Raw genomic sequence first — 57,671 nt, 5'->3', positions numbered from 1 at the left:
CATTCCGGCAACGTCCGCATTGAAGAAGCGGCTAGTATGTACGGAAGAAGTCGGCGGCAATTGGAACGCACGTTTCTCGACGACGTGGGCATTTCGCCGAAGCTGTTTGCGTCGATCGTCAGGTTTCAAACTGCGGCCGCTTTGATCGGTCGCCCCAGTGCCAAGTTGGCCGATGTGGCTCTCGCCGCGGGATATACGGATCAAAGCCACATGACCAACGACTTTCGTCGACTGACGGGCAATTCGCCGGTGCGGTTCCTGAAGAAACATGTCGCATTCTTGCAAGACGAAAACGACTAGGCGGCCCAAAATGGGGCGATTCCCATTCAATCCCTAAGGAGCTGCTCGATGAAATTTTGGACCGGTGTGATTACCGAAAAACTAGCAGAGTCGAAGTCGTTCTATGTGAACCTGTTTGGCTGCGAGGTTCTCTTCGAAGAAAACTGGTTCGTGCTGCTGCAACTTGGTCCCAGTGAACTGGGCTTTCTACGCCCCGAGATGGAGGGCCAGCATCCATTGTTTCAAAAAGCAAATCCCGGCCACGGCATGTGGATCACTGTGGAAGTTGAAGACGCAACGGCCGAGCGCGAGCGAATCAAAAAATTAGGCCAGCCGATCGAACAAGAGCTACGCGACGAAGCGTGGGGTGACCGGCACTTTGTCTTGAAAGATCCCAACGGCATCGGGGTAGATGTAGTGCAGCGACTGGGGTGAAGACTAGTGTCAGACTTACCTTTAAGTTGCTTGCGAACTGGCGCATAGAAAAGCCCACGCAAATCACGCGGGCTTTTCTATCGTGCATCTTGTACGAATACCTAGCTAGGCATGTGTTCGACGACTTTGTCGATCAAACCGTACTCGGACGCTTCCTGAGCGCTTAAGAAGCGGTCGCGATCGGTGTCGGCTTCAATTTGGTCGATCGGCTTGCCGGTGTGCTTCAGCAAGATCTCGTTCATGCGGTGTTTGATGCGCTTGAACTCGGTGGCGTGGATCAGGATGTCTTCGGCGGTACCCTGCATGCCGGCCAGTGGTTGGTGGATCATGACGCGGGCATTGGGCAACGCGTATCGCTTGCCAGCGGCGCCGGCGGTCAGCAGAACCGCGCCCATCGAAGCGGCTTGGCCGATGCAGTAGGTGGCCACGTCGCAGGTAACAAACTGCATGGTGTCGTAAATGGCCATCCCGGCGCTGACGCTGCCACCGGGGCTGTTTACGTACAGATTGATGTCGGCCTTGGGGTCTTCCGACTGGAGGAACAGCATCTGAGCGACGATCAGGTTGGCGACCTCGTCGTTCACGCCGGTTCCCAGAAAGATAATCCGGTCCTTGAGCAGCCGGCTGTAGATGTCGAAGACGCGTTCTTCACGTCCGCTTTTTTCCACCACGTAAGGAATCAGAGGCATCGTATTGGCTCCAGTGTCTGGATGTGTATTGGGTTCGGAAAGTCGAATAGGTATTGATTAGGTGTGCGTGGTTCGTCCCTCAACCTACCCCGCTCTCCTTAGAGGAAAGGGGACAAGATAGGTAAGGACTAGCCAAGCGGGGCTTAGTCCTCTTCGCCAGCTTCTTCTGGCGGCTTAGTGAGGATTTCGTCGACGATCCGATATTCCTTCGCCTCGGTGGCGTTCATGTAGAAGTCGCGACTGACGTCTTTGGCGATTTTCTCTTCGGGTTGATCGCAGTGTGCGGCGAGGATCTTGTTCAGCTCTTCACGCGTCTTGATGATTTCGTTGGCCTGAATTTCGATGTCACTCACCTGGCCGCCGACACCACCATGCGGTTGGTGAATCATGACCTTGGCGTGCGGCAAGATGAAACGCTTACCAGCGGCACCACCGGCAAGCAGAATGGCACCACCACTGGCGGCCAACCCAACGCAGTATGTCGCGACGGGGCACGACAGCATTTGCATGGTGTCGTAGATAGCCATCGTCGAGGTGACGCTACCACCGGGGCTGTTGATGTAGAAGTGAACCTGTTTACGGCGGTTTTCGCTTTGAAGATACAACAGCTTCATGACCAATTCATTGGCGTTGCCGTCGTAAATTTCGCCCTGCAGGAAGACGATCCGGTTTTCCAAGAGCAGGTCGCCAAGGGTCATCTGGCGCTGCCGCTGATAATCGGCATAGGCCATGGCCATGGGCCCGACAGGGGCATTGGGGAATTGTGAATTCATGGTCGTCGATCCTTCCATTACAACGTGCCGACAAGGACGCCGCGGCACAGGATTAGTCCACCTGCCTGCCCGGTCGCTTCCGGCGAAGCAAACTACGAGAAGTATCCTGCTATTGTCTCCAGTTGCCGGGGGAAGACAACCGTAGAAGACACTTAGACGAGGAGGCTGCGAAGTTTTTGTACTTTCGCTAATCGCTATCAACCGGAAATTGTTGACTTGGCTAAAGAAATTCGTGCTGTCTAGAGGTTCGAGAAGAAGCATTTTCGCCTCGAATTTCATGGATAGACATGAAACTCGAGAGGTTAGAGATGAATCTCTGGGCTACCAGGATTCGTCCCAAGGTAACTTAGATGGAAACAAAAAAAGCCCCGATGGTGATCCATCGGGGCTTTGAATATCGGGATTCAAGGAGCGAATTATTCGGCGTCCTTGGCTTCTTCTTCGGTCGCAGGGGCGGCGTTGTCGCCTTCACCGCAGATCAACAGATTGACGGCCGAAGTCTTGCTTTGCTGCAGATCGGCGTCGACTTCCGAGACGGTAGCTTCGCCCTGGATGAGTTCGATCACTTTGCGTTCGATGATCTGGTTTCGCAGCACGTCCATCATGCCGCCTTTTTCCAGCTGAGCACGGATACGACGTGGCGATTCGCCTCGCTGCATGGCGATCTGCATCACTTCCATGTCGTAGTCTTGCTGGCTTTCTTCGACACTTTCGTCTTCCGCAATCCGTTCGAGGATGAAGTGTTCCTTCAGGGCCTTGCGGGTCGAAGCCATGCTGTTTTGACGCAGCTCGTTACGGTGGGCTTGGATGTCTTCTTCGCCGAAACCTGCCGAGCGAAGTTCCATCACGGCTCGTTCCAGTTCGCGAGCGGACTGACGTTTGAGCAGTTCTGGAGGCAATTCCCAGTCGGCACCCTTGGTCAGCTCTTCGGTGATTTGCTGACGCAGACGCTGCTGTTGGTAATAGTTCATCTGGCGTTCCATGTCTTGTTTGACATAGTCACGCAGATCCCCTTCGCTTTCGAAGCCACCGACCTGCTTCAGGAACGCTTCGTCCATTTCCGGCAGTTCGGTTCGCTTGACTTCGAGGACTTCGATTTCCATCTCGACTTCTTTGCCACGCATTTCTTCGTTGGCGGCTTCGTCGCTGATGGTTAGGGTCACGGTCTTCTTGTCGCCCGCTTTGGCTCCGGCCATTTCCTTGCCGAAGTCTTCCCATTTGGCATCCTGGAAGCTGAGCGTGTCACGCAGACGAATCGATTCTTCTTCAGCGTGTTCGATCTTCTTGCCGTCGTGCTTGAAGGTCAGATTGCACACCAAGTGGTCGTCTTCGTCGGCGGCACCTTCGTGCGGAACCAGCGAAGCGTAGCGACCGAGAACCTGCTTCAGGTGTTTGTCGATGTCTTCCTTCTCGAAGCCGCGGGTCGGCTTTTCGAGCTTCAGACCTTTCCACTTCGGCAGGTCGAACTCGGGACGGACTTCGATATCGAATTCGAAGGTCAGATCGCCTTCTTCTGGCATTTCGATGACCGAGTAGTTGAAATCAGGCTCGCTGATCGCAGAAAAGGATTGCTCTTCGGTCGCTTGGGTCATGCTGTCCATTAGCAGCGTCCCTTTGACCTGATCCTTCACTTCGGCGCGGAACCGCTTCTCGACCAGCTTCTTCGGGGCATTTCCCTTGCGGAAACCTGGTACAGCTGCATTCGGGACCATGTCTTCGATGGCGACATCGAAGTAGCGATCAATGTCTTCACGGGAAACAGTCACCGTGACGTGACGCTGGCACGAGCTAGGGGCGTCGACCTTAACGTCCAAGTTCAACTTCTTGGAGTCTTCTGCTTCAGCTACTGCATTTTCAGCGTTTTCGGTTTCAGGCGAACTCATTCAACGATTCCGCAAAATCTGGGGGTGAAAAACAAGAAACCCGGCTCGTAGCTCAGGTCGATATAGCAATTGACGTCGAAGCAGAATGGGTGGGCTTCTCCTCACCCACGCCGCGAGACTCGTCATTGCGTCTCGTAGGAAACGTGGCGATGCGGCAAAGCCTTTGCCAAGAGCCACATCCACCAAATGCTTTACTGCACTATGCGTGTCGACATAAACTCAAACACGACGGCAGTAAAAGGAAGAGCGGGTGAACGGATTCGAACCGTCGACAACAACGTTGGCAACGTTGTGCTCTACCAACTGAGCTACACCCGCACAGGGAACGTTGTTCCCTCATCTAGGAAAGCACCAGTGTACTGAAAAATCAGAGCTGGTCTACCCGGGGCAAACGAAAAATTGCTTGCCAGAGAGGAAAGTATGCGACATAGGTGTGCTGTTGTCAATTTGGCCAAGACAAATTCGATCGTAAGTTGTGATCTGCTTAGCAATTAACGAATCTCATCGGCATCGCTAGCTCAAGAGCAATGTCCACAGTAAGAAGCTCCTCCGATTCGTCGTTTCTGCTTTGGCAGCGACTTAGCTCGCGAGAACCGAAGCCTTGGCTACGACAATCTCGATCGTCAGCCCGCCCCCCTAAAAAAAGATGGCTGTCACGAAAGATCGCACAGCCATCTGGGGTTATTCAAGTAACCGTGAAACGAAGCTGTTAGTCCAGCACGTTCGGCTTTGGCCCTGGTGGTTTGGGTTTCGGCTTGGGCTTGTTCGGATCTGGCGGTGGTGGTGGCGGGCCGAATTTCACTTTGCCGCCAATCCAGGTCGTGTACTGGTAGTTTGCGTCGACTGGGGTCCAGCCGGCCAGGTAGCCCATTTGGTCGGTCACGTGGCGGGTCTCGACGTACGCTTCGTAGCTGTCGGGATAGACAATGAACTTGAAGTAAAACTTCGATGGGTCGACGGTGCTGAGAAGCCGGCGGAAGCGTGAGCGGGCACTTTGAATCTCCTCGATCTTAAAGCCGCCGTCTTCCCTAGGCTTAAAGCGAAGTCGAGGGTCTCGGCCAGACGCGTACATCTCGAAACGGAACCAATCGTCTGACATGGGGCGTTCGTTGAAGTCCTCGACGAATTTCTCGGCGTCGATCCCCTGTTTCGGGTCCTTTACGTATTTGCGGGCACCGCGCTCGGCCTGATATTCGGCCCGCTTTCTAGCCGCTGCACGAATCGGATCATCCACAATTGGGTAGATCTGGTTGCCGACGCACAGAAAGACTGCTTCCTTGATCCCTTCCGGTGCTGGCCTGGGATCTGGCAGATTGACGACCTTGGCAGCTTTTTGGGCTCGCTCAGGCGTATCGTCGAGCGTGGCTTCAAGCTTGGCGATTTCATCCAGCGCGCTATTGAGGTCGCTGGAAAGCTTCTCGCGTTTTTCTTTGTTCTCGTCGGCTTTCTTAGCCATCTCGAGCGCATTTTTCTGCGCGATGATCGACTTTTGCAGTTCGCCCTGCTGCGACTTTAAGATGGCTTCCTTGGCCGTCGATTCTGACTGCAGACGCTGGATCAGCATCTCTAAGTCTTGCTCGTCAGGATCGAGATCTTTCAGTTCTTTTTCGACCTTGAGCTTGTCTTTCTGAGCTTCTTCGAGGTCCTTGATTAGTTTTTCCAAGGCCAATGGGTCGATCTGCACGCTGTTGGCGATCTGCTTGACCGATTCCTGCATACCCAACTGCACCACAACGAGCACAATGATGAGAATACCCACCACGTTGAACATTGTGTCGAGCAGCGAGTCGAGTCCCTCGTCCTCTTCGCCGCTTCTTCGTTTCGCCATGATTCGTTCGTCTTATCGCTAGGTAACCCGCCAAGGCTACGAATTTTTTGCTTGCTTGGTGAAGTAACTCAAGTCGACTCGACCGTCGCCAATGACAGGCAACTTACCATTGGTCACGCCTTTGGCATTGGCATAGTTGCGTGCCGTGTTGTAGGTCGAAAGGCCGTCGTCGCGAATCAAAAAGACGAGGGTGCCGTCTTTCTGATTCTTCACCTTCTCTAACATCTTGGCGAAATCGGGATTCGTATTGAGTTCCGCCGTGCGGACCGGAATGGTCTTGCCGTCCTCGTGAATGACTACGCGGCCATCATCGCATTCGATGAACGAGGGCTTGAAGCCCACGCCGCTACCGCCTGGGAGGATTGAGTTTTCGGCCTCTTTCGGAGGTAGATTTCGTTCCTTGATGACCTTCTGAAGCTGAGCGATCTTTTCGCGACGCCCTTTCAGTTCTTCCTCCATAGTGCCGACCTCTTCGGTCAGCGCGGCCACGTTGACTTTGGGGCCTTCAATGGAAATGTTTTGCAGCTTGGTCTGAGTGTCTTCCAGCTTGGCTAGAAGTTCGGCCAGCCGCTTCTTGGCGTCTTCCAGCTTTTTCTGTTCGCTCGAATTCTCGCGTTTGATCTGCTCTTCGCGCTTCTTCAGTTGATCGCGTAGCTGCTCGAGTCCGGCCGTTTCGGACTGGAGTTCCTTTTCTTTCTTTTGGTACTCCATGGCCGCATCGACCGCATCGTTGTCAAGCGATTGAACAGCGATCGTTGCGATCACCATCGCCAGCGTACCGATCACGCAAGCAAGCACACTCAGGAAAGGGAAGAGCGAAATGTCTTCCCCTTCGACTTGTCGACCCTTTCCCATTTAGCGTCTCCCGTTTCGTCGGGTTTTAGCTTTGCTGCCGCCACCGAAGCCAAACCATCCGCCGCCAGAACCGTTAGAGGATTCGACCTGCTGCACGACAACCGACTCGTTGCCGAGCTTGCTGAGCACTTCCGACAAACCGCTAAGTCCTTGCTCGACACCCCCGAGATATTTCTCGAGACGTTCCGAGGTGTCCGTCATCGTTTCGTTGACCTTGATGTGCGAATCGACCGAGGCACTGGCCAGTTGTCCCAGCGTGCTTTGCAACTGGGCGGCAACTTCCTGCATCTGGTTGAGCTGATCCTGCATGAGGGTCTGTTGCTCTTCCTGACGCTTTTGCATGTCGACCGTCTTGGCATTGACCACGTCCAACAGCTTGTTGGTCGTTTCTTCCTGGCTGGTCAGAATCTTGCCGTTGATCTCGTCCCAACCCTTCGAGGTTTGCTCGGTGATTGTCTGGCCGACCAGCTCCAGTTTCTTGATCCAGGCTTCGAGCTCTCCTTGTTGGGCTGCCATCGCTTCTTCGACAGCTCGACGGAAGACTTTCGTATCGTAAGGGGAAGTCGGCTTGTCTTCGGCCTTTTCGCGGCCATCGTTCAAGCGGCGGATCAGGTTTTCATTGCAGTACTCGTCGACCCAGTTGAGCACCCCTTCTTCGCTTCTCTGCAGCGAGGACAAGGGGAACTTAATGATCATGCTCATCACCAGGGCGACCAGGGTCGTGTTAAACGCCGTACCCAGACCACTGAACATCCCCTGCAACGAAGCGGTCAGTTTGTCGAGGTCGCCACCGCCCAACGCACCGGAGAGCTCGGTCACCGCCAAGCTAATACCGAGCACCGTACCGATAAAACCCATGGTCGGGATTGCCCAGATCAGCACGCGCAGATAAGAGTAACTGGACGTGACGTTGTTGTAGTCGATCTCTGACTGCGAGGCCATCATTGTCGCCGTTTCCGACGCATTCTGACGCACGCGGAAGTGCTGCAAACCGCGAAGCACACGGTTGATCAAAAAGCTTTCGCCGTCATGACCAGGCAGCCCCTGAATGTGCTCGACAAACTTGCTGAGGGTGTCGACGCGAATCTCTTGCGAGATATCGGTCGGCAGAACGTCCATCAGCAGGTAGTCCTTCTGACGCATGATCTTGCGATGCTTCATCCACAAGATGGTCACGGCCCAGAAAAACAGGAACGTACTAAGCGACTGAATGCCGACGGCCTGAAAACCACCGATCCAGAACAATCCGCCGATGTAGGTTCCCTTAGAGAAGTACATCAGCCCCATGAAGACGACCATCGACGAGAAGCCGATCAGGCCCGACAGCCACAAGTTCACGTTGCTCGGATCGGTGAAGTCTCCTTCGCCCGAAGAGCTGCTCGCGGGGGCTGCGGCAGTGGTGGTCTTCTTTTTGGCCGCCGGGGCACCTTTTCTCGCTCCGCCCGTTTTCACGACCGGGCCACTCGGCGCGGCGGCAGCCGATTCCGATGAAAGATCGCCTAAGTCGAGCCCAGGCCCAGACGAAGTCGAGCCGCCACCAAATTCAGGCAGCGAGGGTGAGTCAAGCGAAGGGAGTTGATCCGGCTCTTCCTGGACATGAGGAATGTGGACACTCTTTTTGCAGTAGGGGCAACTACGCTTTTGCCCGGCGAGTTCTTGACGGACTTTGAGCTTCTGACCGCACTCGGGACAATTGAACTGGAAATACATCTGGACCTCGAAAGGAAACGAAGCGCGACTACCGGTCGCAGGCGAGATTAGTAAGCGGAAAAAGCCAGGACGAAACTGAGAGAACCTCAGTCGCTTGTTGGATGTGCGGACGGGGGGTGAATCGGAGTTGATACTTACTCACGCACTGCTGGCCTTTAATCATTTTCTTATTGTGCTTACTAAATTATTCCCTATGGGACCGATTTGGGGAAAAATTTGGTTAAAACTTGAGATACATATCGGCCTAAATCGATTGTTCTACGCGTAACGGGGTAAAGATTCCCGCAACGTCGTCGAATCCCATTTCATGTGCCAAGGATGAATTTTAGGGAAAGATGGATACTTTAGGGTTTCACGTGGTATTGCGAAGTCCATCCATCTGTATGAATCGTCGTTCTAGGGACCAGGGATCGATCCGGAGTCCTTCAAGAGGGAGTTCATCTGAGATTGGGGAGACGGACTTGATTCGCACAGGCATTAATGCGTCGAGCGTTGTCGCCGGGCTGTTGCTTCTGAAGGGGGATATCGAGCCGTTTCTGGCCGCGATGGCACCGGTCGCCAATGGTCGGGTTTGCTCCATCGTCGGTTCCAACGGTACGCCGGTTGGTTCGGTTGAACGGGAACTCGTTGATCTCACGCATGTGGAGATGCATCGTGTCTTGCTGTGATGTTCGCGTAACGCTGCTCGTTTTCGTGGTACTGATGGGTTGCGATAATCCTTCCAGTTCACGAAGCACGTCGAAGCGACCACCATTGGTCAGCATGCATCCGACGGGTGATTTTGCAGGTCCAGCGTCTTATCATTGGGACCACCGCGGGAAAGACACGGCCTGTCGTATTGCTTTGCCCAACCGAACCGCAATGCCAGTGACTCTTCGCTTTCGCCAGATTGAAATAGACAGTAACCCGGTGGGTATCATCTTCCTTGATTCTGCCTATGCGATCGAAGTGGGCAAGATCTTTTCCGACCAGATGGTTATTTTCGTCCGGCCTGGCGATGTGATTCCTTATCACGATCAACTCTATCATGTCACATTCGATAGCGATTCACTTGTGATTAAATGTGTTACGGACTTGGTTCCGACGCACTTTCATCCAGACCCGCGACACTTGATCATTGCTCAGAGTGAACCGCCGGAAATTCGCCAGCGACTCTATCTGCTTTATAAAGATGACTGGTCAGACTACGAGCGTGTCCGCGTCACCCAGATAGCCGACGATGGAAGCTATGCCGAGTACGAAGGCAAACCCTATTACGGTTCCGGACAGGGAGCTTTCGGAGGCAAGACGATCGAGCCCCAAGAGGTTGTCCATCAATGGGCCAACAGCACGACCGACGTGGCCGGAATCGTTCCTTCGGTCGAGATCGACGGAGTGGGAAGACTTCGCGGATGGGTCGAGTTTCGCCAAACCTTAGTCGACAATTGATCGGGGAATGCCATCGGTAATAGGAGCGTTTAAAAAATCCCCATTGCGATCAAGCTATAACGCACGACAAACCCGCCCACGACCAGACTGACCATGCTCATCAGCTTGATCAAGATGTTCAAGCTTGGTCCGCTGGTGTCTTTGAATGGGTCGCCGACTGTATCGCCTACGACGGCCGCTTTGTGGGCATCGCTTCCCTTGCCGCCGTGATGGCCAGCTTCGATGTATTTCTTGGCATTGTCCCAGCTGCCACCGCTATTGGCCATAAAGATCGCCAGGCAGAAGCCGCTGGTCAGTGCGCCTACAAGCAACCCCAGCACCCCTCCTACGCCCAGCAAAAAGCCGACGGCAAGCGGCGTGAGCAAGCCCAGTAGCGAGGGGACGATCATTTCCAATTGGGCCGCCTTGGTGCTGATTGCGACCGGGGTCGAGTAGTCTGGTTCTTCGCTATTGTCCATGATGCCAGGCTTCTCGCGGAACTGCCGACGGACTTCTTCTACCATCCCTTTGGCCGCACGTCCGACCGCTTTCATCGTTAACGCACAGAAGACAAACGTGGTCATCGCTCCGATAAAGATCCCCACCAACACCTTGGGGTTCATGACGTTCGCTTCGTAGTAAGTCGTGAAGTCATTGAGGCTGGCCTCGTGGACATTCACAAAATGCGCGCCGGTCGTCGCGAACTGCAGGCGAGGTTCCCCCTGCTCTCGCGTAACGATCTGAACCAAGTCAGAAGAAAGAGCCGCAGGCTTTCCGTCGCCGCCCAGTTGGTTCCACGCTTGCTTGATCTTTACATCACGAAGGTCGGCCGGCATCGGCAAGTAACCGAATACACGATCGGTGCCGTCTTGATCTTCCTTCAGAATGACAAGGCCTGGGGCGATCTTGGTGGGCGTATCGTATTCGACCTGAGCGGCGACACTGCTTCCCCAGCGATCGAAGCCTTCGCGAACAACTTCGACGTAAGCTGCCATCAACGCCAAAGCCGTCAGCGCGGCCGAGCCTATGGCGAAGCCCTTGCCAGTTGCCGCGGTCGTATTGCCCAGGCTGTCCAACGCGTCGGTACGTTCGCGGACGATCGGCTCCAAGTGCGACATTTCGGCGTTACCCCCGGCATTGTCGGCAATCGGGCCGTAAGCGTCCGTTGCCAGGGTGATGCCGAGGGTGCTGAGCATTCCGACGGCTGCGATTCCCACGCCATACAGACCCAGGGCAAACAAGTTGGGGTCGTCAAAGCTCCAGCCATTGGCGAATCCAAACGAGGCCAACGTGGCGACCGAAATCACAATGACGGGAGGCCAGACGCTGAGCATACCGTCGGCGATTCCTCCGATGATAATGGTGGCAGGCCCGGTCTCAGATTGTTCGGCTAACTTTTTGGTAGGCGTGAATTCGTCGCTCGTGGCGTACTCGGTCCACTTGCCGATCAACCATCCAGCGGCGAGCCCGACGATAATACTCAGCGAAACACCGGGAATGGCAACGCCGACATGAAACGAGGCCTCCGGAACGGCTGGCATTAGCAGAATGCAAATGATGGTGGAGACCACCGCTACGGCGGCTGTAGCCACGTTGATCCCGCGCGAAAGAGCGGCCAGCAGATTCTTCTGCGAAGCCCCTTCCTGCGTACGAACAAGATAGACGCCGCCGATGGAAAGTAGCGTGCCAAATGCAGCAATCAACATCGGGACAAACACCGCGCGAATCTGGGCATCCGCGACGTCGTCAAAGCCAGCGGCACTGGCCATCACCGGGGAAGAGAACGCCGCTACGCCCAGCGCGGCGGTGGCCAAAATGCTGCCGCAGTAGCTTTCGTATAGGTCGGCACCCATCCCGGCGACATCGCCGACGTTGTCACCAACGTTGTCGGCAATCGATGCCGGGTTGCGGGGATCATCTTCGGGAATGCCTTGCTCGACCTTGCCCACCAGGTCGGCACCGACGTCGGCAGCTTTCGTAAAGATCCCCCCGCCGACCCGTGCGAACAATGCCTGGCAACTCGCTCCCATGCCAAAGCAAAGCATCGTGGTTGTGATATTAAATAGGGAGAGATCGAAGACCCACTTCAGCACACCAAACCAAAGCACGATGTCTAACAGGCCCAGTCCCACGACCGTTAAGCCCATGACAGCGCCACTGCGAAAGGCGATCTGTAATCCCTGGTTGAGTGATTTTTGGGCTCCGGCGGCCGTCCGGCTGCTGGCCAGCGTGGCGGTCTTCATCCCGATCCAACCGGCTAGCCCTGAAAAAAAACCGCCTGTCATGAATGCAAACGGAACCCAGCGGCTTTGCACCTCGACGACAAACGCCAACAAAGCAAGAACGACGGCGATGGCTACAAAAAAGATCGTCACCACCATGTACTGCTGAGTCAGATAGGCGTTTGCCCCTTCGCGAACGTATCCGGCGATTCGCTGCATGGTCGTTGTGCCGGGGTCAGCCCTGACCATGCCCATGAAAAAGAAGTAGGCCTGAACGAGGGCCACAATCGACGCAAAAAGTACTAACAGCCAGATGCCGAAAAACATGATGCCATTCCTTTGCGTATCGACGGCAAATTCCAAGGTGTCGCGATCACTGAGAGCTCTTCGCCCGACCCAACAGCCAAGCCGTGCAGTGGGTAGCCGTTATTATCCATATTATCAGAGGGGGTTAAACTAGTTTGTGTCGGCTCCGAATCGGAAAAATGAGATTCAATGCGCATTAAGTGGCTCTTTGCGGTGCTGAGAAGGCCTTTATCGCGAGGACATCAAAGCCCTGCCTATAGTCCGTTTCACAGCGTTTATCTCGGAGTTTTGCCTGTTCGCGGCACTCGGCAGCTTGTTCACCGGTCAAAAGCTTCGCATCGCTGTCCCCCCAAGGGCAGGTGGTTTGGTTTGGCTTGTGCAAAATTGTTGGCTTCTTCGCAAACAGCGATTAAGCTTTAGGTGTTGTGTTTCCTGCGTATTGGGTAGGAAAAGTATCCGTTGATCGCTGCATCTTTTGTGGGGCAACTACGACGGATCTTATCTTTGGATCATCTCACAGTTGTTAGTCGATTCGCTGGCAATCGCCGAAAACGAGCGAATCATAGGAGCAGTTATCACATGAAATGGCACATGGTTGGGCGATTGTTTGGCTGCGTGGCCATGCTGGGCTGTTTAGCTCCAGTGGCAATCGCGGATGAGAAGAGAGCCAGTTCGGCCAGTGAAGTCGAAACGGTCGAGATGTTCCAGGCAATCGATGATGGTGTCATCGAAGTGAAGTTCATTCCGATGAGCTCCGAAAAAGGCACCGTTATTATCACGAACAAAACCAAGAATAAGATGCGCGTCGAATTGCCGGCCGCATTCGCTGGGATTCCCCTGGCACAGTTCGGCGGCAACCAAGGTGGCGGCGGCTTCGGCGGTGGCGGCCAAGGTGGTGGCGGCGGTTTCTTCAACGTCATGCCTGAAAAAGTTCAACGCATCAAGGTCCAAGGCGTTTGTCTTGATCACGGTCTGGAAGATCCCGATCCCCAGATTCCTTACGAACTGAAGCCCATCGGTAATTACACCGAAAAGCCTGGCGTCGCCGATCTTTGCCACATGCTCGGCAGTGGTCAGCTGAATCAGCGCAGTGCACAAGCAGCTGCCTGGCACCTGAACAACGGCATGAGCTGGGAAGAACTGGCCAACAAACGTATCGAGCATCTCATTGGTGACGATACGCCTTACTTCAGCCGCCAAGAGCTGCAGATCGCTTACCGGGCATCCGAAGCTGCCAAAGAGCGTCACGCGGCCCGCGAAAAGGCGAACAAGAAACCAACCGAATCGCTTTCGCTTAGCAGCGAGTAAGCATACGATTCATGCGAGTCAGCAACGATTCGGGGGACGCTCAATGAGCGTCCCTTTTTTTATTCGCTCGGCTTGTCATCAATTGGGGCTTCGTCGTTTAAGAGGGCAGCGAGCTGAGAAGGAATCGGAGGCCAGTCGACCAACACGAGAGAAAGTCTTTACGCCGCTTTAGGAGTTATTTCCCGGCTCAAATCTTGGTAGCGTTCTTTCAAGATTTCGAGCTTCGTTTCGTTCAACGATTCGTGCTCGCGGCGAAGCTCGGCGAGTTGGGCTCGCACTTGGGCATCGCGATCGGCCAGATCATGTTTGGCGCGGCGGATCTCGGTGTGGTGTTGATCGGTGTCGTCTTCCAGCTGGACCTGCTGTTCCTGGATATCTAGCTTGGCCAGTTCCAACTGATGGAGCATCTGCCGAATCTCGCTCTTGGCGGCTTGATTCCGGGCGTGCAGTGCTTTGTCGAAGTGCTCGACAGCGTGATCGGTTTGGTGATCCAGCCGTCGCCGCAGCGCCGACGGAATCCGCACACGAATCTCGGCCCAGGCCATTTCCAGTTGATCGCGAATGACCTGCAGCTCTTCGAAGGCGATCTGCATCTCGTGCTGCACATCGGCGATTTCGTTCTCGCGCTGAGCTAACTCCTCTTGGTCGCGGGCCAACTGGCGTTGTTCCTGCTCGAGCCATTGATGTTGTTGAACGCGGCTCTGCTCCATTTCGCGTTCAACCTTTTGGGTGTACCCGGCAAACTCTTTTTCTCGCAGGGCCTGCAGCGAGCGCGCGTTCTTGAGCAGCGCCCATTGCTGAGCCAACTGAGACTCCGCTTCACTCAGTTTTTCTAGCCGTACGGTGACTGAGCCGTCGACCTCGGGTTCGATCGCGCAAACTTCGGTCTCTTGACCGCGCCACTTGCGTCGCCATTGGCGGATCTTCTCTTCGATACTACGCAGGGGACCAGCCGGTTCTGTTTTGTCTTCGGGCTCTTCGCGAGTGGCTCTTGCGGTATGAGGGACCGGCTCGTCCATGGCCAACGCGGCGCTTCGCTGCTGAGTCTCGAAGTTCGCCATCCGGGCATTGAGCTCGGCCTCGCGACGATCAAGCTCCATCTGGCGATCGCGCATCAAGCGTGCTAGCTGATTGATCTGCCGGCGCTGCCAATCGGGAAGCGTTTCGAGGTCGGCGGACGTGAGATCGACGCCTTGGTCGTCTTCTAGGTGATCTGCCGAATTTCCTTCCACTGACGAGGCATGCGGAGGGTCAATTCGCAGCTCTGGCGTACCATGCTCGGAAAGCTGGCGCGTCGATGGCTTGATGTTTGTCGGGCGGATTGTCGGCTTCATGGCGAATCAATGCAATGGGCGGCAGTCGAATGGATTACTCGGCCATCCTTTCGCATCGGCATGATGTGCCTAAGAAGTTGAGTTTAACGGCTGCGCAGGTTGAAATGCTGCGGACTCGCAGGGCTTTTGCATGCTACCACCCACTTTCAGGGCCAGCGCATAAAAAAACGGAAGGCAATCGCCTTCCGTTTTGCTAGCAAATTTTATGCCCGGTACGGGACGCTTAGCCTTTGGCTGCGTCCAGCGCTTGCTGTAGGTTGGCCTTGGGCTGGTTGCCGAGCATCTGGTTCACGACTTCACCATTCTTGAAGATCATGACCGTTGGGATGCTCTGGATACCGTACTTCACGGCCAGGTTTGGGTTTTTGTCGGTATCGACCTTACCGACTTTGACCGAACCTTCGTATTCGGTGGCCAGCTGATCGATTACCGGTGCCAACTGACGGCAAGGACCGCACCAAGGTGCCCAGAAGTCGACCAATACCGGATCGCTCGATTGCAGGACTTCGGAATCAAAGTTGTCTTCGTTAAATTCATTGGCCATTGGAGGCTTCTCCCGATCAATGGAAAATATGGGGGTTTACTGTCGCTTGCGTCTCATGAGATCAAGTCGAGCCCAGACATTCAGCATGCCGTAATTCCGGGCCTAATCCAATAGAATCGCGAATTTTAACCAGGTTCACAACCCAGGGGGCATGCTTTTATTATGGTGGGTAACCGAGTTAGGACAACCTGCTGCAGTACCCGCTTGCTGTGCTCTGGTAACTAGGATGCCACTTGAAGATCGGCGTTACAGGCAGATTGACCTCGGTTTCCCGAACTTCCTATATTCCGTCATTACCCTGCTTCAAGGTACGCGATGAGCGTCACGATCTACCATAATCCACGTTGTATGAAGAGCCGACAAACCTTAGCCCGGCTCAGCGAGCATGGGATCGAACCCGAGGTGGTGCTTTACCTCGATAGTCCCCCCAACGAAAAGACGATCCAATCGTTGCTCAAAAAGCTGGGACTCAAGGCCGAGCAGCTCGTGCGGAAGAAAGACCACCAGGCCCTGGGTCTCGCGCGGCCGGAAGACGAAGCGGGTTGGATCGCTCAGATGGCTGCCAATCCGAAGATTATCGAACGTCCTATTGTGGTGGTTGGCAACGAGGCCCGGTTGGGACGACCCCCTGAAAGCGTCGACGAAATTCTCCCCTAGGCGGTTGCTAGCGTTACTTAGGATAGAAACGATCCCTTGAGTTCAATCCGGATGCATTCGCCGCTTGTGCCCCGGTGATATCAGATCGACTTCCCAGGCACGCATCGAGCTCCCAATTTCAGGGATGGCCCCAATCAGGTTATACTGCAAGGATTATTGAAACCTTCCCAACGTGCTGTCACCATGCAGATTGCCTGCGAGGCAGTACGTTTTTCTCGTCGGCAGCCCTATCGGTAATGCAGCGGCGATATAAAGATATTCAGTATGGCGAAATACATCGTTCGCTACGGGGTCATGCGTTTTATAGGCGTGTTCTCGGCCCGAGCAAAAGATGAATACAACCGCGACGACCAAGTCATCATTCGCACCAAGCGCGGCTTGGAGGTGGGGGATGTGCTTTGCATTGCCACCGACGACGCGGTCAACCAGCTTAGCGATCCGACCTTTGGCAGCATCATGCGGGCCATGTCGGTCGAAGACATTAAGCAGACCGAGCACATGCTGGGAGACACCCAGCGCGAAGTGGAAACGGTCCGCCGCGTGATCGGCGAGATGGATCTTCCAATGCAACTGGTCGACGTCGAGCACTTGTTCGGCGGCGAGCGAATTGTCGTTTACTACTTGTCCGAGTCGCGAGTCGATTTTCGCGATCTGGTCAAAGCGTTGGCTTCCGAACTGCAGACACGTATCGAAATGCGGCAAATCGGTGTCCGAGACGAGGCCAAATTGCTGGCCGATTACGGCGATTGCGGAAAGCCGGTCTGCTGCAACACGCATCTGAGCGAAATGCCCCCGGTATCGATGCGGATGGCCAAGCTTCAGAAAGCGACGCTCGACCCGACGAAGATTTCCGGACGCTGCGGACGACTCAAGTGTTGCCTGCGTTACGAGTACGACACGTACGAAGAGCTACAACGCGACCTTCCGCCGATTGGTAGCGACATTGTGACTAGCAATGGCCGTGGTCGCGTGTTGAATCACGAGATTTTAGCCGGGCAGCTGTTGGTCCGTATGGAAGACAACCGCAACATCATGATCGATGCCAGCGACGTGCTGACGATCCTCAAACGCGGCAACGGCCAAACCGGGGGAAGTTCCAGACGCGGCAAACGTCGCGATAAGAAGGAAGCCGCAGACGAAAGCGGCGAGAACACCCAATCCAATCCAGACACTCCGAAGGAATAAAACGGCATGTCCGAAGATACTTATTCCGCCTTCATGCAGCTGCTCAAAGATGATTCGCGCTATCGCATGGAAGCATATCAATTTGTCCGCGAAGCCCTTTCCTTCGGCCAGCGATTTCAAGAGGATCAGGACGAAGACCCATCCGAGGAAGAAGACCTAGACCTGGAATGTTTCGAGGAAGAGATCGACGAACTCGAAGACGAGCTTGAAGGCTGGGATGAAGAGGAAGAAGACGTTGAACGCCATCTCACCGGTCAGGTGCTGTGCTTGGCTATCCGTCAGTACGCCCAGCAGCAATATGGTTTGCTGGCGAAAGTGGTGCTCAACTCGTGGGGCATCCACACCACCGGTGATTTCGGCGAGATAGTGTACAACTTGATCGGCATCGGGATGATGCGAAAGTCGAAATCGGATCGCCGCGAAGACTTCAATGATCAGTACGACTTTGAAGACGCGTTCGTGAAGAACTTCGACTTCGAACTGTCGGAAGAATCAGGGCAAGCTTAGCACGAGCCTACAGGGAAGAAACATGGCGGCCGCCAAAAACAAACAAGCATCCTCGCGCGATCAGCCACGCAAGGTGCCCGTCTATCTGCCCACGTCGAATCCACCCAAACGGCATCTCGGTTTCTTGATCGCGATGGCCGTGATCGCGGTCATTTGGTTCAGTCTCTTGGCGTATCTTGCGCTGCAGCAAGTCGGAACGATCTAGTCGTTTTACAGGCTTGCTGATTGTGTCTTCCTAGGGGGATAGGGGCTGGGAAGAGAAAGGGTTTCCATCAACGATTGTCGCCATGGGGCTGGCGTTGGGTGCGATCCCATTCCCGCTGTTTCCGCTCTAGCTCGTGCGATTTGTGGACCTCGTCGTTGTTGATCGTTTCTTCTTGCTGATCGCTGGAATTGCTCTTACCCTCGGCAATCTTGACCGGGTCGCGCGGCTCTGGGACCAGGTAGATGACAAGGATCCCGGTTATCACCAAGACGGCCATGAGAATCAGGGCCCAGCTTGGTATCGGAAAAACGAGCAGCGAAATTCCCCAACCGAGAACAACCGAGGCGATCGCCTGGATCTTGGTGCTGGTCTTGATGCCTTTGCGAACTTCCCAGTCGTAAAGGATCGGACCGAAATAGGGCGTGTCGAGCAGCAGGTCGTTCAGCTTCGGAAAGGAACGCACCAGGAAGTAGCTGGTGACCAACAGAAACGGTGTGGCTGGGACAATCGGCAAGATCATGCCCAGGATGGCCAGCATGAAAAATATGGTCGCGCAGCCCAAGTAGATTAGCCGCTTGGACCAAGCGATCTCAGGTACCGGAGGATGATTCATAGCGAAAGCCGGACCTCTAAGTGTATATAACAAACCGTTCCGGCAGGCCGACGACTACTCTCCCAGGTCGGAATAGAACGTCAGCAAGTTCCCATCGGGATCGAAAAGGCCAAACTCCCGTGTGCCAAATGCCGTATCTCGGAGCGTAGTATCGGAAGCAAAGATCCCCAAGGGCTGAAACACGCTGTAAAGGTGCTCGACATCGCATACGGCGATACGAATGTTCGGTCGCTCGACTCGGTCCCAACTCGAGGGATCGTGCCAGCGAAGATGGATTTCGACCCGATCTCGAATGATCGATGCGTAGCGCGGATCGTCTGCATCTTGAAACGATACCTTGAAGTCCAGCTTGTCGACATAAAACTGGATGGCGGCTTTTACGTCGCGAGACGGCAGAACAGGATTAACGGCTTCGAGGAGCAAATCGGGCATGGGGAGGGCAAGCCTTGTTAGGGGGAACGCAGGCGAGCGAGGCCGTCCTCACGGTTTGTTGCCACCTCTAGCGGTCCCGGTTGATTCATATCGTCTGATATTAGGCTACAGACGAAAAGTACTCCCCGCAACTCTCCATTCAGGCTGCAGACCATGATTCGGCCCTGAACTTCGCAGACTTGTCGCAGCAAAGAGACGAGCACGCGGACGCCAACGCTCGACATAAAGCGTACCTGACTCAAATCTATTAAGACTTTTTCCGGCCGACGTGATTGGCCATATTCGATTGTCAATTCGCGAATCGCCAAACAGTTGTTGGCGTCGCGCATGTTGCTCACCAGCGGCGTGACAACGTGCACACCGTCGACCTCTTCGAACGAAACGAGTGAATTCGTGACCTTGGCGTTCATGCGTCCGTGCTCCGCCTAGCATGGTTGGGGTGGGGACCGATTTACAAATACGATCGGTGGGTAGATGGGCTCCATTTTGCGCAGGTTACGCGGTCGACAAAGCCGACTCAAGAGTGTCTACGGAATCGAACGGCGTTGGGTCGTTAGGGTTTTCTGAGATTAATTTGCAAATTCTGAACATGCTGGTGAGCGAGGAAGACAGATTGCAAAAAATGATTCGTTCTTCGTCATTGGGGACCGCTCGACGAAGATTCAGAAACGCGAGGATTCCGATACTGCTGACGAAGTTAACGTTTTGCATATCGATCACGACACGGCGATGATCGACCTGTTTCACATAGTCGGTCATTCCATCCCGAATCGAATAACAGATCTCGGTGTCGCGCATCTGTTCGACTTGCGGGGTGAGAACGAGGACTTTGCCGGCAATCTGATGGTGGACTAACGTGGGTGCGGCGTCGTTCATGGCTGGCCCTTTCCAAGGGAGTGGATCACCTCACAAGCGCTCAATGAGGAGAAACCCTTCACGGCGTTTCATTGATTTAGCATCTCCTACCATTGAGGTAAGGTCAACCAGCGAAATCCGAAAGATGGGGACTTTCCGACCGGTTCTCGCTGCGAACCGAACCCATCCGCAGTTCATAGGTGTTACTTTCTTTCAGCGAAGCGGCTTCAGATTCGGGCGTGCACACGTTTGTCCAAGAATGCGTTAAGATACGGCGACCGGACTGCATTGCGCCCTGCCGCTTGCCGGGCTACACTAATACTTCCAGTCCCAGATTGTACGATCATTCATGCCAAGGAGGGCCGCTGTGGCGACGCCGCTGAAACTTCCCGCCACTGGATTGACGACCGGCGATTGCATTGCCCAGATGAAGAAGCTGCCTGAGGGATGCATCGACCTGGCTTTCGCCGATCCCCCCTTTAACATCGGCTATAAGTACGACGTCTACGACGACCGGCGATCGGTCGACGAGTATCTCGAGTGGAGCGAACAATGGATGCGAGAAGTCTCGCGAGTTCTCAAACCTACCGGGGCATTCTGGCTGGCAATTGGCGATGAATTCGCGGCCGAATTGAAAGTTCTCGCCACGCGCACGCTCGGGCTTCATTGTCGCAACTGGGTCGTTTGGTATTACACCTTTGGCGTGCACTGCAAGAGCAAGTTCACCCGCAGCCACGCGCATATCTTTTACTTCACCAAGGATGCGAAGCAGTTCACCTTCAACGACGGAGAGATCCGCGTACCGAGTGCCCGGATGCTGGTTTACGGCGATAAGCGAGCCAATCCCAAAGGACGCGTTCCGGACGATACCTGGATTCTGCGTCCCCAAGATGCCCCGGAAAGCTTCAGCAGCGAAGAAGATACGTGGTACTTCCCCCGCGTCGCCGGCACCTTTAAAGAGCGTGCAGGCTTCCACGGTTGTCAAATGCCAGAACAACTGCTGGGTCGGATTATCAAATGCTGTTCCAGCGAAGGAGAGGTCGTCATGGATCCCTTCGCCGGCAGCGGCTCGACGTTGGTAACCGCGAAGAAGCTAGGCCGCCAGCCACTAGGCTTCGAGCTATCCAAAGACTACGCCAAACAGGTCCGCGAGCGCCTGGCGAAAGTTAAAGAAGGCGATCCCCTGGTCGGGTCCGAAAACCCACTTACCAGCGCCCCTAGCACGGCCAAGGGCCGCCGGCTGAAACAGCCCACGACCTAGTCCGATAGGCCGCCGCACGTGGCCGGGCCGATACCCTGGTGCCTGCATCGCGGCAAGCGAGACCCCTACGCTTCCGGTAGCCGGTCCCACACTTCAAAGCGGGTAGGGTACTGATTCTTCGCGTCGGGCGGAATCTCTTCGGCCGACTCCAAGTGCCAGTGGTGGAAGTCGAGCAGTGGGAAGTGCGTGTCGCCGTCGGGAATCATCGCAAGCACTTTGGTCAGATAGAGCCGCGTGGTCCATGGGAGCATGGCTTGATAAATTTCCGCGCCCCCTACCACAAACGCTTCGTCCGCTTCGTGACATGCGGCGACGGCATCGCCGACGCTGTTAGCGATCACCGCCCCTTCGACCTGATAGCTGGGGTCGCGCGTGACGATGATTGTCGTGCGTCCTGGCAGCAGCCGCCCGATCGACTCGTACGTCTTGCGTCCCATGATCATCGGGTGACCCATGGTCAGGCTCTTGAACCGCTTCAGATCGCTGGACAATCGCCACGGCATGTCTCCATCGCGGCCGATCACCCAGTCTTGGCTGGCCGCGACGATCATCGAAATTCTCATACGGCGACCGGGGCAGAAATGTGCGGGTGCGGGTCGTAACCTTGTAGCTCGAAGTCTTCGATCCTGAACGCGAACAAGTCCTTCACGTTCGGGTTGATCTTCATCGTCGGTAGCGCTTTGGGCTCGCGCGAAAGCTGGAGCTTGGTTTGCTCTAAATGATTCGAATAGAGATGGGCATCACCAAACGAATGAACGAAGTCGCCTGGCTGAAGATCGCATACCTGGGCGATCATCATCGTCAGCAGTGCGTACGAGGCAATGTTGAACGGCACGCCCAACAGCACGTCAGCACTCCGCTGGTACAACTGGCAGCTCAGCTTGCCCTCGGCCACATAGAACTGAAAAAGAAGGTGGCACGGGGGTAACGCCATCTGCGGAACATCGGCCACATTCCAGGCCGAAACAATCAAGCGACGCGAATCAGGATTTGTCTTGATCTGCTGAACCACTTGCGAAACCTGGTCGATCGCTTCGCCATCAGGCGTCTGCCAGCTGCGCCACTGCTTTCCGTAAACGGGCCCCAAGTTGCCATCCGCGTCGGCCCACTCGTCCCAAATACGGACTTTGTTCTCGCGCAGATATTGGATGTTGGTTTCCCCTTTGAGAAACCACAGCAGTTCATGAATGATCGAACGCAGATGCAGTTTCTTCGTCGTGACGACCGGAAACCCTTCCGACAGGTCGAACCGCATTTGATGGCCGAACACGCTGAGCGTGCCGGTGCCGGTCCGATCGTGCTTCTCGACCCCTTCGTCGAGAATTCGCTGCATCAAATCAAGGTACTGTCGCATAACATTTCTTGTCCCCGCTCCCTTGAAGAGAGAGGGCTAGGGTGCGGGATTTCAATGGTGGTGGGCCTAAGTGATTCGGCCTCCCTCGTAATCCGCTTTGTGTATCCGTTGAACCGGGTTGTGTTGTCGGTCACGCTTCGCCCCTCACCCTAGCCCTCTCCCCCAAGAGGCGAGGGGACAAGAGCACAGGAGCGGTGCTTCGAGACTAGCTTGTTGCCGCTTCGCACTTGTGCATGTAGGCGATGCTGTCCTTCACGAGCGATTCGATGCCAGGCTCGTAGTCGAAGACTTCCACTGAAACCCAGCCACGGTAATCGACTTCTTTCAATGCTTGAAAAATGGGAACAAAGTCGACGTCTCCCATGCCGGGACCGCGTTTGTTGGGGTCGTTGGCGTGGAAATGGGCGATGTGAGGATGCGTTTCCCGGATGATCTGCGGGATCGGCTTGTCTTCGGCTGACATCGCTTTGACGTCCAGGTGAATCTTGCAATTGGGCGAGTCGATCAGGTCCATCAACTCCATCCCCTTCTCGGCCGTGTTCAGGAAGTCCCCTTCGGCCGGGCCCAGTGGTTCCAGGGCCAAGGTGATGTCGCACTGTTCCAAAGTAGGCATCGCTTTGCGGATGCAATCGGCGGCCAGCTTCATCGCTTCCGATTCGCTGACGCCTGGCAACAGATTCCGCTGCTGAGGGCTGCCCAGTACCATGATTTTGCCACCCAGGTCACTGCACAGCCGGGCCAATTCGCAGAAGTAGTCACTTGTCTTCTGGCGTACCGCATCATCCGGCGTCGTCAGGTAGAAGCCTTCGGTTTTGGCCAAGAGCCAATGCAGGCCGACCACATCGAGCTCGGCATCTTCGATCTTTCCGCGGATCTCGCCACGCTGCTTGGCAGTCACATCGTAGGCGGTTGAAGCGAGCGTAAACGGAGCGATTTCCACCGCGTCGTAGCCAGACTCTTTCGCATGCGCGAGGGCCGTTTCCAGCGTCCAGTCTTGGTACGTTTCGTTGCAGATAGCGTATTTGAACATGGTTTCTCGTGTCCCCTCTTTCTGGCAGGTTTAGGGCCAGGGTAAGGGTTTTTTGTTCGTGGTTGGAAGAAAAACGAGCTACGTTATATGTCGCTCGCCCCCTCACCCTAACCCTCTCCGCCGAGGGGCGAGGGAACAAGATGAGGAACACTCCGTTCTATGGGATTCATGCGGAAGGGACAACCATGCGTTTACAACGCTTCGGTTAGAATCTGTAGCAGGTCATCCCGTGTTGGCGTGCGTGGATTAATGTTCATCAGGCGCGTGATCGCAAACGACTTGTCCGCGAAGTCAGGTAGCATATCCTCGGTCACACCATACGCGCTGAGCTTCTCGGGAATACCAATCAGGCTCTTCAGCTGTTCGACTTGGCGTATCGCGAGCATCGCCCCTTCCATGTCGCTGGCGAAATCACAGATCGGATCCAGAAGCTGAGCGATCCGCGAAAGCTTCGCCTCGCGCTGGGGCAGGTTGTACTTCATCACGTAGGGAAGCAATAAACCGTTGCCGCCACCGTGGCTACAGTGCACGCGGCCGCCGATGGGGTACTCGAGCGCGTGAACCACTGCCACGCCGCAGTTCGAGAACGCCAGCCCTGCCAACGAAGCAGCGAGCGCCATCTTCTCGCGGGCCTCGCGATCGTGCGGGTTATGAACGGCTGCCGCCAGGTATCGCCCGACCAATGCGATCGCCTCTTCGGAAAACAACTCACCGATCGGCGTGCTGCCGCTGTAGGGAACGGGCTCGCCTGGCTCGGCCGCGATCTTGCCAGACTCCTTCGACAGATACGCTTCGACGGCATGCGTCAGCGCATCGATGCCGCTATCAGCCGTGACTTGTTTCGGACAGCTGAAGGTCAGCTCCGGGTCGACAATCGCCAACGCTGGTCGCATGAACTGGCTGAGAATACTGACCTTCATGTTCGTCTCGCGATCGGTCAGCACGGCCGACTGCGAGACCTCGCTACCGGTGCCGGCGGTCGTTGGCATCGCGATTACGGGAACAATCTGCGACGGAACCTTGTCCCAGCCAAAGAAGTCTTGCGGCTGGCCGCCGTGGGTGGCCAGTACCGCTGTGACCTTAGCCAAGTCGATATTGCTGCCGCCCCCCAGGCCGAGAATTGCATCGGGCTGAAAGGTACCAGCCATCAAGGCCGCGTTTTTGGCGATTTCCAAATCTGGCTCGGCGACACTTCCGTCGAAGACTTCCACCTGAATGCCATGCTCGGCCAGGTCGTCAACCAACGGCTGCACCATCCCCAAACCGGAAAGCGTGGCGTCGGTGATGATTTGAACTTTTCGATACCGACGTCCGGCGGCCCGCTTACCGAGTTCGTGTCGCGAGCCGCATCCAAAAGTGAACTGCCCGGCGGAGAAGAAGCTCCAGGATTGTGCCATGATATTTAATCTGATCCCCTCTCCCGTCAGGGGAGAGGGGACACAAAGAGGGTGCTTAGTCTTGCTTGGCCAGTATGCGTTCCAAATACTTCGCGACCAACGTGGCATCGTCCGAAGCGACCAGGTGATCGATCTGCTTCTTGGGGACTTCCAGCTTCTCGAGATGGCCGATGATGCGCTTCCAGACGGTGGCCCGCTTCTTGCCTTCGGCGAGGTACAGCTCGGTGATATTCTCTTGCAGCTTTTGCGTCGCGATGGCGTCCTTGTTGTCGTAGTAACGCTTGATGATGTTTTGCTGATGTTTGGAGTAGGAGTTGGCCATCAGGGGCATCCTTTTCGCATTCAAGAAAGCAAAGAAGACCGCAAACAGGTGCGGCCGAAAATTTATCGTGACAGAGTCAACGAAACCTGTAAAGCGATCGGCTATTCAGCCAGGAGAATTCCAGCAAATTTTACCCATAGTATCACTGCTGGCAGCAGCAACGCCGGTCCCCTCGCCCCCTTGAGGAGAGGGTTAGGGGCGAACCGGGTGCTTGCTTCAAAAAACCTCAACCTAGCCCTCTCCCTGGGGACGGGAGAGGGGACCGGCAAGAGGGCCGAAGAGATTTACTAGCCGCAGCAGGGGCAGCGCTCGGGGACGATCACTGTCAGCGTGGCGCTGTAGGCCGTCTTCTCGAAGCCGTCTCCCTTGGCGTCTTCGTCGGTCACGTGCACGACCACCAGGTACTGATCGCCAGTCTTAGGCGTGAAGCTGGCCATGCCGTTTTCATCCGTCTTGCGTTCGTACGTTTCATCGAAACCTTCTTTCAAGCTTTCGCGACGTGGCACGAACGAAACGACCGTGTCTTTGAGCGGCTTACCGTGGAACAGCAATTGAACTTCAATCGGCTTGCCAGGACCCAGCGGGGCAACCGGATTGACGGTAGGAACCAGTTCCAGCGTATGTCCCAGCGGCTTATCAAAGCCAGTCAGGTCGCTGGGAACCTGGTCCAGGCTTTCGCTGACGATAAAGAAAGTCTTGCTGCTCTTCATCGCGCGGATAGGGGTGCCGTGATTGATGAGCTTGTCCAAGGTGTGAACCACCGTGTACAGCCCAGGCTTCTCGGCCACGTATTTGGCATTCCAGAAACCTTCCTTCGGCGCGTACCCGGTATCGATGGCAACGCTCTGGGCGTCAAACTTTTCGCCACTCGGAGAAATCACTTCCCAGGTCAGGTCCTCTAAACCGATCTTGCTGGCCAGTTTGAAATCGCGATGGTGGTTGCCATGATTTCCGAGCTTCAGGTCCGTATAAATCGCATCGCCAGGGCGAACGATATTGGTGTTGGTCTCGACCCACGTATCGTGCGCAGATGCCGATGCCGACAGAGCAAAAAGAAACAATGAAAGGGAAAGTAGTCGTGTCATGTGTTTAACCTTGTCGTAAAGAATTTGTAGAGAGAATTAAAATTCGCCGAGGACTTCGCCGCCACCTTTGGTGCCCAGAGCACGCCAGGTGGTCAGGTTGATCGTTTCCGGAATGAACCGCACCGAACCATCGGCAAGACCTACTTGGACGCCGCCAGGATGTTGGCTGCGCGGTGCAAACCAGCCGAATCCGTTGCGATGGACGTCGGGGTTCTGGTTGTTCGGAGCCATGTACGTATTGAACGTTGTCATGTGCTCTCGTCCCCAGATCCACGATCCGCGTCCTTTGCCGTCGATATTGCCAGCGCTACTGGCAGCCGTCGCCATGTCGGGGTTATGCCCCGGGGCTCCGGTAAAGCCTTCGCCGGCGCCCCCCATGCCGCCGCCACCATAGCGGGCCATTTGCCGCTTGGGGTCGGTCACGGTGCCGGTCGTTTCGGTCTTATCGCCCAGCAGCGATTCTGACAGAATGGCCGTGTTAGAGGTGCCATCGGTCATGTCGCGAAACTTGGCCTGCGAACCCCACCAGAACATGCCGTTGGTGGCGGCCCTGGTATCGTAGGTCGACCCGGTTCCGTCCCCCGTGCAGACAACGTAGTTCGTGCCGGCGAAAGAGTCGTTGGCAGTATTGGCGTTTTCAAAGACCGGGTTTTCACCGTCGCTAGGACACAGGAACAGGTCCACGACCTTTTCCGCCGCCGGCCCGTGCGTCGGATTGAGCGATTGGCTCCCGCCGGAACCAACCATCAACGGAATGCTGAAGTCGATCAGATCTTGCAGGTTGCCTTGTTCGACAAATGGCAAAATCTTGGCCTGAACACTAAAGCCATACGCGCTATCAAACGCCAGGCCAGGAAAACTCGAAAAGGTGCTTTCGTAGTTGTGCATTGCCAGAACCAGCTGCTTCTGCTGATTGGTGCATTGCATCCGCCGAGCGGCCTCGCGGGCCTGTTGCACAGCAGGTAGCAGCAAAGCGATCAAGATTCCGATGATGGCAATCACCACCAGAAGCTCGACCAGCGTAAAAGCTTGTCGTTTCATAATATTATGCTTCCTATGAGAAACTGCATCGTGGCACACCAGCGGTATTTCGCCCGTGTGCCAACCAGACAGTGATTACCAATATCGTTAGTACTCAGAGACGACTTCGCCGCCGCCACGGGTTGCGATCGCTCTCCAGATTTCGATCGCGACGGTCTCTCCGACGAACCGGGCACTTCCATCGGCCATCGCAACTTGCACGCCGCCAGGATGTTGGCTCCGGGCACTCGTGATGGCGAAGTTGTGGTAGCCGTTATGGCAGTCCGGATTGTTGGAGTTCGGGCCGTACCAGTGGTTGTACATCGTGTCGGCCAGATGGCCGTTGATCCACTTCGCGCCACGTTGCCCCGACCAAGCCGGGGCACTACTCGCAGTACAAGCGGATTCGGTCGTCTGCGTCGACGTATCGAGTTCCACAACGCGGAATCGATAGTCATCGTTCGTCGGGGCTGTCGTTCCGCCGTCGCCCAGCAGATGCTCGCTGAACACGACCGTATTGCTGGTGCCGTCGGTAATGTCACGGAAACTAGTTTTCGACAGTGAGAAGATGACCCCATCGGCATTGGAAATGGCACCGTCGTCGGTAGCGATGCTGAGGCTGTTGATTCCGCTTCCTGCGTTAGCCGGATAGCTGATACCACCGTAGATCGAACCAGGCACTTCGTCCTTGTCACTCGGACAGAGAAGCATGTCGATCGTCGTTTGGGCCGCGTTTTCGTTTTGGGCAGGACCCCCAAAAGCAGTCAGTGGGGGTTGGGTGAAGTCGAGCAAATCTTGCAGGTTGCCCTGCTCGACATAAGGAAGCAACTGGGCCTGAGCCGACCAAACCATCGGATAACCCAAACCGCCCGGCGGAAAGCTGCCGAGGGACCCGTCGTAGTTGTGCAAAGCGAGCGTCAGCTGCTTCAGGTTATTGGTGCATTGCATCCGCCGAGCGGCCTCGCGAGCCTGTTGCACAGCAGGTAGCAGCAGAGCGATCAAGATTCCGATGATAGCAATCACCACCAGAAGCTCGACCAGCGTAAAAGCTTGTCGTCTATTCATGATTATGTTTTTAAGTAAGTAACGTGTTTTAAAGAAGTAAGAAGTGACTCTTCATTTCCAGCGGGCTATTTGACGCCCTTTCAGGGAGGAGAGGTTGCCGTCAGAACACCGATAGCAACATGCAAGCGCGCAGCAGCGCACACGCATTCATTCATCAGATATTGAGAAACACGTTAGGCCTGCGGAGGAGGCGAGTCGGGCGCGGCGCGGAAAGAGGTGGGCCGCAATAGAGAATCATGGGGCATGGCTTCGATTTCTAAAGCCACCATTTGGCCGATGCCCAGATCGAATTCCAGCACCGGCGAGTAGATCAATGTGACGCTAGCCAAGGCATGGCACCGCATCGAATTGGTCAACGAGATGGGACGTGACGCAGGGGCCTCTTGGGGCTCGCTGCTAGTCGCGACACACGATTTGGTCGAGCAGGAAGCAGCGTCTGTTTTCGCCGAACTGGTCCCTCGCAGTGTGCAAAGCGCGGCGTAAACGTCAGGCCGAAGTGTTGACTCGCCGCAAAATTCCGACGAGGTGTCGACTGTCTTCTTTAATTCGGCCACAAACTTTTCAGGCGGTTGAACCTGATTTTTCTGGGCCCAGGCCAACTTCTCGGTTCGGCTGAAACAGCAGCAATGGTTCCAGCAGTTACCGGCGTTGCGACAGGAACAAGCGTGATCCTGGCACATGAACGGGACGCTGGTGTCTTTGAAATTCGGCACCGAAAGGGTGATGCCGGCTCCCCATAAGACCATAGTACTCAGCAGGATAAACGTAATGCTACGTTTTCCGAGTGACTGGTCGGTAAGTTGATACCACGCGTGCATCGCGGTAGAGAGGCTTTCCGGGGGGGGAAATAAAGGTGGGTTCCCGATCTCGGTGGGGAAGTCCCGATTGTAATACTCCCGCAACAAAGGAGCAAGTTTCACAAACTCCCTAGCGGGGCATTAGGCTTAAGGTTTACTATAAGATACAGCGGCTACGGCCAAAACCTGCCGGTCGCATCGGTTGGATTTCGTTCAGAAAGCGAAAGAATTCAATAACGTGAAGCAAATTATCGCCATCGTGAAGCCTTATTTGGCTGAGAAAGTGTTGGACACGCTCAGCCGCGCCCCGCTGGAAGCACTCAACGTCCGTGAGGTGAAAGGTTTTGGCCGGCAGAAGAATTATCTCGACGAGTACAGCGAGAGTGAATATTCCAAAACGTTTCTGCCCAAGATCGAAATCAGCATGTGGTTAGATGATTCGCGGGTCGAAGAAACCGTGCGGAAGATTGTCGCGGTCGCACGCAGTGGCCGCATGGGGGACGGAAAGATCTTCGTCCTGCCGATGACCTTCGCAGCCGACATGATCGACTTCGCCGATTACGATTCTCGGCAGAAAGAAACCTAGCCCCGGTCGTCGATCAGGCCGGGGGTAAAAGGAGTCCCAAGTGATGCGACACCTGCTCATCGGTTTGATTGCCGCAGCCATCTTTTTGATCGTGGCCTTCTACGCTTCGGCCAAGATCTGGGGGGAAGAGCCCCAGGCCCGCCCAACAACAGAGGCTACCCCGGCTCTGGGTGTTCCCTATTACTTGCGGCCAAGACTTCTGCCACGGCGGAACATGGTCTTCGATACCCTCTACAGTGGTCGTACCCGCGTGAACCCTGTGCAGAAACGATTGGAACGCGAAGGGTACGACGTCACCGGCAAGTTGCCGATCCTGCCGGAGAAACGCGACGCAAGAATAAGAGACGCCGCCGGAAACGTGTTACCGTCGACCGATCCACTACGCAACCTGAGTAGCCCCTTGCTAGGAACGCAGCGCACCACGCGCGATCCACTGATGCGAAAACGACTGTCTCCCAGCGAAAGAACGCAGCAGCAACTTTACCGCGGGCCATCGCGACCAGGGATGATCGCCCCGCGGGCTCAGCAAGAACGCTCGACCCCTTCGGCAAGAGATTTGGGCCGCCCGTAGGGACCGCGTGTCGCGGGTCGAGAATGGATATTCAATCGCAGGGCGACTACAAATCCCCAACAACGGTTGGCCCAGAGATTCATCTCTGGGTCGGCATCGCCGACAAGTGGCTCATGAATGGATGTTACTGAAGATAGAGACGTTCTATTTTGTACAAGCTTGATGCATTAGCCGCTTGTAGCCTGCGGCTACCCAGAGATAAATCTCTGGGCCACCACGTGCTCTTGATCCATCCCGCAGCGATATTCTTATCCGCGTCCATCCGCGGTTGGGTCACTCTAGTCCGCAGGTAGCTTTCTAGAAGATCTGATTGAACCGGTGATGGGTTTCAACATCATATAGACTTAATCTGATCTTTGTGAATATTGAGTATGCGCGTGGTATCATGATGAAATTATTTAAATTTTGAGGGTGAGGTGGGTTTGTAACAATATGTTTGTGATTCACCGGTTCTGAGGGGTATTGTGATCGACGTAATTCACATTGGAATGCACAAAGCAGCATCCACCTATTTTCAAGATATCGGACTGAGTTCCCATCCGGAAATTGAGACGGTTACTTGGAACAAAAATCCAGAAGCAAGAGAATTGATGTGGAATATTCATCTGGGGAGCAATGGGTTTTGTCGCCAAGAACTCGTCAATTATTTTAATGGAATTCGGGATAAAACGGTTTCTGGCAAAAAGGTGATTTGGAGTTTTGAGGGGCTTTCCGGGGCCATGTACAGTGGAGCGAATTCCCAGTACATAGTTGATATTCTTGGGCAGTCTTTCCCGGAAACTAAGATTCTAGTAGTTCTCAGAGAACAGTATTCCTTTCTCGATTCAGTTTGGTGTCAATACATACGTGAAGGTGGGGTGCTGTCTCGAAAGGAATTTCTCATTAAGGGATCGTCGCCTGTGATTAACGGTTCGACCGGTCTAAGTTCTCCGTATGCCCACGGACTTTATCAACGACTTTTCTACGACAAGTATGTCGAACACCTCTTTAATGTATTCGGACAGGATCGTGTGCATGTCTTTTTCTTTGAGGAATTTTGTAATAACAGCGTTGGGTTCATGCAGCAACTATATGGACAAATTGGCGTGGACTCGAGTTTTGTTCCCGAAACCACAGTAAGAGTACCTACAGGGCAGAAAGTGAATCCTGCGCAAGCGTCATGTCTTAAATTGTTTAATCGAATTTGTAGTACTCTCCATCATCAACCCCTCTTACCGATACCAGGCCTGTCGACCTATTCATTCCCTCGCCGTGTTTTCATCAGCATGCTAAATGCGGTGGTTCGGTGGAAATCCAGTACAGTACTTTCAAGCGTCCCCCAAGAGGTTCAAGAAGCAATTCGTTACTCGAATCAGAATCTAGGAAAGATGCTTGATAGAGATCTCAGCGGATTGGGCTACGACTGTTCTTAATGCGTCGATATGGATTGATCGGAGAATCAACTGAAAAGGCACAACCGCGTTTCGCTTATCCAGCGGCTGCCTTATCAAAGATCAGGTCGAACCGGCGGCGGGTTTCGCGGGTCATTTGGCGGCACTCTTTCAGCAGCGTGGCGGGGTCTTCGTAGTCGAGCAGGTAGGCCAGCTTGGCGACCTCTAAGCGTTCTTCCGGCAGGTCGTGCCGGGCCGTGGTGTTCATCAGCCGCAGTCGGGCTTCCACCATGCGGAGGAACTCGTACGCGTTGTAGAAATAGTCGTGGTCTTCTTGGCTGAGGTAGCCCTTTTCGTGCAGAAGCTTCAGGCCGTCGAGCGTGTTGGGCACCATCACTTCCGGGCTCTCGGCCAGGTGCTTCAGTTGCAGCATCTGCACGATGAACTCGATATCGACGGTTCCGCCTGGGCCGCGTTTGATGTTGTTCCGCGAAGCCGTTTCTTCCATGCGGGTTCGCATCTTGCGGATCTCGTCGGCATCGGAAGGTTTCCAGGGCCGACAAGCAATGGCATCGCGAACGGTTTTCTCGGCTGCTTCGCACCCACTTGGCGGGCCAAAGATCGGCCGGGCCTTGGTCATGGCCTGACGTTCCCATAACTCGCCGGTTCCGTTGGCGTGGTAGTTGTAAAGATCTTCCAAAGTCACGGCCATGGGCCCGCTCTTGCCGGTCGGGCGAAGACGCGGGTCGAGTTCATACAGCCGACCATACGGCCCCAACTCGTTCACGCTCTTGATAATCCGCTGGCCGAGCTGGCCGAAGAAATGCTGGTTGGTCGTGCTGCTCGCGCCCCGATGCCGGGCATCAACAACCGTATTTCCGTTGCCTTCGTAGACGAAGATGATGTCGAGATCGCTATGGTAGTTCGGTTCGGCCCCACCGATTTTACCGAGACCGAGAATGATCAAATCGCACGGCGTGCCATCGGGCAGACGTGGTTCGCCAAAGCGGGCAACCAGTTGGCGATACTCGCGAAAGACGATTTGGTGCAGGCAAACTTCGGCCACGTCCGAAAGCGTTTGCAGCCGTGTATGTAGGTCCTTCTTACGCAGAATATCGAGCACACCGACCCGCAGATGCATCAAGTTTTTGAAGCTGTGCAAGATCGGCATGATGTCTTCGGCCCCGCGGCAGAGCTCTAAGATCATCTCTTCCAACACGCGTCGGCTCGGCAAACGATCGAGCATGAGCGAGTCCATCAACTCGTCGATCATGCCGGGGTTGCTGATCAGCACGTTCGAGAGATACGGACTACCGGCACACAGCCGCACGTACAAATGCAGCGTCGCCGGGTTCGCGCTGAAAAGCTCCCACAACACTTCTTTGCCCCCGAGCGAATCGCTTACCTGGGCCAGGTTCACCAGGGTCGAGTCGGGGTCTGGCGTTTGCGAAATGGCTTCGAGCAGTTGGGGCGCGATCGCTGCGAGAAAGTGTCGGCAACGACGCGTCGACAGAAAACGCACCCGCTCGCGGGTTAGCGCCATCACATTTTCGTAGGCGATCTTTGGATCGTGGAAGCCGTAATCCGAGAGCGCTTCGTCGATCGCGTCGGCGGTTGGCTCAGGGTCGAGAACCAGATCGACGACCGGGGCGGTGACCTCGTCGTCGGGAAACGCGTCGTGCAGCAGGTGATCGAGAATCTTGCGATTGATCTCGGTCTTCTCTTGGAAATCGGCTTGAAACTTGGTGAGCGCTTTGAAGTCGGCGTCGTCGACATAGCCCATCCGCATGGCCAGCTTGTTGCGTTCCAGCGGCTCGCTCGGCAGGGAATGGGTTTGCAGGTCGAACATGATTTGCAGGCGATGTTCGACCTTACGCAGAAAGCTGTAGTTGTCTTTCAGGATCGCGCTTTCCTGCAGTGTCAGGCAGCCCACCTCTTCGAGCGTGCGAATTCCTTCGAGCGTGTTCGGCGTGCGGATCTGCGCCAGGTCGCCACCGTTGAGCAGTTGTAAAAACTGAATGACGAACTCGATATCGCGAATGCCGCCGTGCCCTGTCTTGACGTTGGCATCGACCGCGCCGGCGACGGTTGCCCGTTTCTCGATCCGGCGTTTGAGGGCTTTGATGCCGGTGATATCTGCCCGGCTGAGATAATTGCGATAGATCCACGGTTCCTGCTTTTCGAGGAACTCGTCTCCCAACGCGGCATCGCCGGCACAGGCCCTCGCTTTGACAAAGGCCTGGCGTTCCCATGTGCGGCCGAGGATATCGTAGTAGTGCAGCGCCCCTTCCAGGCTGTTGATCAGCGGGCCATGGCTTCCCTCGGGACGCAGCCGCATGTCAATTCGATAAGGCGTGCCAAGCTCGGTCGGTTCGGTCAGCAGCTTCATCAATCGCTGCCCGACGCGTTCGAAGTATTCTTTGTTGGTGATCGATTTCTCGCCGTCGGTGTTGCCGTCACCGTCGTAGAGAAACATCAAGTCGATGTCGCTCGAGTAGTTCAACTCGGACCCGCCTAGCTTGCCCAGCGCGATGACACTAAACCGCGGTGTGCCGGCCTTGCCATTGCGACTGCTACGCGGCTTGGGGTTACCGAAACGCTGCGAGACCAACTTGCATGCGGCCTGGTAAGCGGCTTCGATCAATGCATCGGCCAGGAAAGAAATTTGGCGTGTGACGGTCTCGATGTTTTGATTGCAGATCAAGTCGCCATAAGCGATCCGCAGCGTCTCGCGCCGCTTGGTGCGCCGCAGCGCTTTCATGATCGCTTTCTCGTCGCTGAGTTGCCGGACCTCGGTCACAATCTCGGCGACCAGATACTGCCGCGCCGCCGGCTGCCCATCGGTGATCCGAATCAACTCGAAGCTTTCTGGATCCGAGATGATTTGATCGCTGAGGCTTTGACTCGAACTGAAGATCCGGACCAGCGTGGTCATGGAAGTCATATCGCGTTCGAACAAGGCGGCGAGACTAAGCGGGCTTCGGGCACGGCTGAACAATCGCTCTAAATTATTCAGCGCCATGTCCGGATCACTACAGCCGGGAAGCGCATGGGCTAACTGCCCGCAAAGGGACGATTGCAAGTCGATCGGCAAGTTCAACCGCACGAAGCTGTTTATATTTTCTCGGCCGCGCGCCGTGTTAACAATCTTCAGTTGCGAAAGCCACTTGCTTGCGTCCTGAGAATTTTCAGCAAGCGTAGCGAAATCAGATACGGTCATAGTCGCTTCGAAGGGCCGCTCGTTAAAGTATTTGCCCTGGTGATTGCCGTTGTCTGCCGGGGGCGCGGAAAGCAGCGCAAGTGCAATCAGGGTCGCGAAATGGGTGAATTCAGTAAACCACCATTCTAAGCGGAAAACAACCGTTCCGATAGCAAGCAAGCAAACAAGAAAGCCGCAAAAAAGTTGACATTTCATGCCCCGGCAGAATTCGTCAAAATAGGATCGTGCGTTTTCCGTTTGAAGTGTTCCGTTTTCAGCGAGAAACATGTTCCTGCTGAACGCTGAAAACTAAACACTTCAAACTCCATCGCCTTAAGCGATGGTAAAAGTCAAGTCCTTGCGAAAAAATTCGTGCGGTAAATAATCAAATTCAGGCAGGCCAAAAAACGGTATTCCTCGGGAAATTATGGCCTGTCTATAATCAAGGACGCCGGCGCGTACTATGCTTGCACTAGCCATGCGGCTCTAGCTCGCTGCGGTAAGTCATCGAGATCAGGAGGATCTCGCCGCCTTAAACTGAGAAGGAGTTTTCATTGCTTTCGATCCGTCCAAGAGTTGCTCAGCTGGCCTTTCAGCTTTACACGAGGCCACTTCACCCGGAACTGTTCGAGGCGTTTCAAACGCGAACAGTCGAGCGCGGAGGGTACACTCTGAAGATGGATATCACCAACTGCGGTCATGTTCTCACGTGGCGGCACGAAGGACTCACGCTAACGGAAGTGTGCACCTCGGCCCAGCAAGATTTACCGACCAAGCGGCGCATCATGGCCTATCCGATTAAAGGCCGTCGCAAAGATCAGTTTGAATGTCACGGCATTCGCTATCAAACCACGTTTCAATTGGAATCCGTCTCGCCGAAGCTTTTTCGGATGTGCCAGCGTGAATTGTGCAACGACGATCGCAAGGTCGGTTTAGTGCACGAATTCGATTCGAGTGGACGCATGAACATGGGCGCTGTCAGCTACATGAACGCCGAGACCCGCAACCGCAGCGTCTTCATCCAAGCGTTCCACACCTTCCCCGACGACCAGGCGATAGTCAAAACGGAAACCTATTTCCGCCTGCCAGGGTAACGGGAAGTGAACCGCGATGGGCGCGGATCAGTTGGAAGCTCACCAACCAAGGGTGCCCCAGAGATTTATCTCTCACCTAGCCGCAGGCTACAAGCGGCTAATGCATGGGGTTGGTTGCGGATGGAGACGTTCTAACTTGTGCATACCTGATGCATGAGCCGCTTGTCGGCGATGCCGACCCAGAGATAAATCTCTGGGCTACCCGGTCGTTCGGATCGAGTCGAAACACGTCCTGCTTACCCCCGACCATCTGCGTAATTCGCAGTTAGAAAATTTCTTCCCGCAGGGGCGAGGGGACAGGAAAGTGTTTATTCCAGGTCGCGGCAGAATGGTAGCACGGCTTCGCACAATGCTGTGGGGTTCTCCATGGGGACCATGTGTCCGGCGCCGGGAATCTCGACAAACTGAGCCCCTGGGATCTTGGCGGCAAAGCCTTTCATTTCTTCTGGCGGGCTGATGACGTCGTGCTCGCCACTGATGACGAGGGTCGCAATGGTAATCTCATTCAACCAGCTTTCGACGTTGGGCCGCTGGGCCATGCCGCGCTGGGCGGCGGCTACTCCGCGGGGATCTTGCCGCAAGATCATCTCGGTCAGCGCGGTGGCTACTTCCGGCTGTTCGCTACGGGTGCTTTCGGCCAGAAGTTTGGGCAGCATGTTAACCGGCACGTCCTCCATGCCGGCCGACAAAACCGCTTCGGCTGCGATTCGGCGTGCCCTGGATTGGACCTCGTCGTCGGCGATAGCCCGCGTGTCCAGCAGAATCATGCGGCTCAACCGATCGCGATGGCGCTGCCACATCTGCCAGCCGATATAGCCCCCCATGCTCAGGCCGGCAAAGGTGATTTGTTCCGAGATTTCCAACGCATCTAAAATCGCGGCAATGTCGTCAGCAAACATCTCCATCGGGACGATCTCGCGATAGCCGTCGCTTTGGCCGAAGCCGCGTAAGTCGATCGCAATCACCTGATGTTGCTCGGCCAGCGAGTCGAACACGGCGTCCCACATGTGATGGTCTAAGGGAAACCCATGCACCAGGACCAGCGGACTTCCCTCCCCTGCGATGCGAACGTGGAACGAGGTGTCGCCGATTTGCAGTGTTTGGTCCATGGGAATGCTCCGCCGGTTGAAGTCACAAGATGATAGCCGCCTGTCATTGTCGCAGACGGCGACGGAATTGGGAGAGGTGCCTGGTTAGACCAGCTTCCCAATCCACTGCACCATCAGCACGATCCCGATCAGCCCCCAGATCCAAAGCGAGGCCGAGTTCAAGTTCCAAGCTGGCAACCCGCGACGTATTCGCCACAGTTGGGCGATGCGATAGGGTATCTGAAAGAGGACCACACCGAAGATTAAGATCCCAGCCGGGTTGAAGGCCAGCGAGGCGTCCAGTTTGCCGTGAGCGATGGAAATGAAGCTTCGCGTCAGACCGCAGCCGGGGCAGTCGATGCCAGCCATGTTCTGCATGCTGCAGGTCGGCGGCAAGGCGAGATTCAGCCCGGGGATAACCACATCGTGTGGCCCATCGGTATAAAGCACAAACGAGAGGATCGTCACCACCACGGCCATGCTTAGCATGATAATGTGGAAGCTCCACTTCGGCCGGGGGACATCGCTATCCAGCGGCATCACGACCGAAGAACTCACGGCTTGCCCTCTTCCTGGGTTTCAGGAAAGTGCGAGTCGGGGCTGGGCAGCAGCTCGATGGTTTCGAACTCGATGTTGTTCGCTTTGCACTTCTCGGCAAACTCTTGGTACTTCTGGCGAATCATGCCTGAGTGCGGGATCTGCATGGCGGCCATGCGCTGATACTTGACCGCAGAAGCCCAGTCTTTTTTGGCCGCGTGGCAATGGGCCAGTGTGTCTAAGTAAGCACCATTGCCAGGCTGCATTTCCAGCGAGAGTTCGCTCGACGCGATCGCGTGGTCGAAGTCTCCGTAGGTGTTGCAGACGAGCCAGGCGTATTGATTGCAGTAGTTGGCCATCTGCGAGCCTTGAGCGCCCATGAAGTCGTCGCCGCGGCTGTTCTCTTTGAAGATCTCGTACTGCTTTTGAAACTTCTCGACAAACGGCTTGTAGAAATCGACCGTGTGGTCGATGTGTTCCTTGGCCTTGGCTTTCCACATGTCGTCTTGCTGGCCCACCCGATACGAAGCAATCAACACGTCCGCTTCGTCCTCGTAGTATTTGAGGGCCTTGTCGAGGTCCTTCTTGGCGGCGGCCAGGTCGCCGCGTTGTTCGGCGGCGGTCGCGCGGAAAAGATAGCTGCGGGCCAGAAAACGCGAGATGGCTTCGTCCCGATCGGAATTGAGCGGGTTCTTGGGACCGAACTTCTTCTCGACCGCTTCCACCCAAGGCCACATCACCTCGGCGGCTTTTTCTGGCGAGCCCAGGTCGTTTTCCAGTTCGCCCAGTTGCATGCGCGCCAGCATCGATTCCCGTTCCATGGGGTCGCCGAAGCTGTCGATCACGTAGCGATACTCGTTACGGCTCCAGCGGTAAGTGCCCCGGTCGGAAAGAGCCTGGGCAGTCAGGTAATGGCTGTCGTACGAGTCAGGCTCTAGCTCGAGCGCTGCCTGGGCGTACAGTTCGGCCTTTTCGATATGGTCTTGCACTAGCTCTGACTCGGCCAGCAGGTACAGCAGCGAAGGGTTCTCGCCAAAGGGGCCACCGATCGGCATGCCATCGAGCGCCGGAGACTTCTTCGCGTGGTATTCGGCAAGTTGACCGACCACCGAAGGCCCTTTGCGATCGAGAAACCAGGTCGTCAGATCGAGCAGTTCGCTTTCTGAAAATTTGGCACTGATGCGAATGACATCTTCCATTGTTGCCAACGCTTCTTCTTGCTTGCCCTGCTCGCGCAGCTGATCGACTTCCCACCGCACCAGGTCGAGCACAACCTGTTGGCTGGTAAGCGCTGGCCGCGTGGTGAACAGGTCGATCTCTTCGGTGATTTGGTCTTCCCACTGGGCGATCGCTTCGGTGGGTTGGTTCAAACTGGTACGGAAGATCTTCAGCCAGCTAGGCCCCACGCGCGGACTGTCCTCGATGCGCTCGGAAATGATTTCGATGATCTGCGGCTTCTCTTCGGCCGAGGATCCTTGAAATTGGATCGACGCTGCCAGCGCGGCTTCTTTCGAGAGAACTTCTGAAACGTCGTAGCGGCTGATGCGGCAAAGCGCACTCAGCGCGTCCATTGTGTGCAGTCGCGACAACTCGCCAATACGGCTCCGGCGATTGTCGACGTTCAAGTTGCCGTAGCGATTAAGATAGGCGTTGACCTCTTCCGAGAACTCAGGGCGAGTCCATTCGATTTCGACACTACGAATGAGGTACTGAGCGCGGCGGGCAATTTCCAAATCGGAATCGCGCATCGCTCCGAACAACTGATCGAATGCCGCGATGCCCATTCGGGCCAGATCGGACTGAGCCCTTTCGCGAACGGTAAAGTTACGGTCGCCGAGCTGGGTGATCAGCGCCTGAACTTTATCGGGTGCGTTGGCCGATGCCGACTGCGCATGGGCCGAAACAGCAGACCACGGTCCGAGCGTTAACAAGCAGACCGCGGCTATCTGAAAGCCGAGCCGTACATTCCAAGGCATAGATCGTTCCTCGCCATGACAAAAGGGACTCCTTAAGGATACCCCTCAGGGCCGCCTCGAAACAAGGCAAGAGTCCGAAGTCCTCTGCCTGTGAGCCGCCGACAAGCAAGAAAGTCGGCGAGACAAACGTTCATGCCTGCATCGGCATGAACGGTGCAGCGATTGCCTGACAAGCGGGGGGTTAGCTGCGGCTGTTTTCCATCTGCTCGATGTACTGTCGCAGCCGTTCGTTCTCATTCTCGACGTTTTTTAGGCGAAGCATGTTCTCGACGCGCTTGGTCAATTCGATGCGATTGACCGGCTTCGAGAGGAAATCGTCGGTCCCGGCAGCGACAGCCCGTTCGATATCGCCCAGTTCGTTCAGCGCCGTAACCATAAGTATCATAATACCTTTGGTCGATGGCTCGGCCTTCAGCTGCTTGCAGACCTCGAATCCGCTGAGCTTGGGCATCATCACGTCTAGCAGGATCAAGTCTGGCTTGAAGCTGGCGACTTTGTCGAGCGTATCTTGTCCATTGACGGCGATTTCCGTATCGCAGTCGACGCCGGCCAAAAAGGCCTCCAAGAGTTCAACATTGGCTTGATTGTCGTCGGCAATCAAAATCTTGTAGCTGTCCGCCATGGTGCTCCTCAACATATCCCGAAAGGGCGAATCGATCTCGTGATTATAGAAGCCAAGTCGCTTCGCGGAAACGGCTGATACGGCCTGGGCCTGGTAACTTAGTTGAGGTTTCTCGCTGAGTAATTAGGCTGGAAAGGATCCAACTGCTTTGCTTTGAGGATATATGGCCGTGAATTATCGCCTTCTGGTACGCATTCCGACTGCCTTGATTGTTTTGACCAAGATGCTGTTTGTGGCCTGTCTGTGGGTTCAAGCCGGGGGGGCCGGCTAGTGAATCACCGGAAATTGAAGTCGCAGCGAGTTCGATTTCACGAAGATCGAATACGGTTGATGGAGTTGGAACGGCAGCTGCTGCCGTGAAGTGCCCGGTAGGCTTATCTACGAAGCACACGCCTTGTTAAAGCACATGCCCAGTTCCACGGGGTGGCCCAGAGATTTATCTCTGGGTAGCCGCAGGCTACAAGCGGCTAGTGCATGGACGATACCTAAGATGGAAACGTTCTACTTCCTACAAGCCTGATGCATGAGCCGCTTGTCGGCGATGCCGACCCAGAGATAAATCTCTGGGCCAACCACCCAGTGGTGCACCACTTTTGCTCTACCTGGAATCGCGTTACTCGGACTTCTCTTCCAGTGCTTCCAGAACTGCCACGCTTGCCGTGAAGCCGTGCAGGAAATTTTTGCCAGCGACCGGTCCGATTTCTCCCGAGGCGAAGAAGCCCGCGTTGGGGATCTTGCCGAATGCTGTTTTCAGGCAGTTCGCATCGTGATGCGGTTCGCTGAAAAGTTTCGACCCGCGCCCATTGCAAGTGAACGTGAGCACCGACATCGGGGACGATCCGTTCTTCTTCATTTCCGCCGTCAACTGCTTGAGTTCGGCCGATGCCGAGAACTCGTCGCGCACATGAAACTGCACCGTCTGGCCTGGCTTCACGTAGTCGCCGATCATAAGCGACCCGGTTTCTTTTTCGATCCCAACCACGTTGCGAACGATGAAGTCTCCTTGGCTGCGGTCTGCCTGGTATTCGTCGACCACGCGTCCGATGTGAAGGCCACGGCTGACCAACTGTTGGTCGGTAACGGGCAGCGTTTTATAGATGGCTTCAAGCTGATTGAGGGCCGGCAGTCCGCCGAGTTCGTGAACGACGTTGCGTTCGGCCTTGGTGATAATCAACGGATCGCCGATGGGCCGGCAACCTTGGGAAACGATCGTTCGTACGCGGATGTTTCCATGCAGGTAAATCAAGATGCCGCCGCTATCGAAAACGCGATCCCCCAGGATCAAACGATTCTCGCCTGGCTGATAACTGCCGCTGGCAATCCCGCCGATCACCGGAATGCCTGGTTGATCTTCGTTGATGCGCTCGAGCAGCAGGTCGGACGGAAAGCTGAAAGGCTCGGCCACTGCAAGCGTACAGGCATCTTTAGGCCAAGCACTTGGCAGTTGGTCTGACCAACCCACAATCGAGCCACCATCAGGGGTGCGCTGAAACTCTAAGTGCATCGGCAAGACGGTCGTCTGCGGCAAGTGGGCCAGCCACAAGCTGATCGCAGGCGTATCTTCCGCTTCGCGTGATTCGCCGATGATCGATTCGCCGGTGCAGCCGATGACATTCGAGGTGCCCAGCAGACGCGTCAATTCTTTGGCGACGACTTCCGCATTTTCGATATGATGCGGCGAAAGAAAGACGAGCGCCAGATCGACCGGTGCAGCCAAGGCGTCGAGCGCTTCTCGCACGACTTCCGCGAGCGCTTCTTCGGTGGTTTCTTGAACGGAAAGTGCCGCGGCAAATTTGGGGTGCGGCTTGGTCATAGGTTCTGCTTAACTTTGTAAGTGGACGGGAACTGCTCTGCCCTGCAGACGTGCTTGGGCAACTAGTTACTCGTGCGGTCGATGACGCCATCTTCCGGGCTGCTGGCCGAAGCATACAGCCGCCGAGGAATCCGACCAGATTGAAACGCCAAACGACCCGCCTCGGTCGCATGCCGCATCGCATGGGCCATCCGCACAGGTTCTTTGGCGTGGGCGATGGCCGTATTCAACAGCACGCCATCGACCCCCAGTTCCATGGCAAAGGCCACGTCGCTGGCCGTACCCACGCCGGCGTCGACAATCACCGGATAGTCAGGGTCTTCTCCCTTGAGATACTCTAGGCAGATCCGGATGTTGTTCGGATTCAAGATCCCCTGCCCCGAGCCAATCGGGCTGCCGGCGGGCATCACGGCCGTCGCGCCGACTTCCTTAAGGCGTTTTGCAATGACCGGATCGTCGGTCGTGTAGCATAAGACCTGAAAGCCCAGCCCGACCAGTTGCTCGCATGCCTGGACTGTTTCGACCGGGTCTGGCAGCAGCGTTTTGGTGTCGGCCAGGACCTCGAGCTTGACCCAGTCGGCACCGGGGTTCTCGAGCCCCAGCAAGATCTCTCGACCAAGCTTGGCGGTCCGCACGGCGTCTCGGGCGTTGTAGCAACCGGCCGTGTTGGGCAATAGCGTATAGCGATGGAAGTCGATGTAGTCCAGCAGATTACGACCGGTGGGGTCGTACAGTTTCTCGCGACGAACGGCCACCGTCACGCACTCGCTGCCGGAAGCTTCCAGCGACTGCTGCATCAGTTCAAGCGTATCGTACTTGCCGGTCCCCACAATCAGTCGACTGCGCAGTGTGTGTGTGCCCAAAACGAGAGGGGCGTCGTTGGTCGTTGTTTCGACAAGACTCATTAGCCACCTCCGACTAGGGTTACGACTTCTAACTGGTCGCCATCAGACAACTTATGGCTACCATGTTCGGCACGAGGAATGAGTTCTAAGTTGACTTCCACCGCGATGAATTTGGGATTCAGCGAAAGTGTTGCGACGATATCCGCCACCGAGGCACCCTCGGGAACGTCGCGTTCCTCTTCATTAATGCGTATTTTCATGAAGCTCTCAGACAGAAAATCAGGCCGCATTGCCAACCGGCAGCCTCTTTGGGCCGTTGGCCGGGCCTTTGTCAAGTTTACGGCGAGAGGGTTTCTCTCGACAACCGGACGATTTGCCCAGGGCTGCGTTTTCCGGCGGAATTGCGGGTTTGAACCAAAAGAAAGGGCCTGCTTCGGCAGCGAAGCAGGCCCGATCGAGTGTCTTGTTAACCAATTCGCAAACTACGGTTCACGAAGCATGACATTGCGAGCGGTGCCGGAATCTAACAAGATCAAAGCGCCTTGCTGCGGTGCGCCTCGTGCGGCCAGCGTTCGCTGCCACGGCACCCCATAGACGACGAAACGACCGGTGGTCGAATCGATGACATACACAACGCAATCCCCAGGACGCGTGTTGCCCCCTTGGCCGGGGAAACTGGCCGCACCGGTCAAAATCATGTACGACGGCTTCTTCGAGGCGTCGGCACCCATGTCTTGCAGCACATTGGTGCGGAACAAGCCGGCAAACTTCGTTGTGCGGCCATTCAAGACCGCGCACTGGAGGTCGCCGGTCAATGAATCGAGGGTAAATAGACCTTCTATTTCTTCATCCACGCGGCCGGTCGCGGCGCACATGGTTTCGCTCCAGGTGCTCGCCGTGGCGCTGACCGGGATTTCGATGGCTGGTTTTTGCAGTTGAAGTCCGACCGTCATGCCAACGATAGCAAACGCCGTCATGACGCTTCCCACCGCGAAACTTGCTAGCCAGAAACGAGTTGTCGAATCGAGCTTCATGAATTGAGTCCTCAAAGGTTTCCATCAAAGGGGGAAGAAAAGATTGGCCCGAAGTCGGCCGGAAGAAGCTACTTAAAGGGTGCTGGTCCCCAGGATCGCCGAGCCGAATTTCGCCTAACGTGGGCGTCAATGCCCTAACCATCCGACATCGTACGTGGTTTCTCCCTAATGTGCCAGAGATAAGTTGGGTTCGAATCGCCAGCAGGCTGCTGGCTAGGACGGTGGCGAAAGCGGCACTCATGGCTCGACGGGCGTGTCCTTGCGTTTTTAACGGAAATGCGTATTCTTCTTGAAGTTATGAACACCGAAGCTCGATCCCAAACTTCTTGAAAATCCCGCATAACGAGTGGTCGCTGGGGCTTGGAATCGGGCATTCGATTAGTTGATAATAGGATTTGGTGGATGCCAATCCGGCCGGATCCTCCACAATCGGCCGTAAGTTGCGTCGGATAGACCTCGTCGAACTACCCCTTCAGCCGGCTGATGCGCGAGATACTCTTTCAATACGAAAGCGTTAACCCGACGACTTGGGCTTACCTGTCGTCGCTGCTGGTGATCGGGCTGTACTTCAAGTTCAACCGCGTCTGGAGCGTTCGCAACCTCGATATCTTGCTGATCATTGGCCTTTCGCCTGGGCTGTTGATGGTCTACTTCGGTCAGCAAAGCATCAATATCGCGCCCAGCCTGCCGCTGATTGTCGCGGAGGCAGACCCGCTGGTACCAGAGTTAGAACCGGCGGTGCAGTTTCCCGACCAGGCCGCAGCCGCGCTACCGACCGAAGAAAAGCCCCCCCCGACGCGGCAAGAGCTGCTGCAGGTTGGTAAAACGCTTGAGAAAGCTGGCTACATCTGGCTGTTTTGCTTGAGCGCTTTGATCGTCATTCGCTTGTTTCTCGACCCGACGATGGTTCGACGCCCGATGCTCGAGCCGAACCTGACCATTGGCGGGATGACCTTTATCACCTGTGCGCTGTTCATCTTTTTGATGACCAATGTGATTGTCGGGCGTCCGTCGGATGCCGACCTGCGCGGCGTTCGCGAGGCCTCGAAGAGCAGCCCCGAGGAAGTCGAAGAGTCGCTCCGGCATTTCGGTCCTGGCTATCGTATGCTGCTGTTAGTACCTCGAATTCCGACCTATCAATTGGCTCAGCAAGGAGAGCCAACCGACCTGGCAACGACCGAACACATTACCGTCATCGTCACCAAAACGATGGCGATCCTGGCGAACTTGGCTTTGATCGCTGGCATCATCCTGGTGGGCTACCGTCATTTCGATAACGTGAAGATGGGGGTCGGGGCAGCGATGTTTTACTTCCTGCTCCCCTACTCTGCCGTCTATACCGGCCGGATCGATCACGTCATGCCGGCGGCGCTGCTGGTCTGGGCGATCTTCTTTTACCGCACACCGCTGGTCTCTGGCATCTTCATGGGCTTCGCGATCGGAACGCTCTATTACCCGTTGTTTCTGCTGCCGCTATGGTTCAGTTACTACTGGGAACGCGGCCGCGGTCGTTTCCTGATTGGGGTGGTCGCGACCCTCGCTTTATTGGCGTTGTCGTTGGCGCTGACCTCGTCCGACTTCGAGACCTTCCTGAACCAGTTCCGCGCGATGTTCGGTTTGTGGCTCCCCCGCGACGAAGGCTACACCGGCTTCTGGAACTACTATTTCAACTCGAACGCCTATCGCATTCCCGTCTTGGCAGGGTTTGGCGTGGTCTCGATCGCGTTTGCCATTTGGCCCGCTCAAAAGAACCTGGGGACCCTTCTCAGCTGCACGGCCGCCCTGATGCTTGCCGCCCAGTTCTGGCATGCCAACGACGGAACGACCTACATTGCTTGGTACATGCCGCTGATGCTGCTGACGATCTTCCGCCCGAACCTGGAAGACCGCGTCGCGCTCCGGGTTATCGGCGAAGGCTGGCTGAAACGATCCCGCTCAGGATCAAAGCCCAGCGACGAAGAGAAACAAGCCGCCTAGCATAGGTTTAAACCCAGTATGGTTGGCACAGAGATTCATCTCTGGGTAGCCGCAGGCTACAAGCGGCTAGTGCATCAAGCTTGCACAAAATAGAACATCTCTATCGTTGGTAACGCCCATTCATGAGCCGCTTGTCGGCGATGCCGACCCAGAGATAAATCTCTGGGCCACCCCTGGTTCGGCAGGTCTTGTCTGTATCGTTTTTGAGCCGGCTCGACGAAAAAAGGCCGCGTCTTTTGACGTGGCCTTTCCTATTGGTGTCTACCAGCTTTGAGGAGGATCAGCGTTTCGCTTAGTCGAGTGCGTTGGGCGTTACGCCGACATCGACGATGCTGCAAGCCTGGATCGGGTCGATGCCACGTTGCCGGGCAGCTTCTAACAGTTCGGAGCTTTCGCTGCCAGGATTGAAGAAGACTTCCCGGGCCGGTTTGGAAGCGATGTCGCTCACCATCTTCATGCCCACCGCCGGCGGAACGTAAACGCTGATGCGGTCCAACTGATCGACAGGAATGTCTTTCACTGAGGTGTAAACCTTCAGTCCTTCGATCTCGCCACCCTTGGGATTCACAGGGTAAACATCGTACCCACGTTCTAAGTGAGCTCGGACGGATTTGTTCCCATATTTGGAACGCTCCTCGCTTGCTCCCAAGATGGCCACAGTTGGCTTCGACATCATTCGCGATCTCCTCAATAAGATTGGAGGGACATATCAGAAAGCAACCAGGAACATCTGGTCTGCGAACGCCCTAGACTTCCATTAATAACGGGAATCCGCATGACGTCAAATGTCGAAATCGAGTCGTCCGAGACTCCCGTTTCGACGAACGTTCCTGGGGCGCTTAGAGTTACGCGAATAGGTCAATCCATGACCATCAAGAAAAGAATTTATATTATTCGAGACAATTTTCTCGGGCTCAGTTCGCAACCGCGGAACTACGTTTTACCCCGTATTTCCACGGTCAAAACACATCCTTTTGCGCAAGGGGAACCTCGCTATCACAATCTAATCTTTAGAGGAGCGATTGCTGACCAGAAGAAGATTGTCCATCAAAGTTCTCCTTCAAAAACGCTCGCAAATCGCCTTTTTCCAAGTCGGCTTCGCTCCGGAAATGAATCCGCACAACCTCTTCGCCGACGCGCGATTGATCGACATTCGGTTCATGACCTAAATCGGCAATTCTTCCCTGCGTAGTGGACGCGTGGGATGACTTCAATTCCAGGCGGACATGCTCTGGTTTCTTTGTGGTCACCACCGCCCAGGCCGTGCGCTTGCCAGGGATCATCATGTTGATGAGCATCTGGTTGTTCCACAAGATTTCGCCATGCGGAGCGACCTCGCTGAGAAGCTCGATCAGTTCCTCTAGGACCGTTTGTTCCCAGGCTATCTTCTTGCCTGGCGGAAAGCCTTTACGCGAGAGGTGCCACTTCTCGCCGAGCTTTTTCCACGGCATGTGGCTTTCCACGTCATGACTGATGGTCGACTCGTACCGTTGAAAGCCGATGATGGCGTCGTCGACAAACTTCCAGAATTCCGGCTTGTTAAGCTCTTGCCAGCTGTGGGCCTTGATTTCGACTTCCTGGAAAGGTCCTCGCAGGTTCTTCACGACTACCCGCGGATCGTTGCTATAGATAGGCAACTCGTCCATCTGATTCAGCGTCAGCAGGTCGAGTTCCTGAGGAAGTTCATACTTGTTGAACGTTCCCTTCATCACGCGAAACTTCAGCTTCACCAGCCAGCTTTCGCCGCTGATGCCATGGAAGAACCAGCCGTCCGACTTTCTCTTGGCGGCAATCTCGACGATCGTTCTCGAGTTCCAATTGGCATCGCTGAACGAGTCGGAAGCTTGAATCCGATCGACCACTTCGGACAGGATCTTGCCATCCCAGTTGCATGGCTGCCCGTCGCGGCCAACGCGATTTTTGGTATGCCAGAGCCGCCCGTCGATCTCCCAGGGCATTTGAATCTGGGCACCCACATCGTCGATGTCGAGGTCCCCTTCGCGTTCTTCGTTGGTGGCGTGCGGATCGTACAGCGGACGCTCTTCGAGCGGGGCCGCTTCCAGAACCGGACCGAGCGCTTCGCCGGTATGGCTGCGAAGCCAGGTCATGCCCCGTTCGTCGCTGAGGGTCGATTCTTCGCTCTTCTGCTTCTTGGCCAGCTTCAGGAACGACTTCGAGTACGCGACGATATCTTCCGGCGTACCCACCGTCACGACCTGGCCGCCAGCCTGACCCGCTTCCGGTCCCATTTCGATGACCCAGTCGGCCTGCTTCAAGATGTCGAGATTATGCTCGATCACGATCACCGTGTTGCCCAGGTCGACCAGGCGATGGAACACATCCAGCAGCTTCTTGAGGTCTTCGAAGTGCAGCCCGGTGGAAGGTTCGTCGAGCAAATACAGCGTGCGTCCGGTGTCGGGCCGAGCCAGCTCAGAAGCCAGCTTCACACGTTGGGCTTCCCCACCGGAAAGCGTCGGTGCCGACTGGCCGAGCGTGACGTAATCGAGACCCACATCACACAGTGTTTGCAACGTGCGGCGAATCTTGGGGATGTTCTCGAAGAGCTGCACGGCCTGACCGCACGACATTTGAAGCACTTCGGAAATCGACTTGCCGTGGAACTTGACCGCCAAGGTTTCTTCGTTGTACCGCAGTCCGTCGCACGTTTCGCACGTGACCCACACGTCGGGCAGGAAGTGCATCTCGATGCATTTTTGCCCCATGCCTTGGCAGTCTTCGCAGCGTCCCCCTTCCACGTTGAAGCTAAAGCGACGAGCCGTGTAGCCGCGCACCTTGGCATCGGGAAGCTGAGCGAACAGATCGCGAATCAGATCGAATACACCGGTGTAAGTGGCCGGATTGGAGCTAGGGCTGTTACCAATTGGCTGCTGATCGACCCGGATGACTTTGTTGATGTTCTCCATGCCACGCAACGCGTCGTGCGCGCCGGGGATGGTCGCGGCGCGGTGCAGTCGACGAGCCAGCGTGTTGTAGAGAATGTCTTGAACCAGCGTGCTTTTACCGCTACCACTCGGGCCGCAAATGGCCACCAATGCCCCCAGCGGAATCGAGGCGTTCACGTTCCGCAGGTTGCGGTGGCTGGCACCGACGATCTCGAGCCATTCGCCGGAAGGGCTACTGAAATCGGCGATCACGTCCTCGTCCGAGTTATTGGCGATCGACATCATCCGGCGATTCGACGGAGCGTAGATCGCCTGTTTGCCGGAAATGTAAGGACCGGTCACCGAGTCGGGGGCTTTGGCAATTTGCTTAGGCGTACCCTCGGCCACGATCGTTCCACCGTGACGACCTGCTTGAGGTCCGAAGTCGATCAGGCGATCGCTTCCTTCAATCACTTCCTGATCGTGTTCGACCACGATCAACGTATTGCCCAGGTCACGCAGCCGATGCAGCGCCTTGAGCAGGCGAAGATTGTCGCGCGGGTGCAGGCCAATCGTCGGTTCGTCCAGCACATACAGCACACCGCATAGCCCGCTGCCGAGTTGGCTGGCCAGGCGAATACGCTGGGCTTCCCCGGCGGAAAGCGTGGGGGCCGTGCGGCGAAGGGTCAGATAGTCGAGACCGACATCTAGCAGGAACTGCACGCGGTTGTCGATTTCTCGGAGCAGTTCTCCGGCGATCTTCTGCTCGCGTTTTTTCAGCTTGGCCGCGCGGATGAACTCGAGCAGTTCGGCCAGCGGCAAGCTGGTGAGGTCCCGCGTCGTCTTCTTGCGGAACCGGACTGCCGAAGCGTCGTCACGCAGACGCGAGCCATCGCAGGTCGTGCATTCGACTTCCGCCACCAGCGATTCGAGCTGACCGCGGAACGAAGGGCTGAGCCGCGAGGCATCTTCCAACGCCGGGTACAACCCTTTGAACTGGAAGCGGAACTCGATCTTAGTCTTCTTCTTGTCGGCGAAAATATCGTATTGCGTATCGCCGGTGCCATGCAGAATGATTCGCCGCTGACGTGCTCCGAGCTGTTCAAACGGAACATCGATCGGAATCTTATTCTTCAGGCAGATCGCTTCGAGCATCTTCATCGCGGTGGGCGACTTTAAGTCAGGCCACAACCGCAGTGCACCCTCGGCCAGGGTTCGCTTGGGGTCGCTGAGCAGGGCCGTCGGATCGGCCCCTGTTTGCGTTCCCAGGCCTTCGCAGTCGGGGCACCAGCCGAGGTAACTGTTGAACGAGAAGTTATGCGGCGAGAGAGGTTCGAAGCTGCGGTCGCACGATTCGCACGAGAGCTTCTGACTCAAACGCTTGGTCCGCCAATGGGCTTCGGGGACGTCGTCTTCGGCATAGGCGATCACCAGCACGCCGCTCGATTGGCTGAGGGCGATTTCTACGCTGTCGGCGATGCGCGGTCGGGCATCCTGGCGAACGGAAATGCGGTCGACGACCACTTCCACTTCATGCTTGCGGCGGCGGTCGATCTTGGGGGGACGATCGATCGTATGCACGACGCCGTCGACACGAATCCGCTGGTAGCCGGCGGCTTTGATTTCTTCCCACAGGTCCGAGTATTGCTGACCGGTATCCAACGTCCGCGGGGCGAGCAGGAACAGCTTGGTCCCCTCTTCTTCCTGCAGCACTTTGTCGGTGATTTGCGTCGACGTTTGCGTCTTAATCGGGATATCGCAGTCTGGACAATGCGGCTCGCCCAGGCGGCTCATCAGCACGCGCAGGTAGTCGTAAATTTCCGTTACGGTACCGACCGTCGAGCGGGGCGACTTGCCGAGGTTCTTCTGCTCGATCGCGATCGCAGGCGAAAGCCCCTCGATGTGGTCGACCTTCGGTTTCTGCATCTGGCCGACGAACTGCCGCGCGTAGGCGCTCAGGCTTTCGACGTAGCGTCGCTGGCCTTCGGCGTAGATCGTATCCATCGCCAGCGAGCTTTTACCACTACCACTAGGACCGCAGAAGACGGTCATCTTGTCGCGATCGATACCAACGCTGACGTCCTTCAAGTTGTGCATCTTGGCACCACGCACGTCGATCCGCTTGGCAAGAACCTTGATGGTCTGCTGCGACTCTTTCGCTGCGCGTTTAATCTCGGCCACGGCTCGGCTGGTTTCGCCTTTGAGCAGCGGCTTGAGCGCTTGACCGGTGAACGATGCCTCGACCTTCGCCACGTCTTCAGGCGTGCCTTCGGCGACGATCGTACCACCCTTAACGCCCCCTTCAGGGCCCAGGTCGACAACCCAGTCGGCCGTTTTGATGACGTCCAGGTTGTGCTCGACCACTAGCACCGTGTTGCCGACCTTGGCAAAGTCGTGCAGGACCTTCAGCAGCATCTTCGTGTCAGCAAAGTGCAGCCCGGTGGTGGGCTCGTCCAGCAGATACAACGTCTTGCCGGTGCTTCGCTTCGAGAGTTCCTTGGCCAGCTTAATACGTTGGGCTTCACCGCCGGAAAGGGTCGGCGAAGGCTGGCCGAGCTTGATGTAGTCGAGCCCGACATCGTGCAGCGTTTGCAGCTTCAGGGCGATCTTCGGGACGTTCTCGAAGGTCTTTAGCGCCTCTTGGACGTCCATCTCTAAGATGTCGGCGATCGACTTTTCTTTGAACAAAATCTCCAGCGTTTCGCGGTTGAAACGATGTCCTTCGCAGACCGGGCAGGTCACCCAGATATCGGCAAGGAAGTCCATTTCCAGCTTGTTGGCCCCGTTCCCTTCACAGGCACTACAGCGACCCCCATCGACATTAAAGCTGAAGCGGCCCGGCTTGTAGCCCCGCTTGCGAGACTCTGGCAGCTGCGCGAACAGGTCGCGGATCTCGTCGAACACTTTGATGTAGGTCGCCGGGTTGCTGCGTGGCGTGCGGCCGATCGGGCTTTGATCGATGGCGATCATCTTGTCGAGATGCTCGATCCCTTCGATCCGTTCGTGTTCGCCCGGCTCGCCCAGGCCGCCGTTCAAATCACGCCGCAGCGCTTCGACGAGGATGCCGTTGATCAGCGAACTCTTACCGCTACCACTGGCCCCGGTGATGCAGACGAAGCCGCCCAGCGGAATCTCGGCGGTGATGTTCTTCAAGTTGTTTTGGGCGGCACCGACAATGCGGAGCTTCTTTTCGCCCAAGGGACGGCGCGTTTCAGGGATCTCGATCTTGTCTTTGCCCGAGAGAAAACGCCCGGTGACGCTTTCATCGACGGCTTCCAGTTGCTTGGCCGAACCTTGTGCGACGACGTACCCGCCACGCACGCCGGCCCCGGGACCGAAGTCGATGATGTGGTCGGCGACGCGCATCGTGTCTTCATCGTGCTCGACCACCAGGACCGTATTGCCCAGGTCTCGCAGGTCGTTCAGCGTGGCCAGCAGACGGTCGTTGTCGCGCGGGTGCAGGCCGATCGACGGTTCGTCGAGGATATACGTCACACCCACCAGTCCGCAGCCGATTTGACCGGCCAGGCGAATTCGCTGCGATTCACCGCCGCTAAGTGTGGGGGCCGTTCGGTCGAGCGTCAGGTATTCGAGCCCCACATTCTGCAAGAAGCCGAGCCGCCCGCGAACTTCCTTGACCGCTTCGTCGGCGATCTTTTGCGAAAGACTATCGAGCTCTAACTCGTCGAAAAAGTCAGACGCTTGCTGGATCGACAGCTGGCAGATTTCGGGCAGCGAACGCGAGCCATCTTCGCCGAACGCCTCGCTGGTCGTGGTTATTTTGACGCTACGAGCCTGAGGGTTCAGGCGTTCGCCATGGCACTGCGGACAGATAACCGTGGCCATGTACTTTTCAAGTTGACGCTGCTGCGGCTTCGAGTTGGAGTTGCGGTACTTCTCCAACAAATCGGGCACGATGCCGCCATACGTGCCGCCGTACATCTGCGGACTGTTGCCGCCCCGCCAGGTGAAGGTGATGTGCTCGTCGCCGGTGCCCCACAGCAGATAATCTTGCTGCTCTTGGCTCATGTCGCGCCAGGACGTTTCCATGATGGCCCCTTTGCCCAGGTCGTACTTCCGCTCCATGGTGTCGGCCATGCCCTGGTAGATGTGACGCTTCCAGCGGCCGAGCTCTTTCCATTTGCCCAGCAGTTCGATCGCCCCTTGCTTGAATGACAAGGTCACATCCGGTACCAGCAGTTCGGGATCAAACGTATAGACCTTGCCCAGGCCGTCGCACGTCGGGCACATCCCCTGCGGCGAATTGAAGCTGAACAGCTGCGGCGTCGGCGGACTGTACGAGATTCCACAGTCGACGCAGGCATAGTCGACCGAGAACATCATGTCCCCTGCGACGGCCGTTTTGCTGCGTTTGCTTTTGGCGCGTTTCTTTTTCGGAGCGGCGTCTTCGGCTTCGGGGTTCTCATCGTCGCGCGGGGCGATGATGAGGCTGCCTTCGCCCATTTTCAGGGCCAGTTCGACTGCCTCGGACAGGCGTCCACGGACCCCCTCTTTGATGCTCAGACGATCGACAACGAGTTCGATGTTGTGCCGCATCTGCCGATCGAGCTGCAGATCGTCGTTCAGCTGGATGATCTCGCCGTCGACTCGAGCACGGACGAAGCCTTGCTTGAGGAGGTCGATGAACAGATCTTTGAACTCCCCCTTCTGGACACGGACCAGCGGTGCTAGCACCGAGAACGACGTTCCTTCTTCCTGCCCGAGAATCCGTTCGAGGATTTGTTCCCGCGTCTGGGCGGTGAGCTTTTTACCGCATTCGCTGCAGTACCCTTGGCCAACCCGCGAGAGAATCACGCGCAGGTAGTCGTAGATTTCGGTGATCGTACCGACCGTGCTGCGAGGGTTGTTGCTGGTCGTCTTCTGGGAAATCGAGATGCTGGGGGTTAAGCCACCGATGAAGTCGACATCGGGCTTGGGCATCTGGCCCATGAATTGCCGCGCATAGCTGGACAGACTCTCGACATAGCGCCGTTGTCCTTCCGCATAGACCGTATCAAACGCGAGCGAGCTTTTCCCGCTTCCGCTCACGCCGGTCAGGCAAATCAGTTTGTTGCGAGGAAGCGTCAGCGTGACCTCGCGCAGGTTGTGTTCGCGGGCCCCTTTGACTTCAATATCGGAAACCGGCATAGATGCTCGTCCGTGGGTTCACTTCGCGGCTAAGTTCGACCGAATTCATCGATTTTAAGGGACCTGCCAAGCATGGAGAAGGGTACGCCGTAACCCCTTGCCCAGGAAATGAGCAGTTCCAAACGGGACAGTTTGGAGATAACACGACAAGTAACCACCCATTTCACCTAAGATCTGCAGTGAAAGTGGAGATAAAACAACCAGAGGGGTGGCCTAGAGATTTATCTCTAGGTGGCCGCAGGTCACAAGCGGCTAATGAATGGATGTTACCCAGGATGGGAACGTTCTACTTCGTACAAGCTTGATGCATTAGCCGCTTGTCGGCGATGCCGCCCAGAGATAAATCTCTGGGCCACCCCCTGCTTGTCTTGGATCTGCGTCGATCGGTGAATTCCGTGGTTCCTTCTGCTCGATCCCCTTCTGAATTGGTTAAAAAAATTTGTTACGATAGGCGGTTTTCCCGCTGAATCCTCTCCCAGACCGAAAGAGACACATCATGGCCAAATTCCACGTTTTGTTGACTGACTATGCCTGGGAAGAGCTGGAAATCGAAAAACAAGTTCTCGCCGATAACGATGTCGAGTTGATCGTGGCGACCGAGAAAGACGAGGATTCGCTGGCCGCTTTGGCCCAGCAGCACCAGGTCGACGCCATCATGACCAACTGGGCTCAGGTTACTGAAAAAGTCATTTCGGCCTCTCCTAAGGTGAAGATCGTGGCCCGGCTGGGGATTGGGCTCGATAACATCGACATGGCGTACTGTACGTCGAAAGGCATTTTGGTCACTAACACGCCAGACTATTGTTTGACCGAAGTGGCCGAGCACACGTTGGCGTTGATTTTCGCGTGTGCCCGAAAGGTGGCCATGTACCACCACGACACCATGAGCGGCAAATACGACCTGACGGCCGGCCCTATCATGCGTCGGATGGAAGGTCAAACGCTGGGGATCGTCGGTTTAGGCAATATCGGCATGCTGCTGGCCGCAAAGGCCAAGTGCTTGGGCCTGAACGTGGTGGCTACCAGCCGCAGTGGTAAGTCGATGGAGGGCGTCGAGACGGTGGAAATGGACGACCTGCTGGCCAAGTCGGATTTCATTTCGCTTCTCATCCCGGCGACGCCTGAGACGAAAAAGTCGTTCGGAGCCGAGCAGTTCAAAAAAATGAAGCCAACGGCCTATCTGATCAACACGGCTCGCGGGGCAATTGTCGACCACGACGCTTTGGCCGCAGCGCTAGAAGCTGGCGAGCTGGCAGGAGCCGCACTCGATGTCCAAGATCCGGAACCCTGCGATTTGACGATCGCCCCCTACAACGACCCGCGCGTGATTGTCACCCCGCACGCGGCCTTTGTGAGCTTCGAATCGCTGGAAAACATGCGCAGTCGCGTCTCGCGGCAAGTGGTCGATTGCTTGCAAGGAACCACGCCAGAGAACGTCCGCAACGGGCTAACCGCCAGCTAAGCGGCATTCCCAACCCCTTAGCATGACCAACCAGGGGTGGCCCAGAGATTTATCTCTGGGTCGGCGCCGCCGACAAGCGGCTCGTGGGCTGGCGCTGTAGAGGATGGGGCCGTTCCACTTCGTTCAAGCCTGATGCACTAGCCGCTTGTGGCCTTCGGCCACTCAGAGATGAAACTCTGAGCCACCCATCCTGTTGGCAGTTGTCTTGACCCCTGGCCATTTCACTTCCCCAGGGGTGGCCCAGAGATTTATCTCCGGGTCGGCGTCGCCGACAAGCGGCTCATGGGCTGGCGTTGTAGAGGATGGGGCCGTTCCACTTCGTTCAAGCCTAATGCACTAGCCGCTTGTGGCCTTCGGCCACTCAGAGATGAAACTCTGAGCCACCCGATTGATGAGCCTTTCGATTGGGATGCCCGGTGTTGGGATCGATGCCCTGCTCTAGGTTGATTTTTCTTCGGGTAGAGGGCGGATCGAGAGGCCTCCGCTGCTGCGGATTTCGACTTCATACTTCTTGCCGGGGCGAACGCGCATCCCTTCCGATTCTTCGTGGGCCGCGCGGACGCCGTACTCCGAGGCCTTGACCGGGTCGTTGGCGATGTCCCAGAAGTTGTTCCAGATCTTGTTTTCAAACTCGTTCGGCTCGTCCCGCAGGCCATACGCTTCGGGGCGTTCCCCTTCCTTGTCGATCGTGAACCCGTCGATCGGTTTTTGATGTTCGCCGTAGATCTTCTGCAGGATGTAGATGGAAGCCGAGCGGAGCGGGTCGTTGGTTTCAACTAACTCGTCCTCGAACTTCACGACCTTGCCGTTCACGTAGACCATGTCCCCGTCGATCTTGAACTGCTGTGGCTTGGTGATCGGTTTGCCTTGGTCGTTCAGCTCGACGAATTCGATGATCGTCTGAACGCGCTCGGCATCGTCTGGCTTCTCTTGGCTCAGCACCGAAAGCCGCCCCACGCGGCGGTCGACCTTCAGCAGTTTCAGCCGCAGGGCGAGCAGGTCGATCTCGTTTTCCAACTCGCCAATCTTGGCGACGTGCTGTTCGATCTGCTCGTTCTTTTGGGCGATCTCCAGCTCTTTTTCGTTGTAAACCGACCACCCGTAGTACGAAACGGTCGAGAACGCGATCAGCAGCAGCAAGATCAACAACGTGCGAACCGAGTTATTGAACCGGTCGATGGTGTCCACCATCTTGGCCATACTATTGCTCCGTGAGGTTGCCCGCCGCTGCGGGAAGGGAAGTCGCGTCGTAGGTTGAAGTTACATTCGAGCCGCCTACCTCTATCGTACCTTGCCAGGGGAAGACGAACCAATGCCAACTACTGCAACCGCGATGCCAATAGGCAAGAATGGACGAATTCTTCATCCGGGGGCCACCGACGGTTGGCCTATTAACGATTGTAAGGCGCATGCAAAAGCAACCCGCGCATACGCAGGCTGGCAATCCGATCCGGTTGATCCGGTTTAGAGCGGAGTGTGTTTGTGCATGGTTAATCAGTACGTATTCAAGAAACCCTCACCCTCTCCCTTTCAAAGGGAGAGGGAACAGGAATTAGGGAGGTCCATGTAGGGTGAGAGCAGCGCCAGCGCATCGCACCACGAACAATGTTCACGCATTGCTTGCCGCTAGAGACCGCATTCGGTGCGATACGTTCCGCTTCGCGTCACTGCTCGGCACCCTACGAAGGTGATTTTCATCGCTTGATCACGGAGGCCCGCGTTCGGTTGCTGGAGAGCTTTGCGGCCTCTTTTCGGGTGCTATGCTCACGTCTTCGTGGGCATGGCTTTGCGATTCAGATGCTGTCTGCGACGCCCGATTAACCGCCAGGCTCGTCTTCGCATATTCCCGCAAACAAAGACGTGGCACACGCTGCACGCGTGCTTTCTTCGTATTACTGGGGCGATGACCGCGGACGTGGGTAGTTCGTGGAGCGAGACGTTCCGCTTGGCCGTGTTTCTTCAGCCGCTTCCGCAACCGCCTCACTTCGCCGCCTTGCAGGCCGAGCAGTTTGAGGTGAAATGAAACCCACGCCAGCGCGCGGTCCATTTCCTGGGCAGAAGGAACCCTGATCCCGTCGATTCTTCGCGGCTTCGGTTTGGAAACCTTGG

The 57,671-nt window shown here is 56.0% G+C and carries 51 protein-coding genes and 1 tRNA gene (1 of these 52 running past the window's edge); 16 read left to right on the top strand and 36 right to left on the bottom strand.

Annotated features, from left to right (window positions below; all coding sequences use genetic code 11):
• Both HOV93_RS26520 and HOV93_RS22605 read left to right on the top strand, forming a co-directional pair.
• A protein-coding gene (locus HOV93_RS26520; protein ID WP_207398824.1) for a helix-turn-helix domain-containing protein crosses the window boundary here: on the top strand, positions 1 to 300 show its final stretch. It extends 447 nt beyond the left edge of the window; only the last 300 of its 747 coding nucleotides appear in the window; its start codon lies off the left edge, out of view; it ends in the stop codon at positions 298 to 300.
• Between the two features lie 48 nt (positions 301 to 348).
• Positions 349 to 714, top strand: coding sequence for a VOC family protein (locus HOV93_RS22605; protein ID WP_207398823.1), 366 nt, complete (start codon positions 349 to 351; stop codon positions 712 to 714).
• A gap of 101 nt (positions 715 to 815) precedes the next feature.
• On the opposite strand, the gene clpP is transcribed toward HOV93_RS22605, so the two are convergent.
• The 7 genes from clpP to HOV93_RS22570 all read right to left on the bottom strand — a co-directional run bounded on the left by clpP (position 816) and on the right by HOV93_RS22570 (position 8,452).
• Positions 816 to 1,403 (bottom strand): ATP-dependent Clp endopeptidase proteolytic subunit ClpP, encoded by a 588-nt coding sequence (clpP, locus tag HOV93_RS22600; protein WP_207398822.1) that lies wholly within the window; start codon positions 1,401 to 1,403, stop codon positions 816 to 818.
• A 143-nt stretch (positions 1,404 to 1,546) separates the two neighbouring features.
• Entirely contained in the window at positions 1,547 to 2,176 is a 630-nt protein-coding gene (locus tag HOV93_RS22595) for a ClpP family protease (protein WP_235990815.1), read from the bottom strand.
• 416 nt (positions 2,177 to 2,592) lie between these two features.
• Positions 2,593 to 4,059: a trigger factor gene (gene tig / locus HOV93_RS22590; RefSeq protein ID WP_207398821.1), complete on the bottom strand. Its 1,467-nt coding sequence runs from the start codon at positions 4,057 to 4,059 to the stop codon at positions 2,593 to 2,595.
• A 245-nt stretch (positions 4,060 to 4,304) separates the two neighbouring features.
• Positions 4,305 to 4,377: transfer RNA gene (locus HOV93_RS22585), tRNA-Gly, on the bottom strand.
• A gap of 391 nt (positions 4,378 to 4,768) precedes the next feature.
• Positions 4,769 to 5,887: a hypothetical protein gene (locus HOV93_RS22580; protein WP_207398820.1), complete on the bottom strand. Its 1,119-nt coding sequence runs from the start codon at positions 5,885 to 5,887 to the stop codon at positions 4,769 to 4,771.
• A gap of 36 nt (positions 5,888 to 5,923) precedes the next feature.
• Complete coding sequence (locus tag HOV93_RS22575; RefSeq protein ID WP_207398819.1) at positions 5,924 to 6,742, bottom strand: hypothetical protein; 819 nt, start codon at positions 6,740 to 6,742, stop codon at positions 5,924 to 5,926.
• Positions 6,743 to 8,452 (bottom strand): MotA/TolQ/ExbB proton channel family protein, encoded by a 1,710-nt coding sequence (locus HOV93_RS22570; protein ID WP_207398818.1) that lies wholly within the window; start codon positions 8,450 to 8,452, stop codon positions 6,743 to 6,745.
• Positions 8,453 to 8,913: 461 nt separating this feature from the next.
• On the opposite strand from HOV93_RS22570, the gene HOV93_RS22565 reads away from it, so the two are divergent.
• Both HOV93_RS22565 and HOV93_RS22560 read left to right on the top strand, forming a co-directional pair.
• A complete protein-coding gene (locus tag HOV93_RS22565; protein ID WP_207398817.1) occupies positions 8,914 to 9,120 on the top strand; it encodes a hypothetical protein in 207 nt (68 codons plus the stop codon).
• Entirely contained in the window at positions 9,107 to 9,880 is a 774-nt protein-coding gene (locus tag HOV93_RS22560) for a hypothetical protein (RefSeq protein WP_207398816.1), read from the top strand. Before HOV93_RS22565 ends, HOV93_RS22560 begins: the two co-directional genes overlap by 14 nt.
• Positions 9,881 to 9,909: 29 nt before the next feature.
• Here HOV93_RS22560 and HOV93_RS22555 read toward each other — a convergent pair whose 3' ends face one another.
• Complete coding sequence (locus tag HOV93_RS22555) at positions 9,910 to 12,408, bottom strand: sodium-translocating pyrophosphatase (RefSeq protein WP_207398815.1); 2,499 nt, start codon at positions 12,406 to 12,408, stop codon at positions 9,910 to 9,912.
• A gap of 558 nt (positions 12,409 to 12,966) precedes the next feature.
• Between HOV93_RS22555 and HOV93_RS22550 the strand changes: the two genes are divergently transcribed.
• Complete coding sequence (locus tag HOV93_RS22550) at positions 12,967 to 13,695, top strand: hypothetical protein (protein WP_207398814.1); 729 nt, start codon at positions 12,967 to 12,969, stop codon at positions 13,693 to 13,695.
• Positions 13,696 to 13,853: 158 nt separating this feature from the next.
• On the opposite strand, the gene HOV93_RS22545 is transcribed toward HOV93_RS22550, so the two are convergent.
• Together HOV93_RS22545 and trxA are read right to left on the bottom strand one after the other, a co-directional pair.
• A complete protein-coding gene (locus HOV93_RS22545; protein WP_207398813.1) occupies positions 13,854 to 15,029 on the bottom strand; it encodes a hypothetical protein in 1,176 nt (391 codons plus the stop codon).
• A gap of 223 nt (positions 15,030 to 15,252) precedes the next feature.
• Positions 15,253 to 15,573 carry a thioredoxin gene (trxA, locus tag HOV93_RS22540; protein WP_207398812.1) on the bottom strand — a complete coding sequence of 107 codons (321 nt, stop codon included), beginning with the start codon at positions 15,571 to 15,573 and terminating at the stop codon, positions 15,253 to 15,255.
• A 315-nt stretch (positions 15,574 to 15,888) separates the two neighbouring features.
• On the opposite strand from trxA, the gene arsC reads away from it, so the two are divergent.
• From arsC to HOV93_RS22520, 4 genes are all read left to right on the top strand, one after another.
• Positions 15,889 to 16,230: an arsenate reductase (glutaredoxin) gene (arsC, locus tag HOV93_RS22535; protein WP_207398811.1), complete on the top strand. Its 342-nt coding sequence runs from the start codon at positions 15,889 to 15,891 to the stop codon at positions 16,228 to 16,230.
• Between the two features lie 264 nt (positions 16,231 to 16,494).
• Positions 16,495 to 17,415, top strand: coding sequence for a PSP1 domain-containing protein (locus HOV93_RS22530; protein ID WP_235990813.1), 921 nt, complete (start codon positions 16,495 to 16,497; stop codon positions 17,413 to 17,415).
• Positions 17,416 to 17,421: 6 nt separating this feature from the next.
• Positions 17,422 to 17,922: a Minf_1886 family protein gene (locus HOV93_RS22525; protein ID WP_235990811.1), complete on the top strand. Its 501-nt coding sequence runs from the start codon at positions 17,422 to 17,424 to the stop codon at positions 17,920 to 17,922.
• A gap of 22 nt (positions 17,923 to 17,944) precedes the next feature.
• The gene (locus tag HOV93_RS22520) at positions 17,945 to 18,127 is read left to right on the top strand and encodes a hypothetical protein (RefSeq protein ID WP_207398810.1); all 183 of its coding nucleotides are present in this window, start codon (positions 17,945 to 17,947) and stop codon (positions 18,125 to 18,127) included.
• Between the two features lie 67 nt (positions 18,128 to 18,194).
• On the opposite strand, the gene HOV93_RS22515 is transcribed toward HOV93_RS22520, so the two are convergent.
• From HOV93_RS22515 to HOV93_RS22500, 4 genes are all read right to left on the bottom strand, one after another.
• Complete coding sequence (locus tag HOV93_RS22515; protein WP_207398809.1) at positions 18,195 to 18,740, bottom strand: YbaN family protein; 546 nt, start codon at positions 18,738 to 18,740, stop codon at positions 18,195 to 18,197.
• A gap of 54 nt (positions 18,741 to 18,794) precedes the next feature.
• Positions 18,795 to 19,172 carry a VOC family protein gene (locus tag HOV93_RS22510; protein WP_207398808.1) on the bottom strand — a complete coding sequence of 126 codons (378 nt, stop codon included), beginning with the start codon at positions 19,170 to 19,172 and terminating at the stop codon, positions 18,795 to 18,797.
• A 17-nt stretch (positions 19,173 to 19,189) separates the two neighbouring features.
• On the bottom strand, positions 19,190 to 19,582 hold the full coding sequence (locus tag HOV93_RS22505; protein ID WP_207398807.1) for an STAS domain-containing protein: 393 nt from the start codon (positions 19,580 to 19,582) through the stop codon (positions 19,190 to 19,192).
• An 85-nt stretch (positions 19,583 to 19,667) separates the two neighbouring features.
• On the bottom strand, positions 19,668 to 20,048 hold the full coding sequence (locus HOV93_RS22500) for an STAS domain-containing protein (protein WP_207398806.1): 381 nt from the start codon (positions 20,046 to 20,048) through the stop codon (positions 19,668 to 19,670).
• A 346-nt stretch (positions 20,049 to 20,394) separates the two neighbouring features.
• On the opposite strand from HOV93_RS22500, the gene HOV93_RS22495 reads away from it, so the two are divergent.
• On the top strand, positions 20,395 to 21,288 hold the full coding sequence (locus tag HOV93_RS22495) for a DNA-methyltransferase (protein ID WP_315853458.1): 894 nt from the start codon (positions 20,395 to 20,397) through the stop codon (positions 21,286 to 21,288).
• Positions 21,289 to 21,353: 65 nt separating this feature from the next.
• Here the strand turns inward: HOV93_RS22495 and HOV93_RS22490 are convergent, their stop codons facing one another.
• The 9 genes from HOV93_RS22490 to HOV93_RS22450 all read right to left on the bottom strand — a co-directional run bounded on the left by HOV93_RS22490 (position 21,354) and on the right by HOV93_RS22450 (position 29,481).
• On the bottom strand, positions 21,354 to 21,851 hold the full coding sequence (locus HOV93_RS22490) for a dihydrofolate reductase (protein ID WP_207398805.1): 498 nt from the start codon (positions 21,849 to 21,851) through the stop codon (positions 21,354 to 21,356).
• Positions 21,848 to 22,642 carry a thymidylate synthase gene (locus HOV93_RS22485; protein ID WP_207398804.1) on the bottom strand — a complete coding sequence of 265 codons (795 nt, stop codon included), beginning with the start codon at positions 22,640 to 22,642 and terminating at the stop codon, positions 21,848 to 21,850. The genes HOV93_RS22490 and HOV93_RS22485 overlap by 4 nt, the downstream gene beginning before the upstream one ends.
• A 205-nt stretch (positions 22,643 to 22,847) precedes the next feature.
• Positions 22,848 to 23,672, bottom strand: a complete 825-nt coding sequence (locus tag HOV93_RS22480) for a sugar phosphate isomerase/epimerase family protein (RefSeq protein ID WP_207398803.1) — start codon at positions 23,670 to 23,672, stop codon at positions 22,848 to 22,850.
• Positions 23,673 to 23,863: 191 nt separating this feature from the next.
• Positions 23,864 to 25,069 (bottom strand): iron-containing alcohol dehydrogenase, encoded by a 1,206-nt coding sequence (locus HOV93_RS22475; protein ID WP_207398802.1) that lies wholly within the window; start codon positions 25,067 to 25,069, stop codon positions 23,864 to 23,866.
• A 55-nt stretch (positions 25,070 to 25,124) separates the two neighbouring features.
• Positions 25,125 to 25,391 (bottom strand): hypothetical protein, encoded by a 267-nt coding sequence (locus HOV93_RS22470; protein WP_207398801.1) that lies wholly within the window; start codon positions 25,389 to 25,391, stop codon positions 25,125 to 25,127.
• Positions 25,392 to 25,678: 287 nt separating this feature from the next.
• A complete protein-coding gene (locus tag HOV93_RS22465) occupies positions 25,679 to 26,476 on the bottom strand; it encodes a DUF4198 domain-containing protein (protein ID WP_207398800.1) in 798 nt (265 codons plus the stop codon).
• A 36-nt stretch (positions 26,477 to 26,512) separates the two neighbouring features.
• Positions 26,513 to 27,517 carry a DUF1559 domain-containing protein gene (locus HOV93_RS22460; RefSeq protein WP_207398799.1) on the bottom strand — a complete coding sequence of 335 codons (1,005 nt, stop codon included), beginning with the start codon at positions 27,515 to 27,517 and terminating at the stop codon, positions 26,513 to 26,515.
• Between the two features lie 87 nt (positions 27,518 to 27,604).
• Positions 27,605 to 28,561, bottom strand: a complete 957-nt coding sequence (locus tag HOV93_RS22455; RefSeq protein WP_207398798.1) for a DUF1559 domain-containing protein — start codon at positions 28,559 to 28,561, stop codon at positions 27,605 to 27,607.
• Between the two features lie 173 nt (positions 28,562 to 28,734).
• Positions 28,735 to 29,481 (bottom strand): hypothetical protein, encoded by a 747-nt coding sequence (locus HOV93_RS22450; protein WP_207398797.1) that lies wholly within the window; start codon positions 29,479 to 29,481, stop codon positions 28,735 to 28,737.
• Positions 29,482 to 29,596: 115 nt separating this feature from the next.
• On the opposite strand from HOV93_RS22450, the gene HOV93_RS22445 reads away from it, so the two are divergent.
• The 3 genes from HOV93_RS22445 to HOV93_RS22435 all read left to right on the top strand — a co-directional run bounded on the left by HOV93_RS22445 (position 29,597) and on the right by HOV93_RS22435 (position 31,927).
• Positions 29,597 to 29,944 (top strand): P-II family nitrogen regulator, encoded by a 348-nt coding sequence (locus tag HOV93_RS22445; RefSeq protein WP_207398796.1) that lies wholly within the window; start codon positions 29,597 to 29,599, stop codon positions 29,942 to 29,944.
• Between the two features lie 43 nt (positions 29,945 to 29,987).
• Positions 29,988 to 30,515 carry a hypothetical protein gene (locus HOV93_RS22440; protein WP_207398795.1) on the top strand — a complete coding sequence of 176 codons (528 nt, stop codon included), beginning with the start codon at positions 29,988 to 29,990 and terminating at the stop codon, positions 30,513 to 30,515.
• 464 nt (positions 30,516 to 30,979) lie between these two features.
• Complete coding sequence (locus HOV93_RS22435; RefSeq protein WP_207398794.1) at positions 30,980 to 31,927, top strand: hypothetical protein; 948 nt, start codon at positions 30,980 to 30,982, stop codon at positions 31,925 to 31,927.
• Positions 31,928 to 31,982: 55 nt separating this feature from the next.
• Here HOV93_RS22435 and glnE read toward each other — a convergent pair whose 3' ends face one another.
• Positions 31,983 to 35,300, bottom strand: a complete 3,318-nt coding sequence (gene glnE / locus HOV93_RS22430) for a bifunctional [glutamate--ammonia ligase]-adenylyl-L-tyrosine phosphorylase/[glutamate--ammonia-ligase] adenylyltransferase (RefSeq protein ID WP_207398793.1) — start codon at positions 35,298 to 35,300, stop codon at positions 31,983 to 31,985.
• A gap of 338 nt (positions 35,301 to 35,638) precedes the next feature.
• Here glnE and HOV93_RS22425 point away from each other — a divergent pair, with 338 nt between their 5' ends.
• On the top strand, positions 35,639 to 36,178 hold the full coding sequence (locus HOV93_RS22425; RefSeq protein WP_207398792.1) for a DUF2617 family protein: 540 nt from the start codon (positions 35,639 to 35,641) through the stop codon (positions 36,176 to 36,178).
• A 308-nt stretch (positions 36,179 to 36,486) separates the two neighbouring features.
• Here the strand turns inward: HOV93_RS22425 and HOV93_RS22420 are convergent, their stop codons facing one another.
• From HOV93_RS22420 to HOV93_RS22385, 8 genes are all read right to left on the bottom strand, one after another.
• On the bottom strand, positions 36,487 to 37,287 hold the full coding sequence (locus HOV93_RS22420; RefSeq protein WP_207398791.1) for an alpha/beta fold hydrolase: 801 nt from the start codon (positions 37,285 to 37,287) through the stop codon (positions 36,487 to 36,489).
• An 84-nt stretch (positions 37,288 to 37,371) separates the two neighbouring features.
• On the bottom strand, positions 37,372 to 37,824 hold the full coding sequence (locus tag HOV93_RS26515; RefSeq protein ID WP_207398790.1) for a DUF2752 domain-containing protein: 453 nt from the start codon (positions 37,822 to 37,824) through the stop codon (positions 37,372 to 37,374).
• Complete coding sequence (locus HOV93_RS22410; protein ID WP_207398789.1) at positions 37,821 to 39,779, bottom strand: tetratricopeptide repeat protein; 1,959 nt, start codon at positions 39,777 to 39,779, stop codon at positions 37,821 to 37,823. Before HOV93_RS22410 ends, HOV93_RS26515 begins: the two co-directional genes overlap by 4 nt.
• Positions 39,780 to 39,960: 181 nt before the next feature.
• Positions 39,961 to 40,401 carry a response regulator gene (locus HOV93_RS22405; RefSeq protein WP_207398788.1) on the bottom strand — a complete coding sequence of 147 codons (441 nt, stop codon included), beginning with the start codon at positions 40,399 to 40,401 and terminating at the stop codon, positions 39,961 to 39,963.
• Positions 40,402 to 41,014: 613 nt separating this feature from the next.
• Positions 41,015 to 42,214 carry an FIST signal transduction protein gene (locus tag HOV93_RS22400; RefSeq protein ID WP_207398787.1) on the bottom strand — a complete coding sequence of 400 codons (1,200 nt, stop codon included), beginning with the start codon at positions 42,212 to 42,214 and terminating at the stop codon, positions 41,015 to 41,017.
• 62 nt (positions 42,215 to 42,276) lie between these two features.
• Complete coding sequence (locus HOV93_RS22395; RefSeq protein WP_207398786.1) at positions 42,277 to 43,119, bottom strand: thiazole synthase; 843 nt, start codon at positions 43,117 to 43,119, stop codon at positions 42,277 to 42,279.
• Positions 43,119 to 43,319 carry a sulfur carrier protein ThiS gene (gene thiS, locus HOV93_RS22390; protein WP_207398785.1) on the bottom strand — a complete coding sequence of 67 codons (201 nt, stop codon included), beginning with the start codon at positions 43,317 to 43,319 and terminating at the stop codon, positions 43,119 to 43,121. The genes HOV93_RS22395 and thiS overlap by 1 nt, the downstream gene beginning before the upstream one ends.
• 222 nt (positions 43,320 to 43,541) lie before the next feature.
• The gene (locus HOV93_RS22385) at positions 43,542 to 44,093 is read right to left on the bottom strand and encodes a hypothetical protein (protein ID WP_207398784.1); all 552 of its coding nucleotides are present in this window, start codon (positions 44,091 to 44,093) and stop codon (positions 43,542 to 43,544) included.
• 483 nt (positions 44,094 to 44,576) lie between these two features.
• Here HOV93_RS22385 and HOV93_RS22380 point away from each other — a divergent pair, with 483 nt between their 5' ends.
• A complete protein-coding gene (locus tag HOV93_RS22380) occupies positions 44,577 to 46,070 on the top strand; it encodes a hypothetical protein (protein WP_207398783.1) in 1,494 nt (497 codons plus the stop codon).
• 292 nt (positions 46,071 to 46,362) lie between these two features.
• Here the strand turns inward: HOV93_RS22380 and HOV93_RS22375 are convergent, their stop codons facing one another.
• Positions 46,363 to 46,746, bottom strand: coding sequence for a CoA-binding protein (locus tag HOV93_RS22375; RefSeq protein ID WP_235990809.1), 384 nt, complete (start codon positions 46,744 to 46,746; stop codon positions 46,363 to 46,365).
• A 334-nt stretch (positions 46,747 to 47,080) separates the two neighbouring features.
• Complete coding sequence (gene uvrA / locus HOV93_RS22370) at positions 47,081 to 54,100, bottom strand: excinuclease ABC subunit UvrA (RefSeq protein WP_207398782.1); 7,020 nt, start codon at positions 54,098 to 54,100, stop codon at positions 47,081 to 47,083.
• 496 nt (positions 54,101 to 54,596) lie between these two features.
• Between uvrA and HOV93_RS22365 the strand changes: the two genes are divergently transcribed.
• Positions 54,597 to 55,562 carry a C-terminal binding protein gene (locus HOV93_RS22365; protein WP_207398781.1) on the top strand — a complete coding sequence of 322 codons (966 nt, stop codon included), beginning with the start codon at positions 54,597 to 54,599 and terminating at the stop codon, positions 55,560 to 55,562.
• 438 nt (positions 55,563 to 56,000) lie between these two features.
• Here HOV93_RS22365 and HOV93_RS22360 read toward each other — a convergent pair whose 3' ends face one another.
• Both HOV93_RS22360 and HOV93_RS22355 read right to left on the bottom strand, forming a co-directional pair.
• A complete protein-coding gene (locus HOV93_RS22360; RefSeq protein WP_207398780.1) occupies positions 56,001 to 56,762 on the bottom strand; it encodes a hypothetical protein in 762 nt (253 codons plus the stop codon).
• A 505-nt stretch (positions 56,763 to 57,267) separates the two neighbouring features.
• The coding region (locus tag HOV93_RS22355; RefSeq protein ID WP_207398779.1) for a hypothetical protein at positions 57,268 to 57,671 on the bottom strand (404 nt) is incomplete at its 5' end.

It is taken from the genome of Bremerella alba, assembly GCF_013618625.1.
Classification (GTDB): Bacteria; Planctomycetota; Planctomycetia; order Pirellulales; family Pirellulaceae; genus Bremerella; species Bremerella alba.
Note: the sequence above shows the minus strand (reverse complement) of the source record. Positions and strands in the feature narration are given on the sequence as shown.

Coding starts and splice junctions, on each gene's coding strand:
- HOV93_RS22605 (WP_207398823.1), top strand. CDS start 349: ATGAAATTTTGGACCGGTGTGATTACCGAAAAACTAGCAGAGTCGAAG.
- clpP (WP_207398822.1), bottom strand. CDS start 1,403: ATGCCTCTGATTCCTTACGTGGTGGAAAAAAGCGGACGTGAAGAACGC.
- HOV93_RS22595 (WP_235990815.1), bottom strand. CDS start 2,176: ATGAATTCACAATTCCCCAATGCCCCTGTCGGGCCCATGGCCATGGCC.
- tig (WP_207398821.1), bottom strand. CDS start 4,059: ATGAGTTCGCCTGAAACCGAAAACGCTGAAAATGCAGTAGCTGAAGCA.
- HOV93_RS22580 (WP_207398820.1), bottom strand. CDS start 5,887: ATGGCGAAACGAAGAAGCGGCGAAGAGGACGAGGGACTCGACTCGCTG.
- HOV93_RS22575 (WP_207398819.1), bottom strand. CDS start 6,742: ATGGGAAAGGGTCGACAAGTCGAAGGGGAAGACATTTCGCTCTTCCCT.
- HOV93_RS22570 (WP_207398818.1), bottom strand. CDS start 8,452: ATGTATTTCCAGTTCAATTGTCCCGAGTGCGGTCAGAAGCTCAAAGTC.
- HOV93_RS22555 (WP_207398815.1), bottom strand. CDS start 12,408: ATGTTTTTCGGCATCTGGCTGTTAGTACTTTTTGCGTCGATTGTGGCC.
- HOV93_RS22550 (WP_207398814.1), top strand. CDS start 12,967: ATGAAATGGCACATGGTTGGGCGATTGTTTGGCTGCGTGGCCATGCTG.
- HOV93_RS22545 (WP_207398813.1), bottom strand. CDS start 15,029: ATGAAGCCGACAATCCGCCCGACAAACATCAAGCCATCGACGCGCCAG.
- trxA (WP_207398812.1), bottom strand. CDS start 15,573: ATGGCCAATGAATTTAACGAAGACAACTTTGATTCCGAAGTCCTGCAA.
- arsC (WP_207398811.1), top strand. CDS start 15,889: ATGAGCGTCACGATCTACCATAATCCACGTTGTATGAAGAGCCGACAA.
- HOV93_RS22530 (WP_235990813.1), top strand. CDS start 16,495: ATGGCGAAATACATCGTTCGCTACGGGGTCATGCGTTTTATAGGCGTG.
- HOV93_RS22525 (WP_235990811.1), top strand. CDS start 17,422: ATGTCCGAAGATACTTATTCCGCCTTCATGCAGCTGCTCAAAGATGAT.
- HOV93_RS22520 (WP_207398810.1), top strand. CDS start 17,945: ATGGCGGCCGCCAAAAACAAACAAGCATCCTCGCGCGATCAGCCACGC.
- HOV93_RS22515 (WP_207398809.1), bottom strand. CDS start 18,740: ATGAATCATCCTCCGGTACCTGAGATCGCTTGGTCCAAGCGGCTAATC.
- HOV93_RS22510 (WP_207398808.1), bottom strand. CDS start 19,172: ATGCCCGATTTGCTCCTCGAAGCCGTTAATCCTGTTCTGCCGTCTCGC.
- HOV93_RS22505 (WP_207398807.1), bottom strand. CDS start 19,582: ATGAACGCCAAGGTCACGAATTCACTCGTTTCGTTCGAAGAGGTCGAC.
- HOV93_RS22500 (WP_207398806.1), bottom strand. CDS start 20,048: ATGAACGACGCCGCACCCACGTTAGTCCACCATCAGATTGCCGGCAAA.
- HOV93_RS22490 (WP_207398805.1), bottom strand. CDS start 21,851: ATGAGAATTTCGATGATCGTCGCGGCCAGCCAAGACTGGGTGATCGGC.
- HOV93_RS22485 (WP_207398804.1), bottom strand. CDS start 22,642: ATGCGACAGTACCTTGATTTGATGCAGCGAATTCTCGACGAAGGGGTC.
- HOV93_RS22480 (WP_207398803.1), bottom strand. CDS start 23,672: ATGTTCAAATACGCTATCTGCAACGAAACGTACCAAGACTGGACGCTG.
- HOV93_RS22475 (WP_207398802.1), bottom strand. CDS start 25,069: ATGGCACAATCCTGGAGCTTCTTCTCCGCCGGGCAGTTCACTTTTGGA.
- HOV93_RS22470 (WP_207398801.1), bottom strand. CDS start 25,391: ATGGCCAACTCCTACTCCAAACATCAGCAAAACATCATCAAGCGTTAC.
- HOV93_RS22465 (WP_207398800.1), bottom strand. CDS start 26,476: ATGACACGACTACTTTCCCTTTCATTGTTTCTTTTTGCTCTGTCGGCA.
- HOV93_RS22460 (WP_207398799.1), bottom strand. CDS start 27,517: ATGAAACGACAAGCTTTTACGCTGGTCGAGCTTCTGGTGGTGATTGCC.
- HOV93_RS22455 (WP_207398798.1), bottom strand. CDS start 28,561: ATGAATAGACGACAAGCTTTTACGCTGGTCGAGCTTCTGGTGGTGATT.
- HOV93_RS22440 (WP_207398795.1), top strand. CDS start 29,988: ATGCGACACCTGCTCATCGGTTTGATTGCCGCAGCCATCTTTTTGATC.
- glnE (WP_207398793.1), bottom strand. CDS start 35,300: ATGAAATGTCAACTTTTTTGCGGCTTTCTTGTTTGCTTGCTTGCTATC.
- HOV93_RS22420 (WP_207398791.1), bottom strand. CDS start 37,287: ATGGACCAAACACTGCAAATCGGCGACACCTCGTTCCACGTTCGCATC.
- HOV93_RS22410 (WP_207398789.1), bottom strand. CDS start 39,779: ATGCCTTGGAATGTACGGCTCGGCTTTCAGATAGCCGCGGTCTGCTTG.
- HOV93_RS22405 (WP_207398788.1), bottom strand. CDS start 40,401: ATGGCGGACAGCTACAAGATTTTGATTGCCGACGACAATCAAGCCAAT.
- HOV93_RS22400 (WP_207398787.1), bottom strand. CDS start 42,214: ATGACCAAGCCGCACCCCAAATTTGCCGCGGCACTTTCCGTTCAAGAA.
- HOV93_RS22395 (WP_207398786.1), bottom strand. CDS start 43,119: ATGAGTCTTGTCGAAACAACGACCAACGACGCCCCTCTCGTTTTGGGC.
- thiS (WP_207398785.1), bottom strand. CDS start 43,319: ATGAAAATACGCATTAATGAAGAGGAACGCGACGTTCCCGAGGGTGCC.
- HOV93_RS22385 (WP_207398784.1), bottom strand. CDS start 44,093: ATGAAGCTCGATTCGACAACTCGTTTCTGGCTAGCAAGTTTCGCGGTG.
- HOV93_RS22380 (WP_207398783.1), top strand. CDS start 44,577: ATGCGCGAGATACTCTTTCAATACGAAAGCGTTAACCCGACGACTTGG.
- HOV93_RS22375 (WP_235990809.1), bottom strand. CDS start 46,746: ATGATGTCGAAGCCAACTGTGGCCATCTTGGGAGCAAGCGAGGAGCGT.
- uvrA (WP_207398782.1), bottom strand. CDS start 54,100: ATGCCGGTTTCCGATATTGAAGTCAAAGGGGCCCGCGAACACAACCTG.
- HOV93_RS22365 (WP_207398781.1), top strand. CDS start 54,597: ATGGCCAAATTCCACGTTTTGTTGACTGACTATGCCTGGGAAGAGCTG.
- HOV93_RS22360 (WP_207398780.1), bottom strand. CDS start 56,762: ATGGCCAAGATGGTGGACACCATCGACCGGTTCAATAACTCGGTTCGC.